37 protein-coding genes, 1 tRNA gene and 1 pseudogene (1 of these 39 running past the window's edge) are annotated in these 57,671 nt (G+C 64.9%); 8 read left to right on the top strand and 31 right to left on the bottom strand.

Annotation, left to right across the window (positions count from 1 at the left end):
* Positions 1 to 969, bottom strand: partial view of an integrase gene (locus ACOZHM_RS08610; RefSeq protein ID WP_421568855.1) — the 5' portion only. The gene continues 885 nt to the left of window position 1, outside the view; only the first 969 of its 1,854 coding nucleotides appear in the window; it begins with the start codon at positions 967 to 969; its stop codon lies beyond the left edge, outside the window.
* 293 nt (positions 970 to 1,262) lie between these two features.
* Between ACOZHM_RS08610 and mutS the strand changes: the two genes are divergently transcribed.
* The 3 genes from mutS to katG all read left to right on the top strand — a co-directional run bounded on the left by mutS (position 1,263) and on the right by katG (position 7,021).
* Positions 1,263 to 3,818, top strand: a complete 2,556-nt coding sequence (gene mutS, locus ACOZHM_RS08605; RefSeq protein ID WP_421568854.1) for a DNA mismatch repair protein MutS — start codon at positions 1,263 to 1,265, stop codon at positions 3,816 to 3,818.
* A gap of 186 nt (positions 3,819 to 4,004) precedes the next feature.
* Positions 4,005 to 4,607 carry a DUF937 domain-containing protein gene (locus ACOZHM_RS08600; RefSeq protein WP_421568853.1) on the top strand — a complete coding sequence of 201 codons (603 nt, stop codon included), beginning with the start codon at positions 4,005 to 4,007 and terminating at the stop codon, positions 4,605 to 4,607.
* Between the two features lie 176 nt (positions 4,608 to 4,783).
* Positions 4,784 to 7,021 (top strand): catalase/peroxidase HPI, encoded by a 2,238-nt coding sequence (gene katG, locus ACOZHM_RS08595; protein WP_421568852.1) that lies wholly within the window; start codon positions 4,784 to 4,786, stop codon positions 7,019 to 7,021.
* Between the two features lie 78 nt (positions 7,022 to 7,099).
* Here the strand turns inward: katG and ACOZHM_RS08590 are convergent, their stop codons facing one another.
* Positions 7,100 to 7,510: an RNA-binding S4 domain-containing protein gene (locus ACOZHM_RS08590; protein WP_421568851.1), complete on the bottom strand. Its 411-nt coding sequence runs from the start codon at positions 7,508 to 7,510 to the stop codon at positions 7,100 to 7,102.
* A 9-nt stretch (positions 7,511 to 7,519) separates the two neighbouring features.
* On the bottom strand, positions 7,520 to 7,774 hold the full coding sequence (locus ACOZHM_RS08585; RefSeq protein ID WP_421568850.1) for a hypothetical protein: 255 nt from the start codon (positions 7,772 to 7,774) through the stop codon (positions 7,520 to 7,522).
* Positions 7,775 to 7,838: 64 nt separating this feature from the next.
* Here ACOZHM_RS08585 and ACOZHM_RS08580 point away from each other — a divergent pair, with 64 nt between their 5' ends.
* Positions 7,839 to 9,293 (top strand): MATE family efflux transporter, encoded by a 1,455-nt coding sequence (locus ACOZHM_RS08580; RefSeq protein WP_421568849.1) that lies wholly within the window; start codon positions 7,839 to 7,841, stop codon positions 9,291 to 9,293.
* A gap of 183 nt (positions 9,294 to 9,476) precedes the next feature.
* Here ACOZHM_RS08580 and rplS read toward each other — a convergent pair whose 3' ends face one another.
* From rplS to ffh, 7 genes are all read right to left on the bottom strand, one after another.
* Positions 9,477 to 9,884, bottom strand: a complete 408-nt coding sequence (gene rplS, locus ACOZHM_RS08575) for a 50S ribosomal protein L19 (RefSeq protein WP_421568848.1) — start codon at positions 9,882 to 9,884, stop codon at positions 9,477 to 9,479.
* 232 nt (positions 9,885 to 10,116) lie between these two features.
* The gene (trmD, locus tag ACOZHM_RS08570; RefSeq protein ID WP_421568847.1) at positions 10,117 to 10,872 is read right to left on the bottom strand and encodes a tRNA (guanosine(37)-N1)-methyltransferase TrmD; all 756 of its coding nucleotides are present in this window, start codon (positions 10,870 to 10,872) and stop codon (positions 10,117 to 10,119) included.
* Positions 10,873 to 10,875: 3 nt separating this feature from the next.
* Positions 10,876 to 11,388 (bottom strand): ribosome maturation factor RimM, encoded by a 513-nt coding sequence (rimM, locus tag ACOZHM_RS08565; RefSeq protein ID WP_421568846.1) that lies wholly within the window; start codon positions 11,386 to 11,388, stop codon positions 10,876 to 10,878.
* 43 nt (positions 11,389 to 11,431) lie between these two features.
* On the bottom strand, positions 11,432 to 11,692 hold the full coding sequence (gene rpsP, locus ACOZHM_RS08560; RefSeq protein WP_313343667.1) for a 30S ribosomal protein S16: 261 nt from the start codon (positions 11,690 to 11,692) through the stop codon (positions 11,432 to 11,434).
* A gap of 148 nt (positions 11,693 to 11,840) precedes the next feature.
* A complete protein-coding gene (locus tag ACOZHM_RS08555; RefSeq protein WP_421568845.1) occupies positions 11,841 to 12,626 on the bottom strand; it encodes an aminotransferase class IV family protein in 786 nt (261 codons plus the stop codon).
* Entirely contained in the window at positions 12,623 to 13,699 is a 1,077-nt protein-coding gene (locus tag ACOZHM_RS08550) for an NAD(P)H-dependent flavin oxidoreductase (protein ID WP_421568844.1), read from the bottom strand. The genes ACOZHM_RS08555 and ACOZHM_RS08550 overlap by 4 nt, the downstream gene beginning before the upstream one ends.
* Before the next feature lie 29 nt (positions 13,700 to 13,728).
* Entirely contained in the window at positions 13,729 to 15,108 is a 1,380-nt protein-coding gene (ffh, locus tag ACOZHM_RS08545) for a signal recognition particle protein (RefSeq protein WP_068850272.1), read from the bottom strand.
* A 131-nt stretch (positions 15,109 to 15,239) separates the two neighbouring features.
* Here ffh and ACOZHM_RS08540 point away from each other — a divergent pair, with 131 nt between their 5' ends.
* Positions 15,240 to 16,034 carry a cytochrome C assembly family protein gene (locus ACOZHM_RS08540; RefSeq protein WP_421568843.1) on the top strand — a complete coding sequence of 265 codons (795 nt, stop codon included), beginning with the start codon at positions 15,240 to 15,242 and terminating at the stop codon, positions 16,032 to 16,034.
* Positions 16,035 to 16,162: 128 nt separating this feature from the next.
* On the opposite strand, the gene radA is transcribed toward ACOZHM_RS08540, so the two are convergent.
* Entirely contained in the window at positions 16,163 to 17,539 is a 1,377-nt protein-coding gene (radA, locus tag ACOZHM_RS08535) for a DNA repair protein RadA (protein WP_421568842.1), read from the bottom strand.
* A gap of 198 nt (positions 17,540 to 17,737) precedes the next feature.
* Between radA and ACOZHM_RS08530 the strand changes: the two genes are divergently transcribed.
* Entirely contained in the window at positions 17,738 to 19,795 is a 2,058-nt protein-coding gene (locus ACOZHM_RS08530) for a putative bifunctional diguanylate cyclase/phosphodiesterase (RefSeq protein ID WP_421568841.1), read from the top strand.
* A 389-nt stretch (positions 19,796 to 20,184) separates the two neighbouring features.
* Here ACOZHM_RS08530 and cyoD read toward each other — a convergent pair whose 3' ends face one another.
* From cyoD to cyoA, 4 genes are read right to left on the bottom strand one after another with little or no spacing between them, the layout of a single operon-like run.
* Positions 20,185 to 20,535, bottom strand: a complete 351-nt coding sequence (gene cyoD, locus ACOZHM_RS08525) for a cytochrome o ubiquinol oxidase subunit IV (RefSeq protein ID WP_421568840.1) — start codon at positions 20,533 to 20,535, stop codon at positions 20,185 to 20,187.
* Complete coding sequence (cyoC, locus tag ACOZHM_RS08520) at positions 20,535 to 21,176, bottom strand: cytochrome o ubiquinol oxidase subunit III (protein WP_421568839.1); 642 nt, start codon at positions 21,174 to 21,176, stop codon at positions 20,535 to 20,537. The genes cyoD and cyoC overlap by 1 nt, the downstream gene beginning before the upstream one ends.
* A complete protein-coding gene (gene cyoB, locus ACOZHM_RS08515; protein WP_421568985.1) occupies positions 21,173 to 23,170 on the bottom strand; it encodes a cytochrome o ubiquinol oxidase subunit I in 1,998 nt (665 codons plus the stop codon). Before cyoB ends, cyoC begins: the two co-directional genes overlap by 4 nt.
* A gap of 8 nt (positions 23,171 to 23,178) precedes the next feature.
* Entirely contained in the window at positions 23,179 to 24,276 is a 1,098-nt protein-coding gene (cyoA, locus tag ACOZHM_RS08510) for a ubiquinol oxidase subunit II (protein ID WP_421568838.1), read from the bottom strand.
* Positions 24,277 to 24,704: 428 nt separating this feature from the next.
* Between cyoA and ACOZHM_RS08505 the strand changes: the two genes are divergently transcribed.
* Positions 24,705 to 25,061, top strand: coding sequence for a hypothetical protein (locus ACOZHM_RS08505; RefSeq protein ID WP_421568837.1), 357 nt, complete (start codon positions 24,705 to 24,707; stop codon positions 25,059 to 25,061).
* Positions 25,062 to 25,382: 321 nt separating this feature from the next.
* On the opposite strand, the gene ACOZHM_RS08500 is transcribed toward ACOZHM_RS08505, so the two are convergent.
* The 13 genes from ACOZHM_RS08500 to ACOZHM_RS08440 form a co-directional block, all read right to left on the bottom strand.
* The gene (locus ACOZHM_RS08500; protein ID WP_421568836.1) at positions 25,383 to 25,658 is read right to left on the bottom strand and encodes a DUF6911 family protein; all 276 of its coding nucleotides are present in this window, start codon (positions 25,656 to 25,658) and stop codon (positions 25,383 to 25,385) included.
* Positions 25,659 to 25,876: 218 nt separating this feature from the next.
* On the bottom strand, positions 25,877 to 26,353 hold the full coding sequence (locus tag ACOZHM_RS08495) for an SMI1/KNR4 family protein (protein WP_421568835.1): 477 nt from the start codon (positions 26,351 to 26,353) through the stop codon (positions 25,877 to 25,879).
* 153 nt (positions 26,354 to 26,506) lie between these two features.
* Positions 26,507 to 27,043 (bottom strand): immunity 42 family protein, encoded by a 537-nt coding sequence (locus tag ACOZHM_RS08490; RefSeq protein ID WP_421568834.1) that lies wholly within the window; start codon positions 27,041 to 27,043, stop codon positions 26,507 to 26,509.
* Entirely contained in the window at positions 27,040 to 27,855 is an 816-nt protein-coding gene (locus tag ACOZHM_RS08485) for a hypothetical protein (RefSeq protein ID WP_421568833.1), read from the bottom strand. Before ACOZHM_RS08485 ends, ACOZHM_RS08490 begins: the two co-directional genes overlap by 4 nt.
* Positions 27,856 to 28,030: 175 nt before the next feature.
* Positions 28,031 to 39,538 carry a hemagglutinin repeat-containing protein gene (locus tag ACOZHM_RS08480; protein ID WP_421568832.1) on the bottom strand — a complete coding sequence of 3,836 codons (11,508 nt, stop codon included), beginning with the start codon at positions 39,536 to 39,538 and terminating at the stop codon, positions 28,031 to 28,033.
* A 21-nt stretch (positions 39,539 to 39,559) separates the two neighbouring features.
* Positions 39,560 to 41,281, bottom strand: a complete 1,722-nt coding sequence (locus ACOZHM_RS08475) for a ShlB/FhaC/HecB family hemolysin secretion/activation protein (RefSeq protein WP_421568831.1) — start codon at positions 41,279 to 41,281, stop codon at positions 39,560 to 39,562.
* A gap of 234 nt (positions 41,282 to 41,515) precedes the next feature.
* Positions 41,516 to 42,526, bottom strand: coding sequence for a 2-hydroxyacid dehydrogenase (locus tag ACOZHM_RS08470; protein ID WP_421568829.1), 1,011 nt, complete (start codon positions 42,524 to 42,526; stop codon positions 41,516 to 41,518).
* Between the two features lie 39 nt (positions 42,527 to 42,565).
* Positions 42,566 to 43,690, bottom strand: coding sequence for a hypothetical protein (locus ACOZHM_RS08465; protein ID WP_421568827.1), 1,125 nt, complete (start codon positions 43,688 to 43,690; stop codon positions 42,566 to 42,568).
* Between the two features lie 1,071 nt (positions 43,691 to 44,761).
* Positions 44,762 to 48,163, bottom strand: coding sequence for an RHS repeat domain-containing protein (locus ACOZHM_RS08460; protein WP_421568826.1), 3,402 nt, complete (start codon positions 48,161 to 48,163; stop codon positions 44,762 to 44,764).
* A complete protein-coding gene (locus tag ACOZHM_RS08455) occupies positions 48,160 to 51,060 on the bottom strand; it encodes an RHS repeat domain-containing protein (RefSeq protein ID WP_421568825.1) in 2,901 nt (966 codons plus the stop codon). The genes ACOZHM_RS08460 and ACOZHM_RS08455 overlap by 4 nt, the downstream gene beginning before the upstream one ends.
* Before the next feature lie 252 nt (positions 51,061 to 51,312).
* Positions 51,313 to 51,591, bottom strand: a complete 279-nt coding sequence (locus tag ACOZHM_RS08450) for a hypothetical protein (protein ID WP_421568823.1) — start codon at positions 51,589 to 51,591, stop codon at positions 51,313 to 51,315.
* 165 nt (positions 51,592 to 51,756) lie between these two features.
* The gene (locus tag ACOZHM_RS08445) at positions 51,757 to 52,050 is read right to left on the bottom strand and encodes a hypothetical protein (protein WP_421568822.1); all 294 of its coding nucleotides are present in this window, start codon (positions 52,048 to 52,050) and stop codon (positions 51,757 to 51,759) included.
* 252 nt (positions 52,051 to 52,302) lie between these two features.
* Positions 52,303 to 52,378, bottom strand: a tRNA-Thr gene (locus ACOZHM_RS08440).
* Between the two features lie 201 nt (positions 52,379 to 52,579).
* On the opposite strand from ACOZHM_RS08440, the gene treA reads away from it, so the two are divergent.
* Positions 52,580 to 54,205 (top strand): alpha,alpha-trehalase TreA, encoded by a 1,626-nt coding sequence (treA, locus tag ACOZHM_RS08435; protein ID WP_421568821.1) that lies wholly within the window; start codon positions 52,580 to 52,582, stop codon positions 54,203 to 54,205.
* An 81-nt stretch (positions 54,206 to 54,286) separates the two neighbouring features.
* On the opposite strand, the gene ACOZHM_RS08430 is transcribed toward treA, so the two are convergent.
* From ACOZHM_RS08430 to ispH, 3 genes and pseudogenes are all read right to left on the bottom strand, one after another.
* Entirely contained in the window at positions 54,287 to 54,970 is a 684-nt protein-coding gene (locus tag ACOZHM_RS08430) for a lysoplasmalogenase (RefSeq protein WP_421568819.1), read from the bottom strand.
* Positions 54,967 to 56,850, bottom strand: a complete 1,884-nt coding sequence (locus tag ACOZHM_RS08425) for a M61 family metallopeptidase (RefSeq protein ID WP_421568818.1) — start codon at positions 56,848 to 56,850, stop codon at positions 54,967 to 54,969. The genes ACOZHM_RS08430 and ACOZHM_RS08425 overlap by 4 nt, the downstream gene beginning before the upstream one ends.
* Before the next feature lie 121 nt (positions 56,851 to 56,971).
* Positions 56,972 to 57,586, bottom strand: a pseudogene (gene ispH / locus ACOZHM_RS08420) (4-hydroxy-3-methylbut-2-enyl diphosphate reductase); the annotation flags it as partial.
* Positions 57,587 to 57,671 lie beyond the last annotated feature (85 nt).

Below are 57,671 nucleotides of genomic sequence, written 5' to 3'. Positions count from 1 at the left end.
CCGCGCGGCAATGGCTTTAAGCACTTTGGGCAATGTCTCGTCGCCCAAGGGGTTGCGAACCTCGGCTCGGCTGTAATGGCTGCGCAACTCGTGCGCCTCTCTAAGCATGTCCTCGGTATGGATGACGTCCAGCGGGTTGTAGAAGTGCCGTTGAGGCCTGCCCAACTCGTGATCCCGCGCCCTCTCCTGCTTGATCACGAACTCCACGGCCCTCCGCGCGTCGGAAAACGTATGTTCGGTCGAGGACAGCCCGGCAGCCCGCACCAACTGGATGTGTTTTCCAGTGATGCCCAACGCCTCCAGCTCGGCCACCGACAGCTTGGACCAATCCGCGACCCCGCCCAGCTTTTGCCTCATTTGTTTGGGAATGCGATTGGAAAGCCTCATTGAGCTGATCCGGCACGCGTCAAAGGCGGCCCTGACCACCTCCGCCTTGATGTCATTCAACGCCCGATCTGCCAGCTCAACGCCAGGCCTGGAAAGGCGGGACACGCTGTCGTGCACCGCGTCCACACTGACTTGCTTGACCTTTTTTTTCCTTACTCGGGAATCCAGATGGCCGATGTAACGCGCCAGGCACTCCCGCAACGTCAAATCGCCGAAATCAACCGTCGATTCCTTTTCCAAGGCGTCCAGCAGTTGCTGCCGTTTGACGTGGACAGGGTTCTTCCCTGTTTCCTTGAGCAACGCCAGATGATGCCGGCAGGCCTCCCTGGCCTCGTCCAGCCCCATGTCAGACACGTTGCCCAAGCTGAAGCGAATCGGCGTTCCGGTCGGCCCTCGTTTCTGGCCCACGTAAGTGGTCATGGTCTTGCCAACCCGGAAGCCAAACCCGGTGGGTGCACCGGGCCCTCCGTCGAGCACCACGTAGGGCGTGCCTTCCGATCGAGCGACCATTCGAACCTTCCCTTGCGCATCCAAGGCCGGCCCCTTGGCGATCGACAACCCCAGCACTTGGGCGTAGGTCAAACTAAACTTAAGAGAGCCGGACTTCTTGCTCGACGCTGGACTCTTCAACACACGCCCCTCTGGATGTCCGTGTTGCTACAGTATCGCACGCACATGGCCATTGCTACAGACCGTTGCTACAGCTTTTTTTCGCCATAGTCCACTCGTAGCTACAGAATCGCTACACGAAACACCTTCACTCGCCGCCAATTGCCTCCATCCACCGTCATTGACGTTACCGGCCAAACAATCAAGTGACTGATTTAAAAGACCAAAGCAGCACCAGCAAGGGATCCAAAGAACACACGCCTGCTATGAAGCAGTTCTTTGCCGCCAAGTCCGAGTTTCCGGACCTGCTGCTGTTCTTCCGCATGGGCGACTTCTACGAGCTGTTCTACGACGACGCCCGCAAGGCGGCGCGGCTGCTGGACATCACCCTGACCCAGCGCGGCAGCTCGGGCGGCGCGCCGATCCCGATGGCCGGCGTGCCGGTGCATGCCTACGAAGGCTACCTGGCGCGTCTGGTGGCACTCGGCGAATCGGTGGCGATCTGCGAGCAGATCGGCGATCCGGCGCTGGCCAAGGGCCTGGTCGAGCGCAAGGTGGTGCGCATCGTCACCCCCGGCACCGTCACCGACGAGGCGCTGCTGGATGAGCGCCGCGACACGCTGCTGATGGCGCTGTCGCGCGGCAAGCACGGCTACGGGCTGGCCTGGGCCGACCTGGCCGGCGGCCGCTTCCTGGTCAACGAGGTCGATTCCGACGATGCGCTGGAGGCCGAGCTGGCCCGATTGGAGCCGGCCGAACTGCTGATGCCGGACGAAGAGAACTGGCCCGAATTCCTCAAACACCGCAGCGGCATCCGTCGCCGCGCGCCATGGCTGTTCGACGCCGACAGCGGCCGCCGCCAGCTGCTGGCGTTCTTCAAGCTGCATGACCTCACCGGCTTCGGCATCGACGACAAGCCGCGTGCCACGGCCGCCGCCGGTGCCCTGCTCGGCTATGTCGAAGAGACCCAGAAACAGCGCCTGCCGCACCTGACCGCGATCGCCACGGAGACGGCGAGCGAGGCAATCGCGATGAACGCCGCCACGCGCCGCCACCTGGAGCTGGATACGCGCGTGGACGGCGACACCCGCAATACCCTGCTGGGCGTGCTGGATACCACGGTGACGCCGATGGGCGGGCGCCTGCTGCGCCGTTGGCTGCACCGCCCGCTGCGCCTGCGCGACGTGCTGGTGCAGCGCCACGATGCGGTGGCGACGCTGATCGACCGTGGCGCCGAGCGCGACGTGCGCGAGGCGTTCCGGGCGCTGGGCGACCTGGAACGCATTCTTACCCGCGTGGCGCTGCGCTCTGCGCGCCCGCGCGACTTCTCCACGCTGCGCGATGGCCTGGGGCTGCTGCCCGAGGTGCGTGCGGTACTGGCACCGCTGGATTCGCCGCGTCTGGTCGCGCTGCACGACGCACTGGGTTCGCATGATGAGTGCGCGCACCTGCTGGCCTCGGCCATCGCGCCTACCCCGCCGATGAAGCTCAGCGACGGCGGCGTGATCGCGGAAGGCTTCGATGCCGAGCTGGATGAGCTGCGCCGGCTGTCCACGCATGCGGACCAGTTCCTGATCGACCTGGAGCAGCGCGAACGCGCCAGCAGTGGCATTGCCACGCTCAAAGTCGGCTACAACCGCGTGCATGGCTATTACATCGAAATCAGCAAGGGCCAGGCCGACAAGGCACCGGTGCATTACACGCGCCGCCAGACCCTCACCAATGCCGAGCGTTACATCACCGAAGAACTGAAGTCGTTCGAGGACAAGGTGCTGTCGGCGCGCGAGCGCTCGCTGTCGCGCGAGAAGCTGCTGTACGAGCAGTTGCTCGATACGCTGGGCGGCGGGCTGGAGCCGCTCAAGCAATGCGCCGCCGCGCTCAGCGAACTGGACGTGCTGGCCGGGTTTGCCGAACGCGCGCAGGCGCTGGACTGGGCCCGCCCGGAGCTGGACACGGCCCCGTGCCTGCGCATCGAACGCGGCCGCCACCCGGTGGTGGAAGCCGTGCGCGAGCAGGCGTTCGAGCCCAACGACCTCGACCTGCACCCGGACCGCCGCATGCTGGTCATCACCGGCCCGAACATGGGCGGTAAATCCACCTATATGCGTCAGAACGCGTTGATCGTGCTGCTGGCCCACATCGGCAGCTTCGTGCCGGCCAGCCGCGCGGTGATCGGCCCGATCGACCGCATCCTGACCCGCATCGGCGCGGGTGATGATCTGGCGCGCGGCCAGTCGACCTTCATGGTCGAAATGAGCGAGACCAGCTACATCCTGCATCACGCCACGGCGCAGTCGCTGGTGCTGATGGATGAGATCGGCCGCGGCACCTCCACCTACGACGGCCTTGCCCTGGCCGACGCGGTGGCGCGCCACCTCGCCTACGAGAACCGCTGCTACACGCTGTTCGCCACGCATTACTTCGAGCTGACCACGCTGGCCGACGAGCAGCACGAAGGCGGCAGCAGCGGCATCGCCAACGTGCACCTGGACGCGGTGGAACATGGCGAGGCGCTGGTGTTCATGCACGCCGTGAAGGACGGCCCGGCCAACCGCAGCTTCGGCCTGCAGGTCGCCGCGCTGGCGGGCCTGCCGAAGGCCACCGTGGCACAGGCGCGCCGTCGCCTGGCCGAGCTGGAGCAGCGCGGCGGCGAGACCGTGGCCGCCACGATGGCGCCGCAGGCGCTGGACGCGCCGCAGCAGTTCGGGCTGTTTACGGCGCCGTCGAGCAAGGCGCAGGAGGCGCTGGCCGCGATTGACCCGGATGAGCTGACCCCGAAGCAGGCGCTGGAGGCGTTGTACCGGTTGAAGGCGCTGGTGTAGCCGGACGCCATGCTATCGGGTTGGCACGCCTCCGCTAGCGCCGGCCGTTGGCCGGCCCAGGCAATCCGTGGTCCGGCCAACGGCCGGCGCTACCGGGCTTCACGTCTTCGCGTGAAGCCTTCGCATTCCCTTCGTATACGCGGCGTTATGCTCCGCCGGTCCCATTCCGGGCCAAAGGAGTCGATCGTGAATACGAATTCGCTCACCGCATCCCTCTTGTCGCAGCTGCAGGGCCCCGGCGTCCAGCAGGTCTCCCAGCAGCTCGGCCTGGACCAGAACCAGGCCTCCCAGGCGGTCACCGCGGCCCTGCCGTTGCTGATGGGCGCACTGGGCAGCAATGCCAGCCAACCGCAGGGCGCGCAGTCGCTGCTCAACGCCCTCCAGCGGGATCACCTCGGTGGCGCGGGCAGCGGCGGCTTCGACCTGGGCGGCATCCTGGGCGCCGTGCTCGGGGGCGGTGGCGGCGGCGCGGCCACCAATGGCGCTGGCATCCTCGGCCATGTCTTCGGTGGGCAGTCGGACCAGGCCGCGCAGGTGCTGGGCAACAAGACGGGCCTGGACAGCGGCAAGGCCGGGCAGCTGCTGGCGGTCCTGGCGCCCATCGTCATGTCGTTCCTGGCCCAGCGGTTCGCCCAGCAGGGCAATGCCAGCGAACTCGGTCAGGCGCTCTCCGCCGAGGCGCCGCCCGCCGCCGCCGGCGGCATCGGCAGCCTGCTCAACGCCTTCGACCAGGACGGCGACGGCCAGTTCGGCCTCAGCGATGTCATGGGCCTGCTCGGCAAGCGCTGACCCGCTGGCGGGTCGCCGGCCGCGCGAGGCCGGCGACCCCTCAATAGTTCCAAGCTATCGATTTAGTTAATTCATTCGAATTTACCAAACGCTTTGCGGTGCCTAGGGTGGTTGGGCTGCCCTCGCATCGTCTCCGCGAGGCCATCCCACATTCGCCAGTCCACAGGTAACGACCCATGAAAAGCGAAGCGAAGTGCCCGTTCAACCACGCCCTTGTCGGCGATGCCACCACCAACCGCGACTGGTGGCCGAACCAGCTCCGCGTGGACCTGCTCAACCAGCACTCCGCGCGCTCCCATCCGTTGGCCGCCGATTTCGATTACGCCAAGGCATTCGGCGCGCTGGACTACGCCGCGCTCAAGGCCGACCTCACCGCGCTGATGACCGACTCGCAGGACTGGTGGCCGGCCGACTTCGGCCACTACGGCGGGCTGTTCGTGCGCATGGCCTGGCACAGTGCCGGCACCTACCGCATCGGTGACGGGCGCGGCGGCGGTGGCCGCGGCCAGCAGCGCTTCGCCCCGCTCAACAGCTGGCCGGACAACGTCAGCCTGGACAAGGCCCGGCGCCTGCTGTGGCCGATCAAGCAGAAGTACGGCCAGGCCATTTCCTGGGCCGACCTGCTGATCCTCACCGGCAACGTCGCGCTCGAATCGATGGGCTTCAAGACGCTCGGCTTCGCCGGCGGCCGGCCGGATACCTGGGAACCGGACCAGGACGTGTACTGGGGCCGCGAGACCACCTGGCTGGGCGGTGACGTGCGCTATGCACATGGCTCCGAAGGCGTGGTCGAAGGCCACGGCGTGCTGGTGTCCGATGACGACGCCGACGGCGACATCCACTCGCGCAACCTGGAAAATCCGCTGGCTGCGGTGCAGATGGGCCTGATCTACGTCAACCCGGAAGGCCCCGACGGCAACCCGGACCCGCTCAAGGCCGCGGCCGACATCCGCGACACCTTCGGCCGCATGGCGATGGACGACGAGGAAACCGTCGCGCTGATTGCCGGCGGGCACAGCTTCGGCAAGACCCACGGCGCCGGCCCGGCCGAGAACGTGGACGTGGAACCGGAGGCCGCCGGGCTGGAACACCAGGGCCTGGGCTGGCACAACAAGTTCCGCAGCGGCAAGGGCGGCGACACCATCACCAGCGGGCTGGAAGTGACCTGGACCCGCACCCCGGCGCAGTGGAGCCACGACTTCTTCCAGATCCTGTTCGGCAACGAGTGGGAGCTGACCAAGAGCCCGGCCGGTGCGCACCAGTGGGTGGCCAAGAACGCGGAAGCCGTGATTCCCGACGCGCACGACCCGTCGAAGAAGCACCGCCCCACCATGCTCACCACCGACCTGTCGCTGCGCATCGATCCGGCCTACGAGAAGATCTCGCGCCGCTTCCTCGCCGAGCCGCAGGCCTTCGCCGATGCGTTCGCGCGCGCCTGGTTCAAGCTCACCCATCGCGACATGGGTCCTCGCGCGCGTTACCTCGGCCCGGAAGTACCGAGCGAGACCTTCATCTGGCAGGACCCGGTGCCGGACGCACCGAAAACGCAGATCAGCGCGAACGACGTGGCCGCGCTGAAGCAGCAGATCGCGGCAGCCGGACTGAGCGTGGCCGAACTGGTGTCCACGGCCTGGGCCTCGGCGTCCACCTTCCGTGGCTCGGACAAGCGTGGCGGTGCCAACGGCGCGCGCATCCGCCTGGCCCCGCAGAAGGACTGGGCCGTCAACCAGCCGAAGCAGCTGGCCAAGGTGTTGGCCGCACTGGAGAAGATCCAGGCCGGCTTCAAGGGCGATGGCGACGCGCAGGTGTCGCTCGCCGACCTGATCGTGCTGGCCGGCAATGTCGGCGTGGAGCAGGCCGCCAAGGCGGGCGGGCATGACGTGAACGTGCCGTTCCATGCCGGGCGTACCGACGCCACGCAGGAACAGACCGACGTGGAATCATTCGCGGTGCTGGAGCCGTATGCCGATGGGTTCCGCAATTACGTCAAGGGCCGCTACAGCGTGCCGGCCGAAGCACTGCTGATCGACAAGGCGCAGCTGTTGACCCTGACCGGGCCGGAGCTGACCGCCCTGGTCGGTGGTCTGCGCGCCCTGGGGGCGAACGTGGACGGCAACACCCAGGGTGTGCTGACCGATCGCCCGGGCACGCTCAGCAACGACTTCTTCGTCAACCTGCTGGACATGCGCACGCAGTGGAAGGCCAGCGGCGATGGCTACGAAGGCAGCGACCGCAACGGTGGCGGCAGGCGCTGGACCGGCAGCCGCGCCGACCTGGTGTTCGGCTCCAACTCGGTGCTGCGCGCCGTGGCCGAGGTGTATGCCAGCGCCGACGGCGAGAAGAAGTTCGTGCAGGACTTCGTGGCGGCCTGGGCGCGGGTGATGGAGCTGGACCGGTACGACCTGCACCGGTAACTCACCGCCATCGGTAGGTGCCCACCGTTGGTGGGTACATGCATTCGGTAGGTGCCCACCGTTGGTGGGCACGCTGCCTTACAACGCGTCGAGGTCGCCCAGCGCGCGAATCAACCTTCGCGCGCGCTTGTCGGGCCGATGCTCCGGCGGCTGGTAACCGTTCTTCGCTGCCGCACGCTGCGCACGCAGTTCGGCACGACGGGCACGCGAGGCCTCGCTCTCCTCATACAACTGCTGCGCCACCGGTGCGGGGCCACGCAGGTCGCTCAATCCGCGCACCTGCACCTCATACACCTCGTCACCGCGGCTGATCTGCAGCTGCTCACCCACGCGCACCGCGCGCGAGGATTTCGGGCGCTGCCCGGCGACGTCCACCTTGCCCGTCTCCACGGCCTGCTTGGCCAGGCTGCGGGTTCTGTAGAAGCGTGCGGCCCAGAGCCACACATCGAGCCGCACGGCGGCGGCCACCAACGGTTGTGCTTCGATCATGCAGGTCGTTCAACTCCCCGGTTCGGCCGGTCGTCGGTTCAGCGGTTGCGGTGCCGAAGGATTGCCGCGGCAACCGGTGCCGCCGATCAACACGGGAACGCCCGCATCCAGATCGCGCCGCTGGCTGCCGACCTGGCATTCCGGTCGGTCCATGGGCCGTACCTGCGCGTCGCGCAGGCGGTCGTCCGTAGTCGAACATGCGGGCAGCAATGCCGCAATCAAGAGTGCCAGCACGGCGGGCATGAACCGGTTAAAAATACGCATGGCGATATCCCAGTAACGGGGTTGGTGCTAGTGTGCCGCTCTCCGGGCTTGATCTCCAGAGCACATGGCCAAAGCGCCGCTTGACCTGACTACCGGCCCAATCGGGCGCAATCTGTTCCTGTTCGCCCTGCCGATCCTGGCCGGCAACATTGCCCAGTCGTTGAACGGCTCGGTGAATGCGGTCTGGGTGGGCCGCTTCCTGGGCGAGGCGGCGCTGACCGCCACCGCGAACGCCAACAACATCATGTTCTTCCTGATCGGCTCGGTGTTCGGCATCGGCATGGCCGCCACCATCCTGATCGGCCAGGCGATGGGCGCGCGCGACCTCCCGCAGGCGCGGCGGGTGATGGGCACCAGCGCGACGTTCTTCATCGGGCTGTCGGTGGTGATCGCCATTGCCGGCTGGTGGCTGTCGCACCCGCTGCTGGCGGCGATGGGCACGCCGGCCGCCTCGCTGCCGTTGGCCGAGGCTTACCTGCGCATCATCTTCCTGGCGATGCCAACGTTGTATGCCTTCGCGTTCCTCAGCTCCGCCCTGCGCGGCGTGGGCGACTCGCGCACGCCGTTCCGTTTCCTGTTGCTGTCGGTGGTGCTCGACATCGGCTTCAACCCGCTGCTGATCTTCGGCATCGGTCCGTTCCCGCAGTTGGGCATCGCCGGTGCCGCCTGGGCCACGCTGATCGCGCAGACGCTGTCGCTGATCGGCCTGCTCTGGTACATGCGCAACAAGCGCCACGTGCTGTGGCTGGGGCGCAAGGACATGCGGCTGTTCAAGATCGACCCGGAGATCCTGCGCGCGTTGGTGGTCAAGGGCGTGCCGATGGGCCTGCAGATGGTGCTGATCTCGCTGTCGATGATCATGATGATGACCATGGTCAACAGCTACGGCACCGATACGGCTGCCGCCTATGGCGCCTCGCTGCAACTGTGGACGTACGTGCAGATGCCGGCGATGGCGATCGGCGCGGCGTGCTCCTCGATGGCGGCGCAGAACGTGGGCGCGGGCAACTGGTCGCGCGTGCGCGGAACCGCGCGCAGCGGCGTGCTGTACAACTTCCTGCTCACCGGCCTGCTGATCCTGCCGCTGATCCTGCTCGACCGCTACACGTTGGCGTTGTTCCTGCCCAGCGGCAGCGAAGCGCTGGACGTAGCGCGCCACCTCAACCACATCGCGGTGTGGTCGTTCCTGTTCTTCGGCGTGAACTTCGTGATCTCCGGCGTGGTGCGCTCGACCGGCGCCGTCATTCCGCCGCTGCTGATCCTGGCGGTATCGCTCTGGGGCATCCGCGTGCCGTTCGCCGAACTGCTGCAGCCGCACTGGGGCGCGGACGCGGTGTGGTGGAGTTTCCCGATCAGTTCGTTCTGCGCGATGCTGATGTCGCTGGCGTATTACCGCTGGGGCGGCTGGCGCAAGGCGCGCATGCTGCCCAGCCACCGCGAGGAAATGGCGTCCCCGGCCGAGATTCCGGCATCACCGCCCTCCCCGGTCGCCGACCCGGATCCACGCCCAACCCCGTAGTGCCACGCCCTGCGTGGCAATTAGGGGATCAGGCGTTCATGACGCCCAACAAAGAGCAGCCACGCAGGGCGTGGCTCTACGAGCGATTTGATCGGTATCCAGATACCAGAAACGCAAACGGCCACCCGAAGGTGGCCGTTTGTTGGGTAGGTACCGACCGTTGGTCGGTACGCCACGCCGGAATTACTGGGCAGCCTTGGCAGCCAGGCGCGCGACCTTGGCCTGTGCAGCAGCAGCCAGATCTTCCTTGATGCGGGCAGCCTTGCCTTCCAGGCCACGCAGGTAGTACAGCTTGCCGGCGCGGACCTTACCACGACGCTTCACTTCGACCGAGTCGATGATGGCGCTGTGGCTCTGGAAGACGCGCTCGACGCCGTAGCCGTGCGAGATCTTGCGGACGGTGAACGCGGAGTTCAGGCCGGCGTTCTTGGTGCCGATCACGACGCCTTCGTACGCCTGGACGCGCTCGCGGTTGCCTTCCTTCACCTTCACGTTCACGACAATGGTGTCGCCCTGGCTGAACTTCGGCAGCTCGCGGGTGATCTGGGCGGATTCGAAGTCCGAGAGGATGGATTTGTTCAGCTTGCTCATGGGTGCACCGATTGTGTTCGTTCGGGTGGGCGTGTCGTTTCGACAACGTAGGCTCATGCAGTCACCGGACTGTGCTGCACGTTTTTTGTAGGGTTTCCACCGCCAGGCACCGAAAGGCCTGATGGGAATCGCCAATTGTAGCGGAAAAAATGTGGCGGGTGGTAGCGCCGGCCGTTGGCCGGCCCAAGGGGTCGGGCGGTCAGGCGGCCAGACAGCGGACTAACAGTCCGCTCTACAGGCCCTTGCCGTCTTCGGCGGCGCGGGCCTGATCCAGCAGGATCCGGTCGGCCTTGGACAGGCTGGCCTCGTCGAGCAGGTCCGGGCGCCGCAGCCAGGTCCGCAGCAGCGACTGCTGGCGGCGCCAGCGGGCGATGGCGGCATGGTTGCCCGAACGCAGCACGTCCGGGACCGTGCCCCATTCATGCTGGGCCGGATGGCTGTAGTGCGGGCAGTCCAGCAGCCCCTGCGGGCCTTCGAAACTGTCCTGCGCGGCCGATTCGGCATCCCCCAGCGCACCCTCCTGCAGACGGGTCACGGCATCGACGATGACCGCCGCACCGAGTTCGCCGCCCGACAGCACGTAGTCGCCCAGCGAGATTTCCTCGGTGACCTCGGCCTCGAGGAAGCGTTCATCGATGCCTTCATAGCGACCACAGAGCAGGATCATCCGCGGCAGTGCGGCCAGTTCACGGACCTTGGCCTGGGTGAGCGGCTTGCCCTGCGGGCTCAGGTAGATCACCGGCGCAGGCGCCGGATCGGCCGCCTTGGCCGCGGCCAGGCAGGCGCGCAGCGGCTCGATCAGCATCACCATGCCCGGGCCACCCCCGAATGGACGGTCGTCCACCCGGCGGTAGTTGCCTTCGGCATAGTCACGCGGATTCCAGCCATGCAGGTCGAGCAGGCCGCGTTCGGCCGCACGGCCGACCACGCCCAGCGCGGCCGACTGCGCCATGAACTCCGGGAACAAGGTGACAACGTCAATGCGCACCGGTCAGAACTCCGGGTCCCAATCAACGATGACCAGATTGGCCTCGAAATCCACCGATTTCACGAAGTCCGGCTGCACGAACGGAATCATCCGCTCGCGGTCGCCCTGCACCACCACCACGTCATTGGAACCGGTGGAGAACAGGTGCGAGACCCGACCCAGTTCGACGCCCTCGACGGTACGCACCTGCAAGCCTTCCAGATCGACCCAGTAATACTCGTCGGGCTTGGGCGGCGGCAGCGCGCTGCGGGAGACATAGACTTCGGTCCCGTACATCGACTCGACCACATCGCGGTCGGTGATATCGGGAAACACCGCCACCAGGTGCTTGCCGGACTGACGTCCACGCGCGCCTTTGAGGGTGCTCTCCTGGCCGGCGGGTGAGCGCAGGATCCAGGGCTGATAGTTGAAGATGGCGGTACGCGGCTCGGTCCAGGACTCGAGCTTTATCTCGCCTCGCACACCAAAAGCGCCGACAATCCTGCCCAGCAGGATGCGGCGCTCGGTATCTTTCATCTGTATAGACCGAATGGGCCGCGCCAGGCGCGGCCCTTCAGGATCAGGCCGCGGAGGCCTGGGCCTTGGTCGCTTCCTTGTACAGGTTGCGAACCTTGTCGGTCAGCTGGGCGCCGTTGGCGACCCATGCATCGACCTTCGGGATATCCAGCACGATGCGGGCTTCGGCGCCCTGGGCAACCGGGTTGTAGTAACCCACGCGCTCGATGTTGCGGCCGTCACGCGCGCTGCGCGAGTCGGTCACGATGATGTGGTAGAACGGACGCTTCTTGGCGCCGCCGCGGGTCAGTCGAATCTTGACCATGGTGTTGTTTCCTCAATTGCCCAGTCGCCAGGATGGCGCGGTAAGCCGGCGATTATAGCGGCCGCCCCGGGGCATTCCAAGCCCAGCGGGGCATTTGAAGCTGAACAGGCACCTTCCGACGCGTCGCACGACCGTTGGTCGTGCCGCCTCACGCCAACAGCTGCCAGGGCTGCGCGGCAATCGTCGCACTTGCTCTCTGCGCCAGTTCCTCCGATCCGGCGAACACGTACCCATCCACACCGGCAATCGGCCACACCCCCGCCGCGTTGAGGCCGATCGCCGCATCGAATCCGGCCAACTGCTCCAGCCCCACCGGCGCCAGCGTGGGCGAACCGCCCCACCCCGCCTGCAGCAGCCGCTCGTGGGTGCCGCGCAGCGCCGGCGCCTGCGGCCACACCACCTCGCCATTCCGCGCGAAGGCCACATTCCAGGTGGTGCCCTCGCTGACCTGTCCCTGCGCATCCACGAACAGCGCATCGTCGAAACCGGCCTGCAGCGCCTGACGGCGGTGCTGGAACAGTGCGAAGGTGCCCACGTGCTTCAGGTGCGGCAGCTCGCGCTGGTAAGGCACGCTGCACACCCGCCGGGGCAGCATCGGCACGGACGCGGGCGGCGCCACCGCCACCAGCACATCCACCGGCACCGGCTGCAGCGGCTGGCGGAAATCGAACGCGCGGGAAAACACCGTTACCCGCAGCGATGCGTCGACGAGGCCTTCGGCGGTCAGCGCCGCCTGCATCCAGGCCTGCACGCGGGTGCCGTCCAGCGTGCAGCCAAACAATTCTTCGGTGCCCTGGCGTAGCCGCCGCAGGTGCAGATCGAGCCCCTGCACCGCGCCGTTGCGCACCTGCAGCGAGGTGAAGTGACCGTAGTTGACCAAGGCTCCCGCCAGTTCATCGGCAGTTGCCAAGCGCCCGTTGCAGTACACGCTCATCCGAGCAGGCCGCGCGCTTCGGACCACAGCGCCTGCAGCACGTCCGCCGCCGGCCGGTCCGACGCCATCCAAGCCGATTGCCCGGCCCAGGCCTGCATCGCATCGATCCGGTGCTCGCGGTTGGCCTGCGCGCGCATCGGCGCGGTCAGGCCGCGCTGCACCGGGTAAGGGCGCGGCGGCGGCGCCGCCGGGTCTGCCGCAGCACGCACATACGGCGTGGCCAGGCCGCGACCGAGCCGGCCGCTGAACGCACGCGTCGGCCAGGTGTCTTCCGGCTCGGCGGCGGCCAGCGCCTGCGACCAGGCCGGATCGATCGCACATTCGGGCGTGCGCAGGAAGGCGGTGCCGATCTGCACCGCGCTGGCCCCCAGCATCAGGGCGGCGGCGATGCCGCGCCCGTCGGCGATGCCACCTGCGGCGATCACCGGCACCTGCAACTTGTCCGCCAAGCGCGGCACCAGCGCGAACAGGCCGACCAGTTGGCGCTCGGCGGCCGCCGGGTCGAACGCACCGCGATGGCCGCCGGCCTCGAAGCCCTGTGCGACCACCGCGTCAGCACCGGCGGCTTCCGCAGCCAGCGCCTCGCCCAGCGTGGTGGCGCAGGCGAACCAGGCGATGCCGGCGTCCTTCAGGCGCTGCACCTGTGCAGCGGTGAAGACACCCATGATGGTCGAGGCTACCGCTGGCTTCGCGGCAATCAGCGCGTCGAACTGCGCGTCGACATCAGCCGGACCGGCATCGGCGGCGTCCGCCGGCACCTCCGGTCCCCACTGCGCCAGAAATGCGCGCGATGCCGCTTCCGCCGCAGCATCACGCAGCGGCGCGGGATCGGGAATCCACACATTGACCTGGGCCGGCCCACTGGACTGGGCGCGAAACGCCTCCATCCACGCCACGATGTCCTTCGGCTGCGACAGCACCGCGCCCATCGCGCCCATGCTGCCGGCGTTGGCCAGTGCGGCCGACAGCGGCACCGGGCAGGCGCCTGCCATGGGGGCCAACAGGATCGGGGACTGTAACGAGAAGCGCCGACAAAAAGTGTCGGCGCGTTCGAGGATTCGCGGGTCGGTCATGCGGCGCGTACCTTGGGGGTCGACGGGTTTCAGCGGAACGGCATGCCGCCGCGGCCACCCATGGCACCCATCATGCCCTTCATGCTGCGCATCATGCCCTTCATGCCGCCACCGGCCATCTTGCTCATCATCTTTTCCATCTGCTGATACTGCTTCATCAGCTTGTTGACGTCGGCCGGGGTGAGGCCGGAGCCGCGCGCGATGCGGGCACGGCGCGAGCCGTTGAGCAGGCCCGGGTTGCGGCGCTCCTTCTTGGTCATCGAGTTGATGATGGCGATCATGCGCGGCACTTCCTTGCCCTGGCTGACCTGCTGCTTGAGGTGCTCGGGAATCTGGCCCAGGCCCGGCAGCTTGTCCATCAGGCCGCCGATGCCGCCCATGTTCTGCATCTGCTCGAGCTGGTCGCGCATGTCGTTCAGGTCGAACTTCTTGCCCTTGGCGACCTTCTCGGCCAGCTTCTGCGCCTTGTCCTTGTCAACCTGCTGCTCGACCTGCTCCACCAGCGACAGCACGTCGCCCATGTCCAGGATGCGGCTGGCGATGCGGTCCGGATGGAACACGTCCAGGCCGTCCGGCTTTTCGCTGACGCCGACGAACTTGATCGGCTTGCCGGTGATGTAACGCACGCTCAGCGCGGCACCGCCACGGGCGTCGCCGTCGGTCTTGGTCAGCACCACGCCGGTGAGCGGCAGCGCTTCGCCGAAGGCCTTGGCGGTGTTGGCCGCGTCCTGGCCGGTCATGGCATCGACCACGAACAGCGTTTCGGCCGGGTTGACCGCGGCGTGCAGCGCCTTGATCTCGGCCATCATCGCTTCGTCGATGGCCAGGCGGCCGGCGGTATCGACCAGCAGCACGTCCACGAACGACTTGCGCGCGTCATCGATGGCCGCGCGCACGATGGCTTCCGGCTTCTGGTCGGCGCTGGACGGGAAGAACAGCACGCCCACCTGGTCGGCCAGGGTCTTGAGCTGCTCGATCGCGGCCGGACGGTAGACGTCGGCCGACACCACCATCACCTTCTTCTTGCGCTTTTCCTTCAGGTGCTTGGCAAGCTTGCCCACCGTGGTGGTCTTGCCCGCGCCCTGCAGGCCGGCCATCAGGATGATCGCCGGAGCCGGCACGTTGAGGTTGAGGTCCGAGGCGGCCGAGCCCATGACCGCGGTCAGCTCGTCGCGCACGACCTTGATCAGCGCCTGGCCGGGGGTCAGCGACTTGAGCACTTCCTGGCCAACCGCGCGCACCTTGATGCGCTCGACCAGCGCCTGCACGACCGGCAGGGCGACGTCGGCCTCGAGCAGCGCGATGCGGACTTCGCGGGTGGCCTCGCGGATGTTTTCCTCGGTGAGGCGACCGCGGCCACGCAGCCGCTCGATGGTGCCGGAGAGGCGCTGGGTCAGGGACTCGAACATGGAGGCAACCTGTTCAGAACGAAAGACAGAGAGACCCACAGTATAGCCGGTCCGCCATGCTCCCCCGCCCGGCAATGCGACCACGCGCCGCAGGCATCGCTACCGCACCGGGGGTATGCGAAACTGACACGATGACAATCGTTCTCATCGCCACCCTGCTCTACCTGACCGCGACCGCCCTGCTGGTGCGCGCGGTGGTTCGCGATGACGTCGCCTCCGCGCCCACCTGGCTGTGGCCGGCGGTGCCGGCGATGGTCCTGCATGGCGGATATCACGCGCTGGTGGCGATGAACACCACCGGCGGCCCCGACATGCATTTCTTCGCGGCGCTGTCGCTGGTGGGACTGGGCATGGCCTGGCTGACCTCGCTGGTGGCCGCGCGCGGCCGCATGGCCGCGTTGGGCGTGCTGGTGTTCCCGATGGCCGCGGTGGTGCTGTGCGTCTACCACGGCTACGGCCACGAACCGAGCCGGCCGCTGGGCTGGCAGCTGGCCACGCACGCCTGGATGGCGCTGCTGGCCTACGCCACGCTGAGCGTGGCCGCGCTGCTGGCAATCATGCTGTGGCTGCAGGAACGCGCGCTGCGCCGGCGCGACTTCCGCCCGTGGTTGCGCGCGCTGCCGCCGCTGGCCGACCTGGAATCGCTGCTGTTCCGGGTGATTGCCGTGGGCTTCGCGCTGCTGACCCTGACCCTGGTCACCGGCGTACTGTTTGTCGATGACCTGCTGGCGCAGAAGCTGGTGCACAAGACCGTGCTCAGCGTGCTGTCGTGGATCGTGTTCGGCACGCTGCTGATCGGGCGCCGCCGGTATGGCTGGCGCGGCGCCAAGGCCGTGCATTGGACGCTGACCGCGATGGCGCTGCTGTTGCTGGCGTTCTTCGGCAGCCAGTTCGTGATCGAACTGGTGTTTGGGCATACCCGGTAACGGGCAAAGCGGACTAACAGTCCGCTCTACCCCGTCGCGTGGGTCCACCGTCGCGTGGGTCCACCGTCCCGCGAGTCCACAGCCGTGAGGGGCCACCGTTGGCGCGAATCCCCCTCTGGGGCTGATGCTCAAATCGCGTCGATCGCTTCGGACAACCGCTCCACCGCGATCACTTCCATGCCTTTCACGCTGCCGGTCTTGGGCGCGTTGGCCTTGGGCACGATGGCGCGCTTGAAGCCATGCGTGGCTGCCTCGCGCAGGCGATCCTCACCGTTCGGCACCGGCCGGATCTCACCGGACAGCCCCACTTCGCCAAAGGCAATCGTCTTCTCCGCCAGCGGCCGGTCCTGCAGCGAGGACAGCACCGCCAGCAGCACCGGCAGGTCCACCGCGGTTTCCTGCACGCGGATGCCACCCACGACATTCACGAACACGTCCTGGTCGCCCACCAGCACCCCGCCGTGACGGTGCAGCACCGCCAGCAGCATCGCCAGCCGGTTTTGCTCCAGACCCACTGCCACCCGGCGCGGGTTGGACAGCGGTGAGGCATCCACCAGCGCCTGTACCTCCACCAGCAGCGGGCGGGTGCCCTCGCGGGTCACCATCACGCAACTGCCCGGCTGGCAGGTGCTGCCGCCGGACAGGAAGATCGCCGAAGGATTGGACACTTCCTTCAAGCCCTTCTCGCCCATCGCGAACACGCCCAGTTCGTTGACCGCACCGAAGCGGTTCTTGAACGCGCGCAGCAGGCGGAAGCGGCTGCCGCTCTCGCCTTCGAAATACAGCACCGCATCCACCATGTGCTCCAGCACGCGCGGGCCGGCGATCCCGCCTTCCTTGGTCACATGCCCCACCAGGAACACGGCGGTGCCGGTTTCCTTGGCAAAGCGCACCAGCCGCGCCGCACTCTCGCGCACCTGGCTCACCGAGCCCGGCGCGGCGGTCAACGATTCGGTCCACAGGGTCTGGATCGAGTCCGCCACGATCAGCTTCGGCCGCGCCACGCTGGCGTGCTGCAGGATGGCTTCCACCTGGGTTTCGGCCAGCGCGTTGACGTTGTCCAGCGGCAGGTCCAGCCGCACCGCGCGGCCGGCGACCTGCGACAGCGATTCCTCGCCGGTGATGTACAGCACCGGCAGCGCCGCGGCCATCTTCGCCACCGCCTGCAGCAGCAGGGTGGACTTGCCGATGCCCGGGTCGCCACCGACCAGCACCACCGCACCTTCGACCAGGCCGCCGCCCAGGACGCGGTCGAATTCGCCGATGCCGGTGCTCACGCGCAGGTGCTCGGTCTGCTGCACGTCCTTGAGCGCCATGATCTTCGGCGCATCGACCTTGCCGGCCCAGCCGGAACGCCGCGCGGCAGGCGACTTGGTCGCCGTCGCGCTTTCCAGCGTGATCTCGGTCAGCACGTTCCAGACCCCGCACTCGGTGCACTGGCCCTGCCACTTGCTGTATTCCGCGCCGCATTCGCTGCACACGTAGGCGGTGAGCCGCTTGGCCATGTCAATTCCAATTCATTCGCTGTGCGGCAGGATAGCCGAGCCGCGTCGCAGCAACCGAGACGCATGCCAACCGCGCGAACGGCGCCCGCCCTGCGGACCTGCCGTTGGCCTGGCGTACTGCACCTAAATTTTTCGCCCGACCGGCCGATACCGGGGCGGGCCACTACGCCTTTCCCTCCCGTCTCACCAGGCTTTTCCATGACCGGCACCTACAGCCAGAGTCTCGTTCTTTTTTCGCTGCTGGTTGCCATCCTCGCCTCGTACACCGCGCTGGACATGGCCGGCCGGCTGGCCAGCACCGACGGCCGCGTGGCCCGCTGGTGGCTGGCCGGGGGTGCCGCCGCGATGGGCCTGGGCATCTGGTCCATGCACTTCGTGGGCATGCTCGCCTTCCACCTGCCGATCCCGGTCGGCTACGACCTGGCCATCACGCTGTACTCGCTGGCGGCCTCGGTCGGCGCCTCGGCCTATGCCCTGTGGCTGGTGTCGCGGCCCGAACTGCCGTGGCCGCGCCTGATCGCCGGTGCGGTGCTGATGGGGCTGGGCATCGCCTGCATGCACTACCTGGGCATGGCCGCGATGCGGATGGAGCCGGGCATCGCCTACGACCCGCTGTGGTTCACCGCCTCGGTGCTGATCGCCATCGTCGCCGCCGGCGCCGCCTTGTGGATCGCGTTCCGGCTGCGCAGGCAACAGCGCCACACCGGGCTGCTGCGCGGGCTGGCCTCACTGGTGATGGGCCTGGCCATCGTCGGCATGCATTACACCGGCATGGCCGCCGCGAACTTCCCGGAAGGCAGCATCTGCGGGGCCGTGTATGCCAACGGGCTGGATACCAAGTGGTTGGCGGTGCTGGTCATCGTCACCACCCTGGCCACGCTGGGCATCGCCCTGATCGCCTCGCTGTTCGACCGCCAGATGCGCACCCGCACCGGCATCCTGGCGGATTCGCTGGCCCAGGCCAACGAGAAGCTGCTGCAGGCCGCCCTGCACGACCCGCTTACCCAGCTGCCCAACCGCATGCTACTGCAGGACCGCATCGAGCAGACCATCGAGAAGGCCAAGCGCCGCCACTTCAGCTTTGCGGTGATGTTCTGCGACCTGGACGGCTTCAAGGCCATCAACGACGCCTACGGCCACCAGCTGGGCGACAAGATGCTGATCCAGGTCAGCGAACGGGTGAGCGGCCTGCTGCGCGCCCAGGACACCTTCGCGCGGTTGGGCGGCGACGAGTTCGTCATCGTGTTCCAGGTGGACGTGCCCGAAGATGCCGCCGTCGTGGCCGAGCGCATCATCGCCAGTGTCGCCGAACCGTTCGATATCGACACGCTGGAGCTGCAGGTCACCGCCAGTATCGGCATCGCGCTGTACCCCACCGATGCCGCCACCCAGCGCGAGCTGATGGCGCATGCCGACGCGGCCATGTACCACACCAAGGATTCGGGCCGGAACGGCTATACCTTCTTCACCGAAGCGATGCACGTCAGCGCCAACCGCCAGCTCAAGCTGCTGCAGGAGCTGCGCCGGGCACTGCAGCGCGACGAGCTGGTGCTGCACTACCAGCCCAAGTTCCGCGCCGACGGCGGTGGCGTGATCGGTGCCGAAGCGCTGGTGCGCTGGCAGCATCCGGAGCTGGGTCTGCTTGGGCCGGACGTCTTCATTCCGATCGCCGAGCGCAGCGGACTGATCCTGCCGCTGGGCGACTGGGTGTTGAACCGGGCCTGCGCCCAACTGCGGGAGTGGCACGACGCCGGCCATGCGAGCTGGTCGATGGCGGTGAACCTGTCGCCGCTGCAGTTCGCGTCCACCACCCTGCTGGATACGGTCAAGCGTACGCTCGAACGGCACAGCCTCGCTCCGCACCACCTCACCCTGGAAGTCACCGAGACCACCGCGATGCAGGACGTGGAAGCGAGCCTGCAGATCCTGCACGGCTTGACCGCGATGGGGGTGAACATCTCCATCGACGACTTCGGCACCGGCTACTCCAGCCTGCTGTACCTCAAGCGCATGCCGGCCACCGAGCTGAAGATCGACCGCGCCTTCGTGCGCGACCTGGAAGACAACGCCGAAGATGCGGCGATCGTCTCCTCGATCATCGCGCTGGGCCGCTCGCTGCAGTTGCAGATCGTCGCCGAGGGCGTGGAAACCGCGGGCCAGCGCGAGTACCTCAATGCACTGGGCTGCGACCAGCTGCAGGGCTACCACCTGGGCAAGCCGGTGGATGCCGAAGAGTTCCTGCGCAACGCGGCGTGATGCAGGCAGGAGGGCCCGACGGCGCTGACGGGGGCGATGGTGCCGACGTGACCGAACGGGCCGAACGGGCCGACGGACCGACGGGCCGAACGGGCCGACGGACCGACGGACCGACGGGCCGACCGGACCGACGGGACCGACGGGACCAACCGGGCCGACAAACCGACGGGGTAGAGCTGACTGTTAGTCAGCTGCTCTCCGCGAAATGACCAGCAACGGCGCGCTGCGCGCAGCTGACTAACATTCAGCTCTACCCCGTCGTACGCCGTCGTACCCGTCGTACCCGTCGTACCCCGTCGCTCCCCCGTCACCCCACGGTCGACACGCCCCCCCAACGAAAAAGGCCGCCCCGAAGGGCGGCCTCTCTGCGTGCGCGACATCCGAAGACGTCAATGCATCATGTGCACGTTCATGTTGTGCATGACCCACAGCGTACCGGCGACGATGATGCCGATCACCACGACGGTGAAGGCCGCCGCGCTGACGTTCCAGCGCTGTTCCGACGAGCGGTTCAGGTGCAGGAAGAACACCAGGTGCACGAAGATCTGCAGGACCGCCGCCACCACGATGATGACGCCCGTGGTGAAGACCGGCAGGCCACCCTTCATCACTGCCCAGAACGGGATGATGGTGAGCACCGCAGCCAACAGGAAACCGACCAGGTACGACTTGACGCTGCCGTGGCTCTCGCCCGCGGCGCCGTGGCCGTGGTCGTGTGCGTGATTGTCATGTGCGGCCATTACAGCGCTCCCTTCAGGTAGACGACGGAGAACACGCCGATCCAGATCAGATCCAGGAAGTGCCAGAACAGGCTCAGGCACGCCATGCGGGTCTTGTTGGTCGGGGTCAGGCCGTTCTGCTTGATCTGGATGAACATGATCAGCAGCCACAGCAGGCCGGCACTCACGTGCAGGCCGTGGGTGCCCACCAGCGCGAAGAACGCCGACAGGAACGCACTGTGGTCCGGACCAAAGCCCTCATGGATGAGGTGGTTGAACTCCCACACTTCCATGACCATGAAGCCGAAGCCCAGCAGCCAGGTCAGGCCCAGCCACAGGTACATCTGGCCAACCTTGTGCTTGTGCAGGGCGATCATGCCCAGGCCGAAGGTCAGCGAGGACACCAGCAGCAGCGTGGTTTCCCACGCGACGAAGCTCAGGTCGAACAGGTCCTTCGGACCCGGGCCACCGTTGGTGCCGCCGGCCAGCACGATGTAAGTCGCGAACAGGCTGGCGAAGATGAGGCAGTCGCTCATCAGGTACACCCAGAAACCGAAGACGGTGTTCTCGCCGGTGTCGTGGTGTTCGTGGTCGTCATGGCCATGGGCCGCCGCGTGCGCGGCGTGCCCGTGGTTCACGTTGTTGGCGATAGTGCTGCTCATGCCTGCAACTCCGATTTCACCAGACCCTGCGCCTGCAGGTGACGGCGGTGCTCATTTTCGATCCGCTCCACTTCGGCAGCCGGCACGTAGTAATCCACGTCCTTGTCGAAGGTGCGCCAGATGAAGGTGCCGATCATGCCGACCAGGCCAACGATGGCCAGCCACCAGATGTGCCAGATCATCGCGAAGCCGAAGACCAGGCTGAAGGCACCAATCACCACACCGGTACCGGTGTTGCGCGGCATGTGGATGTCGGTGTACTTGGCCGGGCGTTCCCACGCCTCACCACGCTGCTTGCGTTCCCAGAAGTCGTCCAGCTCGGTGACCTTGGGCAGCGAACCGAAGTTGTAGAACGACGGCGGCGAAGAGGTTTCCCACTCCAGCGTACGGGCGTCCCACGGATCGCCGGTCAGGTCGGCGGTCTTCTTGCGGTCGCGGATCGACACGGCCACCTGGATGATCTGGCACAGGATGCCGGCGCCGATAATGAACGCACCGACCATCGCAATGACCAGCAGCGGCTGGTATTCCGGGTTCGGGTAGCTCTGCATGCGGCGGGTCATGCCCATGAAGCCCAGGATGTACAACGGCATGAAGGCCACATAGAAGCCGATGAACCAGCACCAGAAAGCGCGCTTGCCCCAGGCCTCGTTGAGGCGGAAGCCGAACATCTTCGGCCACCAGTAGGTGATGCCGGCGAACATGCCGAACACCACGCCGCCGATGATGACGTTGTGGAAGTGGGCGATCAGGAACAGGCTGTTGTGCAGCACGAAGTCGATGGCCGGGATCGCCAGCATCACGCCGGTCATGCCGCCGATGGTGAAGGTGACCATGAAGCCGATCGTCCACAGCACCGGGCTGGTGAACTGCACGCGGCCGCGGAACATGGTGAACAGCCAGTTGAAGATCTTCACGCCGGTGGGAATGGAGATGATCATCGTCGTGATGCCGAAGAAGGCATTGACGTTGGCACCCGAACCCATGGTGAAGAAGTGGTGCAGCCACACGATGAACGACAGCACGCCGATGCAGGCGGTGGCGTAGACCATCCCCTTGTAGCCGAACAGCGCCTTGCGCGAGAACGTGGCGATCACTTCGGAGAACACGCCGAAGGCCGGCAGCACCAGGATATAGACTTCCGGGTGACCCCAGATCCAGATCAGGTTGATGTACAGCATGGCGTTGCCGCCACCGTCATTGGTGAAGAAGTGCGTGCCCAGGTAACGGTCCAGGGTCAGCAGCACCAGGGTGACGGTCAGCACCGGGAAGGCGGCGATGATCAGCACGTTGGTGACCAGCGCGGTCCAGGTGAACACCGGCATGTGCATCAGCTTCATGCCCGGGGTACGCATCTTCAGGATGGTGATGAAGAAGTTGATACCGCTCAGTGTCGTACCCAGGCCTGCAACCTGCAGGCCCCAGATGTAGTAGTCGACACCTACCCCTGGACTGAACTCCTTGCCTGACAACGGCGGGAAGGCCAGCCAGCCGGTCTGCGCGAATTCACCCACGCCCAGCGAGATCATGACCAGACCCGCGCCCGCCACGAACAGCCAGAAGCTGAGCGAGTTGACGAACGGGAAGGCCACGTCGCGTGCGCCGATCTGCAGCGGCACCACGACGTTCATCAGGCCGGTGATCAGCGGCATCGCCACGAAGAAGATCATGATCACGCCGTGGGCGGTGAAGATCTGGTCGTAGTGGTGCGGCGGCAGGAAGCCCTCGGCACCGCCGGCGGCGGTGGCCTGCTGGACACGCATCATGATCGCGTCGGCGAAGCCGCGCAGCAGCATGACGAAGGCGACGATGAGGTACATCGCGCCGATCTTCTTGTGGTCAACCGAGGTGAACCACTCTTTCCAGAGATAGCCCCACAGCTTGAACTTGGTGATCAGGGCCAGCACGAGCAGGCCACCGATCCCCGCGCCGATCAGCGTGGTGATGATGATCGGGTCGTGCGGGATGTCGGCGAATGTCAGTTTACCCAACAGATTCATGCTTATTCTCCCGAGCCTGCGTGACCGGCGTGACCGGCGGCGGCGTGCTCGTCTGCAGTGTGTTCAGCATGCTCGGCCGCTGCGGCGTCAGCCGGAGCAGCCGCTGCGTCGCCCGAGGGGGCGGCCGCGTCATGGCCTTCGTGGGCACCGGCCGGCATGTCATGGCCTTCGTGGCTTTCGCCAGCGGCGCCATGCGACATCGCCGCGTGGTCCATGGCCTTGTGGTCCATGCCGTAGTGCTGGTTGTCACCCATGTGGCGGGCAACGACCCAGTCGAACAGGCCGGTCTCGGTGGTGCCGAAGTAGGTCACCGGGTGCCAGTCGTGGTTCTTGTCAGCCACCAGCGCGCCAAACGCGGTCTGGTCCAGCGTCGTGCTCTGCGCACGCACCTTGGTCAGCCATGCCTGGTACTCGGCCTCGGTGACGGAGTGGGCGTCGAAATGCATCTTGCTGAAGCCCGCGCCGCTGTAGTGCGAGGACATGCCCGGGAACGTGCCGGTCTCGTTGGCGATCAGATGGAGCTTGGTCTCCATGCCGGTCATCGAGTAGATCATGCTGCCCAGGTGCGGGATGAAGAACGCATTCATCACCGAATCGGACGTGATCTTGAAGTTCAGCGGGGTGTTCACCGGGAAGGTGATTTCGTTGACCGTCGCGATGTTCTCTTCCGGGTAGATGAACAACCACTTCCAGTCCAGCGAAATGGCTTCAATCACCACCGGCTTCTTGTCCGAGTCCAGCGGACGGTACGGATCCAGCGAGTGCGAGGACCGCCAGGTCAGCACGGCCAGCACCAGCACGATCATGCACGGGATCGACCAGACGACCACTTCGATCGCGGTGGAATGCGACCACTTCGGCTCGTAACGGGCCTTGGTGTTCGAGGCGCGGTACTTCCAGGCGAAGGCAAGGGTCATGATGATGACCGGCACGACGACCAGCAGCATCAGCACGGTGGCCGTGATCAGCAACGTCTTCTGATCATGGCCGATCTGCCCCTTCGGGGCGAGAATGGCCGAGCTGCAGCCCGTCAAAAACACGGACAACGCGAACAGCAGGCCCGGGCGCAACCAGCGCCCAAGGGTTTTCAACGGAATCATCGGTCGATCCAATTGCGTAGGGAATGCCATCTCAAGCGCGCCCCGCCAGCAAAAGCCGGGTGTACCTGTCAGCCCTCTAATTTTATGCCGTCACGCACCATTTAAGAAAGGCATTGACAATGATCCAGCGCAGGAAAGGCCCGAAAGGGGCTGCGACACGTTGTCGCACGGCGCGCAGACCGCCCAGATCGGCACAGCTGCAGGTCAATGTATAGACATGAATGGCCCAGAGACGGCGGGGGAACCGACCCGCGTAGAGCCGGGCCATGCCCGGCTGAACTCGCCCGCAAACCCCAATCCGCCCGTTCATGCAGCCACCCCGCCAAACGCGCCGCCAAAGCACCCGGCACCGAGCAGTCACACCCCAAGGGCATTGAAGAGCCCCAAGCCCACCCCATTGCTTGAAGGACCGCCCTGGAACGCAGCCCATGCCGACGCCCCAACACATCACCTGCTTCCTGGCCAGTCGCAATGGACGCTGGGCACTGACCGCCGCCAGCACCGCCCTCTTCCTGCTGGTGGCCTGCAATCCCGACCTGCTTCCGCTGGTGCCGCTGGTGGACGCCCTCGGGCTGGATGTACTGGCGCTCCTGCTGGGCGCTCAGCTGGTCGCAACCCTCCCCTGGTTGCGCATGCACACGGCGCAGGCGTTGCGCATCACCGGCCATGCGCTGGCCGGCACACTTGCTGGCGCTATAGGCGGCTATCTGCGGGCGCTGCTGTTTGGCATGGCGCGAGGCACCGTCTGGAGCACACGCTCAAATGCGCGGAATCGTCGCTTCTAGAGTGTAGACAGCAATTGAATCGCGGCCCTTCAAGTGCAGCCGATTGCATTGCGGACACCGATTAACAATGATCGCCTCCCTATCGATGGTGTCCAAGAGACACTCGGCAGATATCACAGGATCCCGGTCAAGACGCTCCCCAATCCCGGCGATGATCGACTCTGGGACCAAGCTCAACTCGCTCTCAGACCAGCCCTGAGAGAGGTTCATGACATACCCGCATAAGCATGAATACTTTGGCACAGCTACCTGTCTCCACTTGGATTGACGATGGTCCGAGAGAACTCAAATGGTGAGGATGTGACCAACACTCAGTCTCCCCTATGACAGGTCCAACAAGTCAGGAGAAAGTGTGCGACTGGCTGCAAACATGCGGAAACACCGCAGCACAACGAATATATCCTGCGTGGTCATCCTCTTGGAGTAAAAATCACCGAGGACTTCAACTACACCGTCGCCCGCATGCGGATTTCTGATGCTGTCCACCTCATGATCTCCGTCATCCGTGTATCGACTCAGCATCAGAAGAAAGGGCCCCGAGTCTGCGTAGAGCGTCAGTTCGTATGGCCCCGCATCGGGCTTGATCGTCTCCCGCAAGCAATGCCGCTGCCCCAGACAAAATTCCGCAAGGCTTCGTTGATTTCCTCGGGAGTTGGATCATCCAACTTCGGAAGCCGCGTGCGCGCCAACCCGAGACCAAAAAGGCATCCATCGAATTGCAACACCTTATTTCCTAAATAATCGCACAGTTAGAATCCCACCCGACCTGTCGCCCCGCACCCACTCCACTACCACTGCGACATACCCAACACAAGTCATAGATAACTAGCTATACGCTTGACCAGAAATTCGAAGAAGTCAGACGCGTAAGCAACATTCTCTCCCGACGGAAGAAGAAGCCGCACAGGCACCTCACTCCCGACACACCCATCATAATCGAAGAAAAAAACCTCACCAAGATCCGTCCTACTGACAACCAAAGAATGATCGTTCGTCAATCCACGTTCAAGATCAAGTAGGTGTTGATGCACCACGTCCCCTCCACTCACCTCATCAAAATCGATGCCATAGACACTGAATATTTCTTCGCCGCAGATCTCTCCGCCCTTGTACTTATTCAAGAACCAACGATATGAAGGTGAGAACACCAGCCCCAGCCTGGACTCAGCCTTCGCAAGCCAACCTTCCCCTACAGCATCCGACTCCCGTCCGAATGAGACTAATTCGCCGTGTAACGCAACCAACTCCTCAACTCTAGGTGGAAATACTTCACCTACTGATTCATCTCTCATAGCACTCTGCCATTTACCCCCAGTACTGGCTCGCCCCTGGAACACAGCCGCCATTGGCGATGACGTCAGATCACGCTGAGGTCACAACCACTATCGTGGGTGCATCCGCGTGAGACGGCTCTTCACCCGGGACTTCACGAAAGTCATCCGACACTAAAGCATTCCCTGATCAAGCGCTGACTTCGCCCGACTGATTATTGCAGACACTTCATCTTTCTCAATCCACACCTCCGAAAGAGCTGTGATCCGCCGCGCCTCACCATGGGGGACTTTTTCTATCTCAGCCGCCAAAATTCTCACCATATTCCCCTTACCTATTGCAAAAGCGAAGCACCCATCATCCTCTAGATTGTTGGTAGACGCTTGATAGGTATAGTCAGTCTCGAAGTCATCAGGTATATCGTTCTCGTCCATCAGCAGATAGGGAAGCATCCCGTTCAGCAGGAAACGGAACGCATCTTCAGTGCCGAGGCTGGAGATAGCATCGTTCTCCGGGAAATCAACGAGCGCGTTGCCTGCGCTGAGGCATCCAAGATCCGCCGATAGCGTGGATACCCTGGCTCGCCGAGGAAAAATACGCTGGTCGACGACAAAATGAAATATTCCATTCTCATATCCAGCTCCATCATTCCAAATCTGAAGCTTCTCTACGATCAACGCAAAAGAATTAGGATCACCAAAAACAGTCATTTCCAACCCTTCTTTATGTTAAAAGCCTTTCTCACATCTGATGGGACATTCGCTTTATCCAGCGGTGCGGACTTGTCTCCAGTGCTTCCCGACCAGTGCCAAGTCCCGTTATTGGAGTCCGTGAACTGATGCACGTTTCCTTGTGAGTCTACGGCATACCTCTTCTTCCCACTCTGTATGGAACCTCCGAACAGGTCCAGTGAGTTCTTTGGCTCCGTCCCTGCGTCTCGGTGGTAACCCATTTCCCCAGGACTATGCTTTCCATTCGAAATGTACGTAAGGCCATTAGATGCAGGTGTCGCGTCAGGTACCGGCATCGAAGTGCCCCTCCCCGATGACGGAGACTTTACGCCTTCGCCCTTAACACTCCAACGACCACCCACCACTCCCACACCCTTGTCAGCTACACGCTTGAACAAGGCAAGGTATGCACTCATCTCTTCGGTCTTGGTCATCACCGAAGCCTGATCGGCAAGACCTTGAATCGCGATCCCGGGATAGGGAGACTTGGCGATTCCGCTTAAAGTCTCCCATTGCGCAATTGCACCCGCGCGCAAGGCCTCAGCGTCACGGGCAGTCTTGTCCATGAACCAGCCTTCAAGCCCCTTGTTGCCGATCTCTCCAATGGCTAGCAGGCCTGATACGAGTACTTGGCTCTTCAGCTCACGATACGCGTAGCTCCAATCGGCGCCGGGCGTGGCGCCACCGACACGATCGTTGACGGCAACCCCATACTGCTGCCAGTACAGATCGACACGAATCGCCCGTTCATGCTTCCAGTCCGCCTCAGAAATTGCGGGGTAGGATTGCATGCTTAAATCCACCAAGTTTCCGTAGGCGAGTAGCTCCCGATCTCGTTCTGCGTTTAGCTCATCGTACGCCCTAGTCACGTCGTCCCTGCACGCCTGCGCATTTCCTCCCGCGGCGTCGCACGCAGCTCGCTCGTGTTCCATCAGGGCAATTTCGGACTTGCTAAGCCAGTTGTTTTCAACGGAATTCCCAGCAATATTTGCTCCAAGTGATGTACCGGTCAGGCCTCCCCCCCCCCACTCCACCGGCCAGCGCCCCAACCGCCTGCGAGAGCGCCAGGATGGTCTGCTTTTCCTGTTCACTCAGCTTTGATGGGTCACCACCGTAGAGGGCATCGGTAAGGAACTTGGCAGCCAACTCGCCCCCACCTGCCGCCACTGCCCCATTGCCCGCTGAGCCGCCATTCGCCTCAGCCAGCAGCGCACCCAGCAGCGCATGCGAGATCAGCTGCAGAGTCCCATCCGGATTGGCGCCGTGGTTCGGATCGAACTGGCTGCCGATGAACTGGGCGGCATAGGGTGCCAACGCATTGGCCGCTACCTGGCTGCCACCTTGTCCCGCCACGCCGCCCACGATGGCAATGGTCACCGCATCCAATGCGCGGCTGTACTCGCCGCCGGTGCCCCACTTCTTCGCTTCGCTGTACGCTGGGCTTTCGCTCATCAGGAAGTTCTCGCGCTCCCCTGCACTCATGTCGTTGTAGTTCTTCAACGCCACAGGGTCGCTCTCGATGCTCTTCTCGTAGGCTTCGCGCGCAATCTTGCTCTTGTAGTCGTATACATCGCCCGCCACCTGCTTGCTGGTGGCCACCACAGTGCCGGCCGCAGACGACATCGCCTGCTGCTCCTGCATCAGCTTCTGCAGGTCGGGCAATGTGCTGATCGCCTCATGCGCCTTGCTGGCGTCGGTGTTCACGCCCAGCTCTTCGGCGGTCACCTTCTTGCCGCCGATGGTGATGTTGCCCTCGGTCAGGGTGGCGTAGGTAGTGGAGCTGTCGCTGCCGCTGGTGGTCATCGGGACGCCACCACTGAAGTTGGTGCCGTTCGCGTTGCCGAACTTGCCATTGGCGACGTTGCTGCCGATGTCCTTGAGCTGGCCGGCCGCACCCGGCGCGGCGGTGGGATTGCCATTGGCATCCTTCGCGCCTTCGCCGCTGTGCCCGAAGCCGCCACTGATGCTGGCCGAGCTTGCCCGGTAGTCCATCTCGTTCTTGAGATCGGTGAAGGTAAACGTCTCTGCCGTCAGCTCACTGTTGGCCGCATTGGTACTGGCAATCGCACCACCAATCAGGTTCACGTGGCCCGCATCAACGTGATACCCGCCATCGCCGGCAAAGAGCCCCGACTGCTGGCCCACGGCCTTGTAGCTTCCGTTGGCCTTGCTGGCACTGGCATATCCACTGACATCCCATGCCGTGCCGAACGACACCTGCACCCGCCCACCGACCTGGCTGTCCTTGGACATGCTCTCGGCAATGTCCTGCAGCGATTCGATGGTGAGCGTGCCGCCGGTCTTGACGTCGATGCGGTCGGCAGTCGCGGTGGCACCGCGCAGGGTGGTGTCGCCCTCTGCCTTGAGCGAGATGTTCTTACCGGTCAGCTCGGTGTTCTGCCAGGTGCTGCTATCGGAGTTGGACTTGCTGCTGCCTACGCTCGCTTCAGCGTACACATACACGCCCGTCTGGGCGCCCACGGACACACCGACACCCACTTCCGCGCCGGCGTTGTTGCTCTTGCTCTTGTCCTGCATGTGCGCCTGCCCGGCTTCCAGCAGAATGTCGCGCGCCGAATCCAGTGCCAAGGTGTTGCCGGCGCTGAGGTTGCCCTGCACGATGTGGATGTCGCCACTGGTGCTGGTCAAGTTGACGTTGCCGCCGCCCTGGATGGTGGAGCCGCGCGACACAGTGCTGCTGCCGTCGGCGCTGCTGCTGGACGACTTGAAGCCGATACCAGCCTCTGCAGTGAACAGCGAGCCGCTACCGGCACCCTTCGTAGCGTTAGCAATCGCACTACCCGCCTGGTACGCATTGGCCCCTGCCGCCATGCCCTGCATGGCAGCCAGGCGACCGTCGGACTGACGCGCGGCGTCCACGTTGTTGATCAGGTCGATGAAGGGCGACTTGATCCGCGCGAACACGCCGATCTTCAGGTCCTTGTCGCGCTGCGAGTTGTAGCCGGTCTCGTCTGCGGTAAGCAGTTCGATCTCGGCGGCGGTGATGTTGACGTCCTGCGCGGCGACCACGTTGCTGGCGATCTGGGTGTACTTGCCGCCCGCGCCCAGATTGACGCTGCCGCCCAGGCTGCCGACGGAGCTGGCCACCTGCGAGACCATGCCGCTGTCGTCTTCATGCTGCTCGCGGTGCCAGCCGGCGAACTTCTCGGTGTCGGAGATCTGCACCGTGCCGATGGCCTTGCTGTCGGCGGTGTTGGCGTTGCTGACCGTGTCCTGCCCGCTGCGCAGGGTGAGGTTGCCCACCGCACGGATGTTGACGTCCTGCTCTGCCGCGATGTTGGCGGCAGTCAGGGTGATGTCGCCCTCGGTGGTGGCCATGCGCACGCCACCGCCGGCCGACAGCTGGGTGCCGGTGATGGTGTCGCTCTGGCCGGCGCCCTCGCTCCGCGAGTTGTTGGTGCCGAACGGCAGGCCGCTGGTGTTGTTGGCGAAGCCCCAGCCCTTGCCGCTGCTCTGGCTGCTGCTGGACTCGGTGTTGTGGGCCACGTCGAACACGATGTCCTTGGTGGCCAGCAACAGCGCGTTGCCCTCGGCCGAGAGCTGCGCGCCCTGGCTGGTGATGGAGCCGCCATTGGCGATCAGGGTCATGTCGCCGCCCGCCGCCAGCTGGGTGACGCGTGCATCGCTGGTGGAATGGCTCTGGCTGCCGTTGGAGCGCTGGCTGCCGCCGGTGATCACGGTGGAGGTGGTGGCCGCGCGCACGCCGGAGGCGGTGCCCTCGGCATTGCGGGTGATGTCGCCCATGATCGAGCCACTGTCGGCCATGCCGTCGGTGGTGGAATCGCGGGCGCTGCGGTAGGCCTTGGTGGGGTCGTAGGTGATGCCCATCGAGACGCCGCTGGACTTGCTGGACTGGCTGCCCTGCGTATCCACCGTGTCCTGGCGGGCCAGCAGGTTGATGTCCTTGCCGACCAGCGTGAGGTCCTGCCCGGCGGCGACGTCGGACGCGGCGAGGGTGAGCTGGTTGCCCGCCGAGATCAGCACGTTGCCCTCGCGCGAGGCGATGGCCGAGCCGACCTGGGTGGTGGCCTGTACCGATTCCGCGTTGTTGGCGCTGGACTTGTTGTACCCCACCGAGGCCACGCCATTGGAGAGCCCGCCACTGAAGCCGGACTTCTTGCTGGAGTAGCTGGCGCTGGAGCTGTGCTGGTCCTCTGCCGAGGCGATCAGCACGTTGTTGCCGGCGCCCAGGCTGACGTTGCCGGTGGCGTCGACCACGGCGCCGATGGCAGTGAGGTCACGACCGGCCGAGATATCGATGGCCGCGCCTTCCAGCACCGTACCTACCGCATAGGAATCGCTGCGGGATTCCTGGCGGGTGGTGGTGGTGCTGGACAGCGTGCCCTTCTTCTTCTGGTAGCTGTCCAGGCTGTCTTCGTGGTTCTCCTGCACCGAGAGCAGGTTGACGTCGCGACCGGCGGACACCAGCACGGTTCCCTCGTCGCTGCGCACGCCGGTGGCAGCAAGGTTGATGTCGCGCCCGGCAACCACCATCACGTCGCTGCCTGCGGACAGCTGGCTGCCGCGCACGGTTTCGTCGCTGCTGGAGACCTGCAGGGAGTTGCGCTTGCCAGCTGCACTCTGGTCGCTGCTGCGGCTGTCGACCACGGCCTGGGCGCTGATGTCGCCCCCGGCCTGCAGGACCAGGGCTTCTTTCGCGCTGACCTGCGCACCGACCAGGGTGAGATCCTTGCCAGCGCTCAGCACCACGTCGCCAGCGCCCTGCACCGTGCTGACCGCATGGGTGGTCTCGCTGCTGCGCTGGTAGTTGCGGCTATCAAAGGTGCTGTCGCGGTTGGTGGTGAGGGTCTGTGCGCCCACCTCCAGATTGCCGCCTGCCGCCAGCTGGGTGATGCCATCCACGCCGGCATTGCGGATCTGCGCACCTTGCAGGCTGATGTCGCCGCCAGCCGCTACCGACAGCACGCCCAGCCCGGTTGGGCTGGTGACGTACAGGCCGGCGACACGATCGGTCTTGGTGATCTCGTACTGTTGCGCACCGCCGCCGTTAAGGGTCTCCACCGTCGAGGCGACCGTGATGTTCCCGACCGCGCTGACTGACAGCGCGTCGGTGGCGGTGACCGTGGCGCCTTCGATGCGGATGTCGGTGGCCGAGGCCAGCCCGAGTTGCGCACCACTGACTGCACCACCTTCAAGCAGGTCGATGCGGCCGGCGTCGATGGTCACCAGCTTGCGGCCGGCGATGGTGCCGTTGTTGACCAGGCCATTGGCCAGTGTGATGTCGACGTTGGCGCCGGCAAGGACGCCGCCCTTCCCGTCCAGGTCGCCGGGACGCAGGCGCACGTATACCTGCGGCACCAGCGCGGTGGTGGTGCTTCCATCTGCCAGGGTGACGTTCTGCTCGACCAGCCACACGATGTCGCTGGTGAGCTGCGCCATCTGCGCGTCGGTCAGCGCCACGCCCGGGCGAAGGTTCCATTCCTTGGCAACGGTAGCGCCGGCTTCTAGGAGTGCCTGGTACTGCGCTTCATCACTGGCGTAGCCTTCCAGGAAGCGGCGGCCGGTGAGCTCGCCGACCTGCTCGCGGATCAGCTTCTGCTCGTAATAGCCGTCGCCGAGCCGCTTCTGGGTCGCGTCCGCAGAGAAGCCGAGCTGCGCCAGCATGTAATCCGAGCTCAGCCAGGTGCGCTGGTCGGTGAAGCGCGGATCGGTCTCGATCAGGTAATTGCCGGTGTTCGGGCGGACGTTGAACAGGCTCGCGGCGGGGATCCGGATATCCGGCGTGCCCATGGCGATGCGGTCCGGCGAATCACCGGCCGCCTGGACCACGCGCCCACCGGTGGCGGCGCTGTTGTTGCCAACGCCCCCCACGCCACCGCCCTGCGCTCCTTCTGCCGCCTGCGCCGCCTGAGCCAGCGCGCGCTCGGTCTCGGTGCCCGCCTGTTGCTGCGGGCCCTGCGCCCCGCTGCCGGGTGCGTTGGGCAATGCCTGCGGGCCATGCAGGTTCAGATTGGCGATGGCCGAGCCGTCCTGTACGTTCGGTGCGTCGCGGCCCTGGTTGAGGTTGCTGAGGTCGCCAACGTCGATGGTCAGCGTGCCGCCGGCAATGATCTGGCCCCCGATCACACCCACCTTCTCGGAGATGTCCGGAGCGCTCCAGTTGCTGACGGTGTTGTTGTAGGAGATGGAGGTGTTGTCGAAGGAGTGCGTGCGCCACAGCTCGATGAAGTCATTGCTGACGCGGCTGGCGCTGCCATGCCCGGTGATCCGCTGATCGCCACCGGCGACGATCTGGCCGTAGTGGTTGACCAGGTCATCGATAAGCAGCGACATGTTGCCGCCACTGCGGATGACTGCGTTGGCCCCCATGCCAGGCTGCAGGACGTCTTCGATCGCAGTGTGATGCGCGATGCGACGCTCTTCGTTGAGGTTGTATTCCTGCGGATGCTGACGCCGCATGAAGATGGTGGTGTCGGGATCGGTGAAGCCGGCGGGCGTGACGAAACGGATGCAGTCGGTGCTGCAGGTGCCGTAGTCACTGGAGTAGGTCAGCCGATCATTGTCGTAGCGGAATGAGGCGCTCAGGATCGCCGACATCGGGTCCGACACATTGGCGACCTGATCCGGGTTTGGCGCGGTAGTCTTGGCAACGTAGAAGATGGTGATCGTGCCCGCCACCGGGTCGATGCGCCAGCGCTCGCCACGGTTGTTGGTGCCCAGCCCACCGAAGGCGTAGTAGTACTGGGTGGTGTTGGCGGTGAGACGGATCACCGCGCGGCCGTACTGGCTGCCGTCGGCGGCGATGTACGTACCGTCTTCGAGAACATCCTGCGGCGCGATGTAGTAGTACTCGTACGCCTTGTAGTTGCTGGTATTGCTCAGCGTCGAGGTATTGCTGCCGTTCTTCTGCCACGGCGAGAGCGCCATGTTCACGGTACGGTCGATGGTCTGCACCTGCTCGACCACCACGTTCTCGCGGATGTTGTTGATGGCAAGGCTGTCGATGGAGAGATCGCCGGCCACGTCGATGATCGAGCCGATGTTGTCGATACGCCCGGCGGTACCGATGGCGAGCCGGTTGGTGCCCAGCGCGCCGCCGATGGCCGCGTCGCCACCGCTGTAGATCAGGCCCTCGCCGGTATTGATCAGCTGGCCAACGCCGATGTCCAGCCGCTCGCGCGCGGCCACGGTGCCGACACGGGTGGCGCCGTTGGCGGTCTCGGCGCGGTTGTTGAGCACGCCGGCGGAAATGGCCACGTGGTCGCCGTAGATGCGGCCGGTGCCGATGTTGTCCAGCGTGCCGGCTTCCAGGTGGGTAACCACGCCGTCGATCAAGCCGCGGTTGGTGAGCAGTCCGCTGGCGTTGAGGTGGGTGACTCCCTGGCTTGTAATCTCACCGCTGGCGGCGTTGGTGATGTTGTACGCGTTGAGGTCCAGGTTGCCGGCGCGCAGGATGCCCTGGTTGTCCAGGTCGCCGGACAGGTGCAGGGCCAGCGTGCCGTTGGCGATCCACTCGCCCTGGTTGCTCAGGCTCTGCTGCAGCGTCAGGCTGAGATCGCGCTGGGCATGGATCTGGCCGACGCCACCGAGGCTCTGTGCCACCAGCGTCTGGTTGCCATCGGCGCGCAGCAGACCGCCCTGGTTGCTGACGGTGGCGGCGTTGATGTCGAGGCCGCCGCCCGAGGACAGCACGCCTGCGCTGTTGTCCAGCCCGCCGGCCAACTGCACGCGGCTGTCGCCATCGGTGACGACTTGGCCGTTGCCGTTGTCCAGCGACTGCGCCTCCAGATGCAACGTCCCCGCCTGGAGGCCGAGCGTGGCATCGGCGGTGCGGGTGTTGCGGTTGTCCACACTGCCGGCCGTGAGCGTCAGTGCCGCGCCGGCCGCGACCGCACCGCCCTGGTTGTTGAGCTGGCCGCTGAGGGTGAGGTCGAGATTCGTGCCCGCCTGCACGCGACCGGCCACGTTGGCCAGGCTGGCCGCAGTGAGCGAGAGGCTCGCCGCGCTGCTCAGCGAGCCGCTGCTGTTGTCGACCGCGCCAAGCGCCAGACGCGCATCGCCCTGGGCGAGCAGCGTACCGCCACGGTTGTCCAACGCACCGCCGTCGATGCGCAGCGCGCCACCGGACAGGATGCCGCCCGCGCTGCCCGATGCCGTATTGAGGAGGGACTGTCCGTGGGTGTCCAGCACCAGATCGGTCTGCGACTGCAGCCGGCCGCCGCTGTTGTCGAGCGCACCGCTGCGGACCTCCAGCGCGCCGGTCTGGCTGCCGATGATGCCGCCCTGGTTGCCCAGTGCGAGGCCACGCGTGTCGATATCGACGCTGCCGCCGATCAGCTTGCCCAGTGCGTTGGACAGCCCCGAGCTGCGCAGGGTGAGTGCGTCGGTCGCCTGGATGGCGCCGCCGGCGTTGCTGAGCGCGGTGGCGGTGGTCAGCTGCAGCGTGCCGCCGGCAAACAGGGTGCCGCCCGAATTGTCCAGCGTAACGGCAGCAAGCTCCAGCGCCGCCGTACTGGAAACCAGCCCGGCATCGCGGTTGTCCAACCGCCCGTCGATGCCCACGGTGAGGCCGGCCGCATGCAGGGTACCCGCGCGGTTGTCGAGGCTGACTGCGTCGAGGGTGGCAGCGCCGCCGAGTAGGATCTTTCCCTGCCGGTTGTCGAGCGCGCCACCGATGGCCAGCGTCGACTGACCGGCGCCGGCGGCCTGCAGCTGGCCGCCCTGGTTGAGGAAGCTGTTGACGCGCAACGCGAGCGCGCCATTGCTGGCGATGCTGCCGGCGCTGTTGTCCAGCGTGTCGCGCACGGTCAGCTGCAACGGCGCGTCGCCGAAGGCCGACAGCGCGCCGCCCGCCGTAATCAGGCTGCCGGTGTCGATGACCACGCCGCGCGCGGAGGTGGTGGCGCCGCGCAGGTCGATGCTCTGCCCCGTCAGCGTCAACGCACCGTTGCTCAGCACGGTGCCGCGTTCGCCAAGCAGTCGCTGCGCGTCGATCTGCAGCTGCCCCGTCCCGGCGTGCTGCACGGTGCCGGCGGTGTTGTCGAAGGTGGTGGCCTGCAGGAGCAGGTCGCCGTTGCTGGCCAGGGTACCGCCCGCGTTGTCGAGCCACTCGGCCACGATCGCGCTGGCGGCGGTGCCGCTGGCCACGAGGGTGCCGCCGCGGTTGTCCAGCTGCGTCACCTGGATATCCACGCGGTCGGCACCGAGGGTGCCCTCACGATGGTCGAACGTGGCGGCCTGGAGGGTCAACGCGCCCTTGCTGACCAGGGTGCCCTTGCTGCCGTCCAGGCGATCCACGTCGATCTGCAGGCCGCCGCTGCCGGCGTGGCTGATCGTTCCGGCGCTGTTGTCCAGCTGGTTGGCCCGGATCTCGAGCGTGCCGCCGTTGCTGGCAATCACCCCCTCGGCGTTGTCCAGAGTGTCGGCGACCTCGAGCACGCTGTCATCGGTACCGGCCGCGCTGATGCTGCCCTTGCTGTTGTCCACACTGCCGGCCTGCAGCGCAATGGCGCCATTGCCAGCGATGCTGCCTTCGCGGTTGTCCAGCGCACCGGTCACACGCAGCTCCAGCACATCCGTGCCGGTGGCACTGAGCGTACCGCCTGCGGTGGACAGTGAATCGGCACCCACACGGATGCGCTCGGACTGGGTCGTGCTGCCTGCGCCAAGGACGAGGTTGCCGCCCTGCAACTGCAGTTCGGCCAGGCTGAGGATGCGGCCGCCCGCGCCCTGCACGCTGTCGGCGTGGATCTGCAGCAGGCCGGTGCCGGCATGCTCGATGGCGCCGGCCTGGTTGTCGAGCGTGGCCGCCGCAAGCGACATGTCGCCGCTGCCGGCGATACGGCCGCCGCCCGAGTTGTCGAGCAGGCCCTTCGCAGTGAGCTGCAGCGTGCCGCCCTCGGCGGCCAGCACGTTGCCCCCGCGGTTGAGCAGCTGTCCGCTCTGCAGCAGCAGGTCGCCGTTGACCGACACCGTGCCGCCGCTGTTGTCCAACTGGTCGCGGACACGGACGCTGGCGCCCTGTCCGCCGGCCGCCAGCAGCGCGCCGTTCTGGTTGTCCAAGCGCCCGGCGTCCAGGCGGAGGCCGGCATTGCTGATCAGCTGGCCGTCGCGATTGTCAAAGGTCTCACGCACCTGCATCTGCAGGTCCGTGCCGCCCAGCGAGGCGATCTGCCCGTTGGCGTTGCGCAGCGAGCCGGCATCGATGGCCAGCTGCTGTGCCGAGACGACACCGCCGCTGACATCCAGCTCACCGCCGGACAAGGACAACGAACCGTTGCTGAGCAGCTGTCCCTTTTCGCCGTTCAACGTCTCGGCGTGCACGCGCAGCGTGCCGCTGCCCGCCTGTTGGATCAGGCCGTCGGCATTACCCAGCGTGCCCACCGAAAGGGTGAGTTCGCCGTTGGCCGCAATCGTGCCACCGGCGCCGTTGTCCAGCTGCTGGGCGCGGATGACGCTGCCCGGCGTACCCAGCGACAGCAGGCTGCCGCCGCGGTTGTCGAGGCGGTCGGCCACGATCTGGAAGCGCGACGCGGTAAGCGTGGCGTCGCGCAGGTCGAACGCACCGCCCGACCAGTCGAGCGCGCTGGCAGTGCTCAGGCTGCCGCCCACACCAGTCCATTCGCCGGTGGAGAGCAGCATGCCGCCGGTACCGGCGTGCTCGATCCGACCTTCTGCGTTGCTGACGCTGCCGGCGGTGAGGAACAGGCGCTCGGCATTGGTGGTCAGCACGCCCTTGTCGTTCTGCAACGCGCCGCGCACGGTCCACGACGCGGTACCGGTGCCGCCGTGCAGGAACTGGCCGCCGCGGTTGTCCAGCGACTGCGCATTCAACTGCAGCGCCCCGGCCACGCTGAGCGCGCCCTGCTGGTTGGAGAGCGTTCCCAGCTGCAGCGCGGCGTAGCCGTGCACCTGCAGGGTACCGGCGTCGTTGCGCAGGTCACCGGCCAGGTCCAGGGACTGCACGCCGATGCGGCCGCCCCGGTTGTCGAGCCCATTGCCGAGCTGCAACGCGACGCCGCCGCCGTTGCTGACCGTGCCGGCATCGTTGTCGAAGCTACCGGCGATGGTCAGCGCACCGGCCGCCAACGGGGCCACCGGCGTTTGCGGGTCGACGGCAGGGGTGCCGCCACCGGATGAGCCGGTGCCCGTGCCCGGATCGGTGGTGCCCGTGCCAGGCGTGGTCGGCGTGCTGCCGGTCCCGCCGCCGGTGCTGCCACCGCCCGACGCAACCGCGTCGAGCGCGCCGATGCGGCCTTCGCTGCGGTTGCTCAGCGTGGTGGCGGTGATAGAAAGCGCCTGCACGCCGGTCTGTTCGATGCTGCCGCCGTTGTTGCGCAGCGCATCCGCGTCCACCTGCAACCGCTGCGCGTTGAGCGTGCCGTTGCTGTTGTCCAGCGCCCCCGGGGTCTTGACCGTCAGCTCGCGCGCCGCCGCGATCGTGCCGGTGTTGATGATGTCGCCGCTGGCATCGACCCGCACATCCTGCTTCGATTGCAGCGCACCGGTGTTTTCCAGCCGTCCGTCAACCGTAACCACGAGTTCGCCGGCCAGTGCGCCGAGGGTGCCGGCATTGCGAACGCCCACGCCGTGTTCGTTGCCGACGAGGAAGATCTTGTTGGCGAACATGCCGCCCAACGCGCCCACGTCGAGCGCGAACGCGGGCGCGTCGCCGCTGCCCTGCACCTTCTCGCGCGCGCCCGTTTCGGCATTGACCTGGTTGCTGCCCAGGTTGGCCTGCAACTGGTTGGCCCAGATGCCGGCGTTGACCTGCAGCGAACGGGTGATCAGGTCGGTGTAGTCGGCCTGGCTGGTATCCAGGCCGTTGCCGTTGACCTGGATGGCGCCGCCACTGACGCGGTAGCCGTCCAGCACGCCACCCACGAACACGGGGGTGCCCGTGGTCAGGGTAACGCGGCTCGCGTTGAGGAAGCCGCCGCCGTTGACCTGGATGCCGGCCGGGTTGGCGATGACCACTTCCGCGCGACGCCCGGCCACTTCCACGTAGCCGTTGAGCTGGCTGGCAGGACCGTTGACCTCGTTGAGGATGATCCGCGCGGCGCCCCTGGCGAGATACGGATTGCCCTGCACCCAACCGCCCTGCTGGGTCTGCACCTGGCCGCGCGAGTTGTTGAGGATCGCGCCCTCAGGGCCTATATCAAACTGCGAATAGCGGTTGCGCGACACGCCGGCGGCCGAAGGAGTCGTGATGTTGACCAGCGGCGCGCCATTGGGCGCGGTGATCACGGTGGGCCGCTCATTGCCGGGCGCGGCCGGATCGCCAACGATCCGCCCCTGCTGCGCCTGCAGCGCGGGTACCGCACTGACCCAGCCCAACGAGCACATCAAGGCAAACCCCAACGGGGACAGGCGGGCGCTGCGCGTGGCGTTGTCGCGCCCGCCGCCCGCCCTGCCCGAGCCGCTGACCAGCTCGGATGCCACCTGCCACACCATCAAGGCGCGATTGAATACCAGACGGTACACACTGTTCATTCCACTCGTCCTTGTGTCGGTTCAGTAGCGCCACGCCAGGCTGAAGCCCAGGGTGGTGTATGCGGTCGGGAAGTAGCGGGGCTTCTGCAGCGGCGAGCCCACGAAGCCTTCCCAGGAGAAGTGCTGCCAGCCGCCACGCAGGCCCAGCGCCATGCCGGACAGCTGGTCGCCGGCCTGCCATTCCGTAGCCGCGCCGCCGATGTGGCCGACGTCGACCCCCACGTAGGCCTCCTGGCCACCGCCAAGGGCGACCGAGAGGTCATTGCGCAGCGTCCAGCCACGCTCGCCGCTGAGCGAGCTTTCGCCATCGAAGCCGCGCACGCTGTAGCGGCCGCCGATCGAGAAGCGGTCCTGCGGCGACAGCGGGCTGCGGTTCCACTGCGCGCGCCAGGCGGCGGTATAGCGCAGGCGCTGCTTGCCCAGCTGGAACGGGATGTTCAGCTGCGCATCGGCAGTGATCAGCCGCATGCGCGAGGTGCCGTCGAGCGCGATCTCCGGGTCGAACGCATGCGCCAGTTCCTCGGGCGAGCGCAGTGCCTCGAAGGCACCGGTGCCGCGCCGGTAGGCGATGCTGGCGTCCAGGGTGGCCGCGCCCATGAACACCTTCTGGTTGACGCCCAGCTCCCAGCCGGCAGTGCGACGGCGCTGGACCTCGATCTCGGTATCGTCGATGGCGTTGCGCGATTCCTTCCACCAGCCACGTCCATACGCGCCCAGCTTGTATCGGGCGTTGCGGAACAGCAGGCGGTCGATGCGGGCTTCGGCGTTGCGGCTTTCACCGCTGTACTCGTAGGTCTCGAAGGCACCGGCGACGTTCTGGCTGTAGTCGTAGGCGCTGGCGGTGGCGCCGAACAGCCAGTAGCCGTAAGGCACGTCGTAGTGTGCGGTCCAGCTGTCGGTGGATTTGCCCGCACCGTTGAATACGCCACGGCCCACACTGACGTAGAACAGCTCATTGAGGCCCAGCGGATTGTCCAGCGACAGCGTGCCGTTGGCCTGCAGCTTGCCGGTGGAGCGGCTGCCCGAATCGTCAAGGGTCACGCTGGCGCGTATCGGCAGGCGCTGCTCCCAGGCGATCATCAAGTCGCTCTGGCCCGGCTCTGCGCCCTCGCCTTCGGCCGGGGCAATGCGGATGTCGGCGGTCACCGTCGGTACGCGCTGGAAGTTTTCCAGGCCTTGCTCGATGGCGCGCAGGTTCAGCACTTCCCCGCTGTGTACCGGCAGCACGTTGCCGAGGGTGGCGCGGGCGGTAGACGGGTCGACATAGGCTGCGTTGCGGAACCGGCCCGGCAGGACCGACAGGGTCAGGGTGCCCCCGGTGAGGTCCTGCGGCGCGGAGAGCACGCGAGTGGTGACGTAGCCGCGGGCGATGATGGCGTTCTGCACACGCTTCATCACCAGGTTGATGCCTTCCGTGCCAAGGCAGCGCCCCATGGCAGGGTCCTGCGCAGGGTTGGCGGCGCGCGCGGCCCACTGGAAATCGCGGGCGTCCTCGCCCTCCAGCACGATCCGGTCGATGCGGAAGCAGGGCGTCTCCTCTGCAGGCAGGCGCTCGAACCCGTTCTCCGCCTCACGCTCCAGACGTACATCTGGGCGGGCTTCCTGCTGCTCGCGCAATACGCGCTCGCGTTCCTGCTGGCGCAGCAGTTCCTGGGCAGCGGTATCGGTCATCTGCTGTGCCGCTGCAGGCGCGGTCATGCCCGCAGCCACGAAGAGCCACAGGCTCTGGCGTCCAAGCCTCATCTACGTCGTCCTTGTCGAATGCTGTGCGTGTTGCGCGTTCTTCCACCGATGACGTCACCAGCACTCTGATGCCACGCCCTCGAAGGCGCGGCATTCTAGTGCAGAACGCCATTGGCGTGCCCGGTGACGAGCCATTTCAGGGGCGATGCCCCACTGCCTTAGCGGCGTGGACTGCGCGTTATTGAGGTGCGTTTATACGCCCGTAACGGATCCGTTCAGGATCACGTGTCGCAATCAACTCTTCGCAGCGACAACCCGGTTCGCGCAGTCAGCGCCCTCGGCAAAATCGTGCAGATTGCGAAGCGTAATGTCGGCGATCTCTTCCAGGGCTTCCACGGTGAAGAAGCCCTGGTGCCCGGTGACCAGCACATTCGGGAACGTCATCAGCCGCTGGAACACGTCGTCGTCGATGATCTCGCCGGACAGGTCCTGGAAGAACAGCGCGCTCTCCTGCTCGTAGACGTCAATGGCCAGGTGGCCGAGCTGCCGCGACTTCAGTGCGCGGATCACCGCATCGGTATTGACCAGCCCGCCACGCGAGGTATTCACCAGCATCGCACCCGGCTTCATCCGCGCCAGCGATTCTTCGTTGATGAGATGCTGGGTCTGCGGCGTCAGCGGGCAATGCAGGGAGACGATGTCCGAAAGCGCCAGCAGCACTTCCAGCGCAACGCTTTCCCCGATGGCCTCGAAATCCGCCGATGGATAGGGATCGAAGCCCAGCACCGTACAGCCCAGGCCCTTGAGGATGCGTGCCGTGGCCACGCCGATCTTGCCGGTACCCACGATGCCGGCGGTCTTGCCATGCAGGGTACGGCCGAGCAGCCCGTCGAGCATGAAATTGCCCTCGCGCACCCGGTTAGAGGCGCGATGGGTCTGCCGGTTCAGGGTCATGATCAGTGCCAGCGCGTGCTCGGCCACCGCTTCTGGCGAATACGCCGGCACCCGGGCCACGAACAGCCCCAACTGCAGGGCGACCGCGATGTCGACATTGTTGAAGCCGGCACAGCGCAACAGGATCGCGCGTACGCCGAGAGCATGCAGCGCCCGTAATACCGGCGCATCCAGGCGGTCGTTCACGAACACGCAAACCGCATCGAAGCCCTGGGCCAGCCCCGCCGTGGAGGCATCCAAGGCCACATCGAAGTAGGCCAGCTCGATCCCCTGCCCTGCGGGATAGCGCGCAGTGGCCTCGTCGAGGAACCGACGGTCGTAAGGACGGGCGCTGAAGACGGCGGTTTTCATGGAGTGCCCTCTACGGACGTTGGATGACGGCCTGGCGCGCTACCGCTTGCCATACTCGAAGCGCAGCTCGCGCTGCCCCTCGCTCACTACCGGCTGGATGGCTTCTTCGCCAGCACATCCATCCGCGCGCTTGCCGTCGACAAACATCGCCGGCGCGCCGCACTTGCCGGTACTACTGATGTCCAGCTGGGGCACCAGCTGCCGCGCGAACGACTCGACATCGCGACGCAGCTGGTCACGTGTCAGCGTCTTCACTTCGGCGCTGTAACGGAACTTGATGGCATACAGCCGGTCGACCATGAACACCATGGCCGAACTGTACGTGGTGTCGTTGCGTACATAGGTGAAATCCAGTGCCTGCGCATTGATTTCCTTCGCGCGCGGGTGCTGCTCGGCAGGCACCACTGCGCCTTCGATCGGAATGACAAAGGTCGTGAGCGGCGTCATGGGTGCGCCACTGATCTCCTTGACCCAGGTGTCCGACAGATTCTTGCGTTCACTGGCGGCCATCTGCTCGATCTCTTCGGTCGAGAGTACGCCCACCGGGTAGAAGTAGGCGTCGATCCAGCCGGTGGTGTCGCCCTTGCGCTGGTACCGGACAGAAGCCCCCCATTCGGGCTCGTCGTAGCGCTGTTCGGCCTGCATCGACCAACTGCCGACGTTGAGCGGGTACACGACGTGCGACTCCTGCAGGAACCCACCGAGGAACGGGGCTCCCTCATCCGGCTTGATGGTGAGCGGGGTCATTTCACTGGCCTTGCAGTGCTTCTCCATCACGGGCGCGAGCTGGGCGCGCAGGGTGCCGGCGTTCTGGGCCCCCAGCAACGCATCCAGCACCGGTCTCCGCAATGCCGGCTTCTTTGCGACATAGGCGGTATAGGCGCGCAACGCGCTCTCCACACCCGCCACCTGGCGGGTCAGCTCATCACCCTCTTTGCCATGTTGGATCTGGTAGGCCACGTTGCCAAACATCATCTGCACATTGAGTTCGCCGCTGATCGGGCTTTCGTCGGTACTGCCTTTCCCGGGCAACTGCAGCATGTCGCAGACGATCACCTGGTAGTCCGGCGTGTCGACGGTCCAGCGCAGCAGCGCCTGCCGCATGGCGGGGGCATCGGGACCGTCGGGGGTACCTTCGAGTTCGCGGGTGTAGCGGACCACCATGGTGGTCTCTTGCTCCTCCGTGCCAGCGGGAGCGGCAGCCGTATCCGCCCGCACCGCAAGGGGAGCGGCCAGACAAAACGGTAGTGCCATACCCAGTACCGCACGACGCAACAGATACATGCTCGCCATCTTCCCTGACCCCCTGTCGCTGCAGGTCGCAGCCCCTGGCGGAAGATTAGCAGTTGACTGCTTGGGGCGGGGTTCGCGATTGAGTCCACCCTCTATTTGGGTCGTGTCGTTGAGTCTAATTCATGCAACTTCAAAATTCTCTTCGAGAGCCGACCACTTCACGCGGCCAAACAGCCGTGCGAACTGCGCGTCGCAATGGATTCGACGTCGCAGATAATAAATCTCAAAAACCAGAAGCGCCACCCAATGGACGTCCGCGGCAGCTAATGAAGGCCATTACAGAGATAAATGAACTGATCACAGGACGAGCACCCCAGAATTCTAAGGGCAAACCCTATGGGTGCGGACACACTGGTTACGCTGCGATTAAGCACATCACCCCGAACCAAAGGATACCCCCAAAATGACACGCAAGGAAACGCTGCAATACATCACTCACTTACTTCGCCAGCGTTGCCACTGCTCGATAAGCTCATCCCAGCACTTCAACCACCAAGGCCCGCAACTTGCGTTGCGGGCCTTGTCCGCTATGTACGATCAGGAAATCAGCTCGACCCGAGACTGGACAGCTAATCCAATACTGGCAATAGGTACCTATAGATCACTGCGTCATTTCGAATTAGCGCATAAAAGTATGGATATCCTTCACTACAAGAAGTTAGACGCAACTCATCGCCCGGCTGTTGCATAGACAGCATTCTTATCCATTCTGGGTCTTTCTCTGGATTTGGATAGATTTGCAATTTCCTCCCGAACTCAACAGCCTCGCTCGGGCTCAGCGGAATCGACACCCTGCAATGTTGCAAGCCAATCTTGTCGGCGAACGATCGATCCTCGAACCTCACTGGCCCTGCCGTGGTGACGCAACCCATAACCAGGAGAGCAACTGCGCCTACAATGACCACGCAGAAATTTCGAAGGAGATCGCCAAGGCGATGAGGATTATTTAATTTCATCGGATGCATCATTGAAGGGAGTCTGATGATCGAGGTTGAAAAGCCCATTAGTCCATCCACCATTGTTCACGCCAGCACCGGAGTACAACGTGTGAAGAATTTCGTGACCAAAGGTTTCCGCAGTACCTGATGACCAACCGCTACTCCAAAAGTTAATGGGAGTGTTCGAAACATAGCCCGTAGTAAGAGCCACCTGTGTGCTTGCCGCAGAGCTGGGATTTCCTGGCTTGGAGAAATCGTTGGCAATAGTAAGAACGTTCTCCATCTGCCCAACAATCGCTTCCCCGCTCACCTTTTGGTCAGGAATTCCTAGTGCCGAACTCCCTTTGATCGTCACTTCACCACCGTTGGCAGCAAGGCCCTTGGTCGCCGTGTACTTCGCAGTCATGCCGGCTTCCGCCTTGAGGATTCGACTCCCTCTGTCGATGCCAAGCGCTCTAGTCAGCCTATTCCCACCCGACAGGGCTTGCTCTCTTGTCATGGCATTTCCGTTCTTATCCGTGAACTCATCGAATGTGCATGAACCCTTTCCGTCGGTCGTTGCGCACTTCCGCCCATCAGGATCCTTGAATCGGTAAGGGTTATTGTTGGCGTACCAATACCGATTAAACGCCCCAGTGGGGTTGCTGTAAGCCGTCACCGGGTCAACCGACAGGAATCGCCCAACCTGCGGATCGTAGTAGCGCTGCTGCATGTAGCTCAGGCCAGTGGCCGCATCCAGCACATGTCCGGCGTAGCCTGGCCGATCCTTCAGCACACCACTGATTTGCTGGCCGTAAGGTTCGTACTCCAACGTCTCGGTTAGACTCCCTGCAGAATCCGTCTCCGCAATGGGCGAGCCCAATAGGTCTGCATGTTGGTAGCGTACGCTTATCGTACCAGTGACAGCTGCGGTTTCGCGCAAGGCGACCAACCCATCTCCCAGCTGGATATGCTCTGTCACTACCCCCTTCCGCGCGTCATCAACGTACAGCAGTCTTCCGTCGGCACCATATATCTGATTCGAGCAACCACTTCCATCACAGCTCAGTACGCGACGGCCGTGCCCGTCGTAGGAGTACGTCTCCTTTCCGACGACCTCGCGCAGACGGTTGCCAAAGTCGAATCGATACTCCTGGCCGTTCCTTTGATGCAGATTCCCCTGAACATCGTAGGTAAGCCCCACGACGGTCGCACCGCCGCAACCGCCGACCTTCACGTTGGTCAGTCGCCAGTGCTCGTCGTAGCAATAGTGATGGGCCCTTGCACCACTGCCTGCGGCTACAACGTTAAGGCGGAGGTTGTCGAACGGGTCGTACTCGTAAAATGCTTCACCGAACATCTGTGAACTCACGTGTACCAGCCGGTCGGCGGAATCGTATTGCATGCTCCGGTCCTGCCGACCATTGCGCAGATCCGCGATCTCTACCGGATTACCAGTGCCGTCGTAGGCGTAGGTGAGATCCAGCCGGGTTCCCGCCCCCGTACACCCCGTCGAACCGACGCAGTCCGACACGCGTGACGGAAGCTGACGTGCATTCTGGTCAATCGTCCGAACCACGCCATTGCCGTAGTCGAACCGTTTGATGCTGCCGTTCGGATGCCATTGCACTCCGGTGGCGAATTTGCCCGCCCGCGTCGGCTGCCCAAGCGCATTGGGGGAGTAGTCCACAACCAGGCCAGTGCCCGGGTAGCGCAGACTGCTGCGATTGCCTTGGGCATCATAGGAGTGCGCTGCGCTCCATATCCTGCCGTCCGGGAGCTGCAGACTTTCCTCCACAAGCATCCGCCTGCGGTTGTACGCGTAGGTATTTACCGTGGCGGCGGCACCAGGATTGGCCACAGTGATGGAGGACGGCTTGCCGTCTGCGGTATAGGTCCAGACCTGGTCGCCCTTGCCATCCGGGAAGCTCAGGGAGGCAAGGCGCCCGCGCGCATCGTAGGTCCTTGCTACACGCCGGGCGCTGGCTTCGGCGCTCCCGCCCGTTTCTCCGCAGACAGCACTGCCCGGCAGGCCTGCTGCGCTCCAGGCGAGATTGCCTGCCGGGTCATACCCCATCAGGGTGACGCCGGTCTCCGGCTCCTCCACCCGGCACAACAGATGCCGGGCGTTGTAGGTATAGCGTCGCGTGACCGATTGGCCGGCTCCTCCGTCGCTGGAGGCGAACACGGAGACGCTGACGGGCGCACTGGTCGCCGACAGACCGTGGCTGTCGGTCGCACGCGCGACGAAAGAATACGTGCCCGCAGACAGACCGCCCACCGAAGCCGAGAATGGCGCACTGGTTGCGGTTGCCACCAAGGCCCCGTTAGCGAGGTACTCGACCTTCTGAATGATTCCATCCGGATCCGATGCCGCAGCGGCCAGGACGAAACTCCCCGGCTCGCGCCTGATCGAATTCTGGAGCGGGGAGGTGATCGAAACCGAAGGCGGCAGGGCCACGAAGAAGGGTACGGCCGCGGAATCCACTTGCGCCCCGCGCGTGTCAGTCGCACGCGCAACGAGTGCGTGTGCACCCGCACTCACCATAGCGCTGACCGTGTACGGTGCACTCGTGGCTACCCCCACCTGCAGTCCATCCACCAGAAACGCGACGCGCGCCAACCCATCGTCGGCGTCACTTGCGGCAGCCTGCATTACAACTGCAGTTCCCACAGGAATCACAGCGTGAGCGGCGGGTGCGACCAGGCTGACTTGCGGCGCCTGATTCTGTGTTGGAATGGCTGCCACATCAATGTTGGCCAGTACATACGGGCCCTCGCGCAACGAAAGGCGAGCCCCCGCTGTATTGATCGATACCGCCTGCGACCCGCTGGCCCCCTGGGCAATCAGGACGGGACTGGCACCCGACGGGCTGGAGATGAACAGCTGCGCGGATGCTGCGTTGGAACTCCATGAGACCGTGGTGGTGCACGCACTGCCACCCCAAGGAATCACGCAGCTGGAAGGGTTGGCGACCAGCCAGCCGGACGGTTGGGCCACCGTGAACCGCACCGGAGACGACTGCACTTCCCGGTAACGTTCATTGCCCATGGCGTCATGGGATATCGCGACGCCCATGACAATGAAATCGTACGTTCCTGCCGCGAGGCCTTGTTCGCTGTAGTACTGGGTCGTCGGGCTGTCCCAGTTGATGTCGATCACTACCACTTCGCCATTGCGCATCAGGTAGATCGAGGAATAGTCAATGGACTCGTAGACCCCATTGACGATGGCATCAAGCATGTCAATCTTCAGCGCGGCGTTGCCTGGCGCCACAAGATCAGTGCCACTGGTGGCGGTAACCCGGAACCGTGCGGTGTTGAGCCCCTGCGCCGACGCCCCGAGCGCACAAATGGACATACCCAGGAACATCAGGAAGCGCAGGACGAGCAGAACGCCTGCATTGCCATTCTGCCGACGACTCATTGGCCTGTCCCCACGCGATTGATGGAGAGGGGCTTCCCGTAGATGTCACGGTCTATCGCCATGTGGATGCCCCCCGGCATGTCCATACTCGCTGGCAGCTCGTACTTCGGTTCGTCGAATGCATCGTACGCAGTGAGCGTGACAGCCCCCTTGGGATTCGTCTGCCTGATCTGGTTGCCTGGCAGATATTCGTATCGTGAGATGAGCTGGCCAAGCTCCGAATCGCTCCGGGACTCGGTCACCCTGTCCAGCGCATCATGGAACACCCACTCGCCCAGCGCCGCCGGTACAGCATCACGGCTTGGGTAGGAGTTGAAAATGGTGCGCCCGGACGCGTCGTACTCGTGCGATACCGCGCTGAGCGTTGTGGCCTGGCTTGCCTGGTCATACTCATGGACCAGCACCGGACGCCACATCGCATCAAAGTACGTCGCTTTGCGGTAATTCCCTTGGACGACCAGCTCCCGCCACTGCCCCGCTGCAATACCCGGCGGGCGTGGATCGGCGCTTGTCAACGGGCGGAACGCCAGTGATCTGTTGGACCACACGGTGGCATCGCCCGTGGGATAGGTTACCTCGCTCAACCGCCCCATCGGATCATAAGCGTAGCCGGTAGCGAATCCGTTCTCGTCCGTTTCAGAGGTGATCCAGCCCTGATCGTTGACCACAGCTTGCTTTGACTGACCGCCGGGGTACGCCATGAGCTGCGGATAGCCCCGCTTCCAGTTGGACAGATGCACCACCGTGTCCAGCCCGCCAAGGCTCCTGGCATCGGCCACACTGGCAACCGTTCCATCTGGGTGGTAGTTGAGTATCTGATCAACCGCGCCGAATCGGTACGTCTTCATCGGCACCGCTCTCACCGGATCATAGTCAACGCTGAACATCACTTCGCCCGCGCATGCTGCAGGTCCGGTGCACGCAGAACGGTTTACTTGTCCAAGCACCCACAACGACAGCTGATCGAAGTATCCCAGGGATTCATTTCGCAGGAAGCCGATAGAGTTTGACCGGGAGATGGCGGTGGGGCGTGAGAACACGTCCAACGCAGTATTGGCGCGCGCGTATTCCACGCCGTCCTGGAGGATGACCCGCTGGATCTGCGGACGGTGGAACTCACTCTGGAATCCATCACCGTTGAGCTTGAGGCTGGTGCCGTAGCGTGCGGGATAGGCCGAATCAGCGCCACTCAAATCGTAGGTGTAGCTTGTGGAACGCAGCACCGAGCCGCCGCTGCCCACTTCTTCACGGAGCAGCTTGCCTTCGTTGTATCGATAGGTGTTGCCATAATAGAAACGGCGCCAACGTCCATCAGGCTCCTGCACCGTGGTGACACTGGACTGAGCGCAGCTTTCGGATGTGCAAAGCGGCTGTTGGCACTGAGTCGACGTGTTGTATGGGCAGACCGGATATTCCTCGCTGGTGCCGGGGTAACGGTCAAAACCAAAGTTCGGGACGTAGTCATACGTCCAGCTCGCGGCTGTCATGCCCTCGCCTGCTACTGTCTTGTTCCGCAGTGTCAACGTGTAGGCAAAAATTGGATATATGGGAACGTCATCAGTGGGGTCGTTGCCATACCCCCAGTAGGGCGGATTGCTCCCTACCGTTGTCACGTTGCTGCAGGTTAGCGGGACATGGCTCCGCCCATGCGGACGCAGGTCGACGGTGAAGGTGCCGATGGCGCCGGAAGGATGCACAACGGTGCCGGTGAGGCTATCCAATGGATTGCCGACGCTGCCAATGGAAGGCGCAAGGATCTGCTCGGAACAGGTACGGAAGATCTCCGTAGGCAGCACTACCGACCCAACCGGGAAGCAGTCGGCGTTGAGCGGCGGTGTTTCGTACTGCGGCACGGGGTGTTCGATGCGGGCTGTCGCAAATTCCCGGAACTGCAGGTTCCAGGCACTGCCATCGGGGAGCTGCACCCGTGTCAGGGTCTTGTACGTGCCATCCACCGTGTACTGCCAACTCCTTGCGCCGTCGCTGACAGAACTGACAAAATTCCCCGTGTAGGTGATGTTCAATGCACGGCCATCACTGGAAGCGATACGAGTCAGCCGAGCGGGTTGATTCCACGCATTTGCATACGTGTACTCGACCGCGTTACCGAAACGGTCCTCCACGCGCGTGGCGTAGAGAGCGTTGTATCGCCGGTCCAGGTAGGTGGAATAGGGCGAACCGGTGTTCGGGCTATAGCCGACTATCTGGCGCACACGGCGGTCGGAATTCTGCGCCATCCAGTCGAAACGGTACTTCGTCCCGTCTGGTGTCAATGCAATGAATCCCTCCCCGGTGCCATTGCGGATCGCATCCAGGCATGCGATCTGAATCTGTCCAGAGGTGTTCCACGGATAAGACGTGCCATTGGATGGCGCCGGCGCGGCCTGCGCCCGCCGAAGCATTTCGCCCCCGCCGGGAACATTGATCGTCAGCCCCTGCCAAAAGTCGGACCGCTCGTGGCGAAGTGGCACCGGCGGCAGGGTAGCTGCAGAGCACCTGTTCCCCGGTTGATCACCCGTATTGACCCAGTCCGGCGCAAATACGCCGCTGATGCTGGGGGCATCGATCTGCCAATCGGCCAGCATTCCATCGTTGATGGTGTCTTTGCGATCCTTCACCGAGTAACTGCGCTTCAGCTCTACCGGCAAGGCATCGTTACCGGGGAGACTCACGTCGATCACCGAGAACCCCAGCCCGCCATCGGCCAAGGAAATCTCGTCCCCCATCAGGGTGGGGCCGAGGGCCTCGACCTTGAGACTGGACGGGAGCCGGCGGTCCAGCTCATCCCATGAGAAGTTGGCATCGCTCTGCGCTTTTGCGGCGAAAGCCGATAGCGACAAAAGGACCGTGAGCGCCGCCATCCCGCGTGTACCCCGGCCAAGACCCCTGTCTTCCATGCTCCGTCCTTGGTTCACACACATGAGTGAAACGTGAACGTACAACACTCATGCTTTCGGATGGAAGTGCCCCCCCCCTTACCCCGGTGAGCTAAATGCAGACCCACAGGATTCACATACTGAGCCTCGCTCATACAAATACCTGCGGTGATCCAGTTGCGCCTCCGATGTGGGACACGAAGGTCCAGCGCCCATGCAAAGGTTGCGGGACGCTTGAACAAGGAGGTTCGATGCCGTGGCGGAGCCCGCCCCCTATCCGGATCGGGTCACAGCCCGTATTGCATCCTCATGCAACTCCAAGACATACGTTTCGAGTCCGGACCGCTTTGCCCGCTCCAGCAATCGCGCAAATTGCGTGTCGTAATCGTCAACTCTGGAACATGCAAGCAAGGCCATCGGCAGCCCATGAAATATGTCTGCGTACTTTTTCGCGACGTTGAGTGACGTTGCAGCGCGAATTTCGATGAAGGCCACTTTCATCATGAAATGCAGCACATCCCGTTTGATCCGTACCTCTACGTCATCGCTCATAGCGTTCATTTCCAGGCCCCTGCGCGCACACGAACAGGCAGAGATCAGCTGCGATCATTCATCGATTCCTCCCTGTTGGATTAACTTCTGGTCGACGCGAATTCGCTCCAGTGCCGCTGACATCGCTTCAGCATCGTGCATCCAGCGTGCTTCTTGATAGCTGTGCTACCCAGGGGAGCCGCCCTCCAGATCGGCGAAATGTTTGTCATGCGCCAGGATTGCAGCTTCGGCAGTCTCAAACCACTCACACCGCTCAAGCGGGCTCTGCTCGCGCAGGAGCACGATGAATTGCTGGAAGAAGCGGGCGCAGTTTCGCGGATCATCATCCGAGAAGTAGTCCGCGCTTTGTACAGCGAAGAGACCTGACTTTGTATGCGTCAAGACCGTGTAGCGGACGCAGACGCCCTCGGGAAGGCGCCTCCAAAGGTCGCTCCTTGCATACAGGTCAATCTCGCTCACGAACTCCTCCTTAAGAACGGCTTGGCATTCATAGCATAGGAATGGGCGGGCCGAAGCCGAACTTCTGGAGTGGGGCCGAATGCGCCATCTGGATCTGGGCGGGCCGTTGGGGCCTCGCGCGAGTGAGGCCGGCTCTGGTCAGGGGGCGAGGTCGTTTGGGTGCTTCTGGCGTTTGCGGCTGCCAGCCATGGGCTGGCACTACGGCCTGCCCAAACAAAAAGCCCCGACCAAGGCCGGGGCTTCTGCTGAATCTGGTGCCGGAAATAGGAATCGAACCTACGACCTACGCATTACGAATGCGCCGCTCTACCAACTGAGCTATTCCGGCTGAGCAGGCAATTCTAAGGTGCGCCGCCGGAGCGGTCAATCCGGGCGGAGCGCCTGCCACTCCCGTCGGGTCCGGAGCGCGCCCGCAGGCGCTGTCGGCTGGCTGCCCCGGCGGCGGCTGGCGCCGGCTGTAGGGGCCGGCAGCACCGGGTGTTGACGTGACCGCCCCTACAGTGGCGCCAATGCCATCTGGATGCATTCCATGCTCCCTTGCACCCGACTGGCCGGCCTTCTGCTGGCGTCTTCCCTTCTGTATTCGGCGTCCGCGGCTGCCGACTCCCCCACTCTGCCGCCTTCGCCGCCTGACCAGCAATGGCAGCCGCTGTTCCAGGAAATCCAGCGGGCACACCTGTTCAAGGACCAGAAGACCTTCGCCGACGCCGTTCCCAACCAGGATGCCGGCAGCCTCCTGGCAGCCTGGGACAGTGCGCGGTCGCAGCCGGGATATGCGCTGCCGGCCTTTGTCGCCGTGCACTTCAGCGTACCCGGCGATACAGCCCCCTACGTCCCGCCTGCCGGCGAGACTCTTCGCGCGCATATCGAAGGGCTGTGGCCAGTGCTGACGCGTACCACCGCGACGGTGGACCCGCGCGGCTCGCTGCTGCCGTTGCCCAAGCCGTACGTGGTGCCCGGCGGACGCTTCCGCGAGGTGTACTACTGGGACAGCTACTTCACGATGCTGGGGCTGGCGGCCAGCGGGCGCTGGCGGCAGGTGCGCGACATGGTGGACAACTTCGCCTGGCAGCTGGACCAGTACGGGCACATCCCAAACGGCAACCGCAGCTATTACCTGAGCCGTTCGCAGCCGCCGTTCTTCAGCCTGATGGTGGAATTGCTTGCCACGCACGATGGCGATGACGCCTACCGGCGCTACCTGCCGCAACTGCGTACCGAACACGCGTTCTGGATGCGCGGGGCGGAAGGGCTGGCTCCGGGTGCGGCCAGTGAGCGGGTGGTACGGATGAACGACGGCAGCCTGCTCAACCGTTACTGGGATGCGCGTGCGGTGCCGCGAACCGAATCGTGGACGGACGATCTGGCTACCGCTGCGAAGGTGCCGGACCGCGCGCCATCGCAGGTGTATCGCGACCTGCGCGCCGGCGCCGAATCGGGCTGGGATTTCAGTTCGCGCTGGCTGGTGCATCCGGCGGAGCTGGGCAGCATCCACACCACCGAGATCGTGCCGGTGGATCTCAACAGCCTGCTGTTCCAGCTGGAGACGACGATTGCCCGGGCGAACCGCGTGGCGGGGGAACGCTCGGCGGCACGGGATTTCGCACGGCTGGCCGAGCAACGGAAGCGGGCGATCAACGCGCTGCTGTGGGATGAGCGGCAGGGCTGGTACGCCGACCGCGACCTGGAACGCGGCACGCCCCGCCCTGCCCTCACCGCCGCCGCGCTCTATCCGCTATGGCTGAGGGTGGCCAGCCCGGAGCAGGCACGCCGTACCGCGCAGGGGGTGCAGGCACAGCTGTTGCGCGAAGGTGGGCTGCTGACCACCACGGAGACCACCGGCCAGCAGTGGGATGCGCCGAATGGCTGGGCGCCGCTGCAGTGGGTGGCGGTGGATGGGTTGCAGCGGTACCGGCAGGACGCGCTGGCACGGCAGATCGGAGTGCGGTTCCTGCGTACCGTGCAGGCGGTGTATGACCGCGACGGCAAGCTGGTGGAGAAGTATGTGGTGGACGGCTCTGCCGGTGGCGGGGGCGGCGGCGAGTATCCGTTGCAGGACGGATTCGGGTGGAGCAACGGGGTGGCGTTGGCGTTGTTGGATCGGTTGTGTGCCGAAGGAAAGCGGTGTGAGGGCGCGGGGGATGTTGGGGAGTGAGGGACGGCCCAAGCGCGTGCCCAGTTGGGTCATGCGTTAAAGCGGTTGCGGCGTTGGTCGGCAGTCGTTTTGGAACCGACCCTACCGGGCGACGATGTCACCATTAGGGACCACCGAGCGGGCGATGCAGTATTGCGCTGCGTAGTACGTGCTCAGCACGCAGAGCGAGGCGGCTGGGAGGCCACCGCCGAAACGGTCCCAGGCGAGGACTGAATCGCTGATCACGAACAGCACTGCGCCGATGGCGGCCCAGCGTGCGCTTACGGGTGCCGGCGAGGTAGCCACAGTCGGCGACCATGCGCGGGCCAGTGCGAGTGTGGCCATCACGGCGAGCACGACAACGTACACCACCACCGGAATGCGCAGCTCGGCGGGCAACAGCGGCCACAGGCCGGCAAGATTGATGCCGGCGAACAGGGCCAGCAACGCAGCGGCCAACAGCAGGCCGCGCCCTGCCCCGACGCCTGCGCGGAAGGCGACGATGTAGCAGACGTGCGCGAGCAGGAAGGCGATCAGCCCGGGCACGAACGCGTCGAACGGCAGCATCAGGGCGATGTCGCCAAGGCACGAGAACGCCATGCCGAGCAGGATTGCGCGGCGGTATCCGGGTGGCGCCGAGGATGCGCGCCACGCGATGGCGGCGATCAGCAGCGCGGCCAGCGGCTTGGCAATATAGTGCAGCCAGCGGCCCTCACCGTCCAGCGACGCGCCGACAATGGCGGCGACCGCCACCAGCAGGATCGGCACGTCGCGGCGCAGGTTCATCGCGCCTTCCACAGCTCGGCCAGACGATCAGGCTTGCCGGCGATGCGCTGCAGCGACGGGTACTGCAGGCCGCCGTGGTAGTTCAGCGTAACCGTGTCGATGTGGTCGAAGTTGCGCACCAGCAGCGTGATCGGTGCCTTGTCGGTCTTCGCGGCGGCGACGGCATCCTTCAGGTCCTCCCCCTTGAACACGCGGCCATTGAGCGCCAGCACGCTCATGCCTGGTGCAAGGCCGGCATTGAACGCCGGGCTGTCCCACAGCACGTCGGTGATGGCGCCACCTTCGGTGACCGCCACGCCCAGCGAGTACAGCAGGTTGGTGTTCTTGGCGCGGGTTTCCTGCGCCTTGTACGCGTCGTTCGGGGTGTCGGTGTAGACCAGCTTCCAGCCCGCCGCTTCCAGTCCGCCGGTGAGCGGGCCGTGGCCGTCCAGGCGTTCGCGCAGGAAGCTCGCCCAGTCGTACGGGGCGATGCCGTTCAGGGTGCTGACCACTTCATCGAACGTATACGGATTCACGTTCCAGTCGCCGTCGTGCATGCCGAAGAAGGCCTTGGCGAAATCATCGATGCTTCGCTTGTTGCCGGTCAAGGCGCGCAGCTTGCCTTCCACGTCCAGCCACACCATCTGGCCGCCGGAGTAGTAGTCCTCGCTCATCTGGTAGTTGCGGAACGCCAGGGCGCGGCGCTGGGCGATGGTCGGGTCGTTGGTGGTGTCCTGCAGGTTGCGCCAGGCCAGGCCGGGGCGGCCGCGATCGTAGGTGGCGGCAACGTTCGCCAACATGTCGCGGGTCTGGTCGTTGCTCCACAGCCCCGAGCGCGCGGCCAGCACGTGGCCCCAGAACTGGGTCTGCCCTTCGTACAGCCACAGCAGGCTGTCGCCCATGGGCACGTTGAAGTTGGCGGTGGCCAGGTCGGCGCCACGGCGGTACTTGCCGTTCCAGGAGTGGTTGAACTCATGCGGCAGCAGGTCGCGGCCGAGCCAGGTCTTGTCCCAGTCGGTGAAGTAGCCGGTGTCGCCGCTGTTTTCGCTGGAGCGCTGGTGTTCCAGGCCGATGCCGCCGAGCTTGCTGGTCAGCGCGAGCAGGAATTCGTACTTGTCGAAGTGGCGCGCGCCGTAGAGCTTGTACATCTGCTGGACCAGCGCGCGATGCGCCTGCAGCTGTTCGGGCTTGGCGACCAGCGACTTGGCGTCGTCCGCGAACACGTTGAGGTGCACCGGCACTTTTGCACCGGGGTCGAGGTCGAACTGCTGGTAGAAGCGGCCGGCGAACAGCGGCGAATCGACCAGGTGGTCGTAGCTGATCGGCTTGAAGACGACGGTGTCGCCGTCGCGGCGCTCGGTGTCCAGCGCGGTGGCGTACGACCAGCCGGCCGGCAGGGTCACGCTGGCCTGCGCCTGGATGTTGCGGGTGATCACGCCGGCCGGGTACAGCGAGTTGGCGTTCCATTGCAGGTTGAGCATTTCAGGGGTCATCACCACCCGGCCCTGCCCTGCGCCCTGCGAGGAGAGGAACTTGAATTCGGCGACGACTTCAGAAGCGCCTTGTGGCACGTCCACGGTGAAGGCGTAGACGTTGTACGGGTCGCGCTTCCAGGCGAGCGGCGTGCCGTTGGCGGTGACAACCAGGCCGGCGAGTTTGTCGATCGGCCCGCTGGGGGAATGCGAGCCGGGCAGCCACTGCGGGTACAGCAGGGTCAGCGGGCCGGGTTGGGCCGGCACGGTGGCCTTGACCTTGAAGATGCGGCGGCCGATGTCGCGTGCGTCCACGTCGATGCGCAGCATGCCCGGGAAGGCGACGTCCTGCGGCGGTGGCGTCTGCGCGTGGGCACCGGTAGCGGTGGCGGCGAGAAGCACGGAGAGGACGGCGGCACGCAGTTTCATCAGGATGGGGTTCCGGCATACGAATGGATCGATGCTAGACCTCAGTGATGTACAGCCCCATGGCCAAAGGTCATGGGGCGAACGTAGTGACGACTGTTAGTCGTCAACACAATCAAGCCGATCAGGAAATGAGGCGCAGCCTCAGCTCCTTCGGCAACGCGAACACCATCGACTCCGGCTCACCCTCAAGCTCGCCCACGCCGGTAGCGCCCAGCTCCTTCAAACGTGCGATCACGCCATCCACCAGCACCTGCGGCGCAGACGCACCTGCGGTGAGGCCGATATGCTTCTTGCCCACCACCCACGCCGGGTCGATCTCGTCGGCACCGTCGATCAGGTACGACTCCACGCCATCACGGCGCGCGAGTTCGCTCAGGCGGTTGGAATTGGAGCTGTTCGGCGAACCCACCACCAGCACCAGGTCACAGCGCTTGGCCAGGTCGCGCACGGCGTCCTGGCGGTTCTGCGTGGCGTAGCAGATGTCGTCGTTCTTCGGGCCCTGCATCGCCGGGAAGCGGGCGCGCAGCGCCTCGATGATGCTGCGGGTGTCGTCCACCGAGAGCGTGGTCTGGGTGGTGTAGGCGAAATTCTCCGGCTGGTCCAGCACCAGGGTGGCCACGTCGTCGACGTCTTCCACCAGGTAGATCTTCCCGGCGCCACGTTCGCGACTCCACTGGCCCATGGTGCCTTCCACTTCCGGGTGCCCGGCGTGGCCGATCAGCACCACGTCGCGGCCGGGGGGGGGGGGGCGGGGGCGGCCCCCCCCGCCCCGAGGGGCGCGGGCCGCGGGCGGGCCGGCGAAAAGCGCCCGCCGCCCCCCC

Origin of the sequence: Stenotrophomonas sp. PD6, assembly GCF_049199305.1 — a bacterium.
Lineage (GTDB): Bacteria > Pseudomonadota > Gammaproteobacteria > Xanthomonadales > Xanthomonadaceae > Stenotrophomonas.
This window is presented reverse-complemented; position numbering and strand designations above follow the sequence as displayed.

Excerpts from the sequence above, each read along its gene's own strand:
- mutS (WP_421568854.1), top strand. The coding sequence starts at position 1,263 with ATGAAGCAGTTCTTTGCCGCCAAGTCCGAGTTTCCGGACCTGCTGCTG.
- katG (WP_421568852.1), top strand. The coding sequence starts at position 4,784 with ATGAAAAGCGAAGCGAAGTGCCCGTTCAACCACGCCCTTGTCGGCGAT.
- ACOZHM_RS08590 (WP_421568851.1), bottom strand. The coding sequence starts at position 7,510 with ATGATCGAAGCACAACCGTTGGTGGCCGCCGCCGTGCGGCTCGATGTG.
- ACOZHM_RS08585 (WP_421568850.1), bottom strand. The coding sequence starts at position 7,774 with ATGCGTATTTTTAACCGGTTCATGCCCGCCGTGCTGGCACTCTTGATT.
- ACOZHM_RS08580 (WP_421568849.1), top strand. The coding sequence starts at position 7,839 with ATGGCCAAAGCGCCGCTTGACCTGACTACCGGCCCAATCGGGCGCAAT.
- rplS (WP_421568848.1), bottom strand. The coding sequence starts at position 9,884 with ATGAGCAAGCTGAACAAATCCATCCTCTCGGACTTCGAATCCGCCCAG.
- rimM (WP_421568846.1), bottom strand. The coding sequence starts at position 11,388 with ATGAAAGATACCGAGCGCCGCATCCTGCTGGGCAGGATTGTCGGCGCT.
- rpsP (WP_313343667.1), bottom strand. The coding sequence starts at position 11,692 with ATGGTCAAGATTCGACTGACCCGCGGCGGCGCCAAGAAGCGTCCGTTC.
- ACOZHM_RS08555 (WP_421568845.1), bottom strand. The coding sequence starts at position 12,626 with ATGAGCGTGTACTGCAACGGGCGCTTGGCAACTGCCGATGAACTGGCG.
- ACOZHM_RS08550 (WP_421568844.1), bottom strand. The coding sequence starts at position 13,699 with ATGACCGACCCGCGAATCCTCGAACGCGCCGACACTTTTTGTCGGCGC.
- ffh (WP_068850272.1), bottom strand. The coding sequence starts at position 15,108 with ATGTTCGAGTCCCTGACCCAGCGCCTCTCCGGCACCATCGAGCGGCTG.
- ACOZHM_RS08540 (WP_421568843.1), top strand. The coding sequence starts at position 15,240 with ATGACAATCGTTCTCATCGCCACCCTGCTCTACCTGACCGCGACCGCC.
- radA (WP_421568842.1), bottom strand. The coding sequence starts at position 17,539 with ATGGCCAAGCGGCTCACCGCCTACGTGTGCAGCGAATGCGGCGCGGAA.
- ACOZHM_RS08530 (WP_421568841.1), top strand. The coding sequence starts at position 17,738 with ATGACCGGCACCTACAGCCAGAGTCTCGTTCTTTTTTCGCTGCTGGTT.
- cyoD (WP_421568840.1), bottom strand. The coding sequence starts at position 20,535 with ATGGCCGCACATGACAATCACGCACACGACCACGGCCACGGCGCCGCG.
- cyoC (WP_421568839.1), bottom strand. The coding sequence starts at position 21,176 with ATGAGCAGCACTATCGCCAACAACGTGAACCACGGGCACGCCGCGCAC.
- cyoA (WP_421568838.1), bottom strand. The coding sequence starts at position 24,276 with ATGATTCCGTTGAAAACCCTTGGGCGCTGGTTGCGCCCGGGCCTGCTG.
- ACOZHM_RS08505 (WP_421568837.1), top strand. The coding sequence starts at position 24,705 with ATGCCGACGCCCCAACACATCACCTGCTTCCTGGCCAGTCGCAATGGA.
- ACOZHM_RS08495 (WP_421568835.1), bottom strand. The coding sequence starts at position 26,353 with ATGAGAGATGAATCAGTAGGTGAAGTATTTCCACCTAGAGTTGAGGAG.
- ACOZHM_RS08490 (WP_421568834.1), bottom strand. The coding sequence starts at position 27,043 with ATGACTGTTTTTGGTGATCCTAATTCTTTTGCGTTGATCGTAGAGAAG.
- ACOZHM_RS08485 (WP_421568833.1), bottom strand. The coding sequence starts at position 27,855 with ATGCAATCCTACCCCGCAATTTCTGAGGCGGACTGGAAGCATGAACGG.
- ACOZHM_RS08480 (WP_421568832.1), bottom strand. The coding sequence starts at position 39,538 with ATGAACAGTGTGTACCGTCTGGTATTCAATCGCGCCTTGATGGTGTGG.
- ACOZHM_RS08475 (WP_421568831.1), bottom strand. The coding sequence starts at position 41,281 with ATGAGGCTTGGACGCCAGAGCCTGTGGCTCTTCGTGGCTGCGGGCATG.
- ACOZHM_RS08470 (WP_421568829.1), bottom strand. The coding sequence starts at position 42,526 with ATGAAAACCGCCGTCTTCAGCGCCCGTCCTTACGACCGTCGGTTCCTC.
- ACOZHM_RS08465 (WP_421568827.1), bottom strand. The coding sequence starts at position 43,690 with ATGGTGGTCCGCTACACCCGCGAACTCGAAGGTACCCCCGACGGTCCC.
- ACOZHM_RS08460 (WP_421568826.1), bottom strand. The coding sequence starts at position 48,163 with ATGAGTCGTCGGCAGAATGGCAATGCAGGCGTTCTGCTCGTCCTGCGC.
- ACOZHM_RS08455 (WP_421568825.1), bottom strand. The coding sequence starts at position 51,060 with ATGGAAGACAGGGGTCTTGGCCGGGGTACACGCGGGATGGCGGCGCTC.
- ACOZHM_RS08450 (WP_421568823.1), bottom strand. The coding sequence starts at position 51,591 with ATGAGCGATGACGTAGAGGTACGGATCAAACGGGATGTGCTGCATTTC.
- treA (WP_421568821.1), top strand. The coding sequence starts at position 52,580 with ATGCTCCCTTGCACCCGACTGGCCGGCCTTCTGCTGGCGTCTTCCCTT.
- ACOZHM_RS08430 (WP_421568819.1), bottom strand. The coding sequence starts at position 54,970 with ATGAACCTGCGCCGCGACGTGCCGATCCTGCTGGTGGCGGTCGCCGCC.
- ACOZHM_RS08425 (WP_421568818.1), bottom strand. The coding sequence starts at position 56,850 with ATGAAACTGCGTGCCGCCGTCCTCTCCGTGCTTCTCGCCGCCACCGCT.